Source organism: Georgenia sp. 311 (assembly GCF_006151955.1).
In the GTDB taxonomy this organism is placed as follows: domain Bacteria; phylum Actinomycetota; class Actinomycetes; order Actinomycetales; family Actinomycetaceae; genus Oceanitalea; species Oceanitalea wutianyii.
On record NZ_VDFS01000037.1, the window covers coordinates 1 to 45,230 of the forward strand.

At 74.6% G+C, this 45,230-nt stretch carries 29 protein-coding genes; 10 read left to right on the forward strand and 19 right to left on the reverse strand.

The features are described from left to right. The 3 genes from FHE66_RS06370 to FHE66_RS06380 all read right to left on the reverse strand — a co-directional run. Positions 1–4,282: family 16 glycoside hydrolase (locus FHE66_RS06370; protein WP_139072137.1), on the reverse strand; the 4,282-nt coding region annotated here is incomplete at its 3' end. 137 nt (positions 4,283–4,419) lie between these two features. After that, the gene (locus FHE66_RS06375; RefSeq protein ID WP_139072138.1) at positions 4,420–5,427 is read right to left on the reverse strand and encodes an adenylate/guanylate cyclase domain-containing protein; all 1,008 of its coding nucleotides are present in this window, start codon (positions 5,425–5,427) and stop codon (positions 4,420–4,422) included. A gap of 81 nt (positions 5,428–5,508) precedes the next feature. Continuing rightward, positions 5,509–6,333, reverse strand: a complete 825-nt coding sequence (locus FHE66_RS06380) for a biotin--[acetyl-CoA-carboxylase] ligase (protein WP_255303622.1) — start codon at positions 6,331–6,333, stop codon at positions 5,509–5,511. Positions 6,334–6,429: 96 nt separating this feature from the next. Between FHE66_RS06380 and FHE66_RS06385 the strand changes: the two genes are divergently transcribed. From FHE66_RS06385 to FHE66_RS06400, 4 genes are all read left to right on the forward strand, one after another. After that, entirely contained in the window at positions 6,430–7,131 is a 702-nt protein-coding gene (locus FHE66_RS06385) for a thioredoxin domain-containing protein (protein ID WP_139072140.1), read from the forward strand. A gap of 244 nt (positions 7,132–7,375) precedes the next feature. Beyond that, positions 7,376–8,965 carry an acyl-CoA carboxylase subunit beta gene (locus tag FHE66_RS06390; protein WP_139072141.1) on the forward strand — a complete coding sequence of 530 codons (1,590 nt, stop codon included), beginning with the start codon at positions 7,376–7,378 and terminating at the stop codon, positions 8,963–8,965. Then, the gene (locus FHE66_RS06395; RefSeq protein WP_139072142.1) at positions 8,962–9,183 is read left to right on the forward strand and encodes an acyl-CoA carboxylase subunit epsilon; all 222 of its coding nucleotides are present in this window, start codon (positions 8,962–8,964) and stop codon (positions 9,181–9,183) included. The genes FHE66_RS06390 and FHE66_RS06395 overlap by 4 nt, the downstream gene beginning before the upstream one ends. Positions 9,184–9,274: 91 nt before the next feature. Next, positions 9,275–10,783 carry a response regulator transcription factor gene (locus FHE66_RS06400; RefSeq protein WP_139072143.1) on the forward strand — a complete coding sequence of 503 codons (1,509 nt, stop codon included), beginning with the start codon at positions 9,275–9,277 and terminating at the stop codon, positions 10,781–10,783. A 156-nt stretch (positions 10,784–10,939) separates the two neighbouring features. On the opposite strand, the gene FHE66_RS15990 is transcribed toward FHE66_RS06400, so the two are convergent. Together FHE66_RS15990 and focA are read right to left on the reverse strand one after the other, a co-directional pair. After that, complete coding sequence (locus FHE66_RS15990; RefSeq protein WP_139072144.1) at positions 10,940–18,247, reverse strand: DUF5979 domain-containing protein; 7,308 nt, start codon at positions 18,245–18,247, stop codon at positions 10,940–10,942. Between the two features lie 123 nt (positions 18,248–18,370). Beyond that, on the reverse strand, positions 18,371–19,255 hold the full coding sequence (gene focA, locus FHE66_RS06410) for a formate transporter FocA (protein WP_139072145.1): 885 nt from the start codon (positions 19,253–19,255) through the stop codon (positions 18,371–18,373). A gap of 308 nt (positions 19,256–19,563) precedes the next feature. On the opposite strand from focA, the gene FHE66_RS06415 reads away from it, so the two are divergent. Next, positions 19,564–21,285: a DUF885 domain-containing protein gene (locus tag FHE66_RS06415; protein WP_139072146.1), complete on the forward strand. Its 1,722-nt coding sequence runs from the start codon at positions 19,564–19,566 to the stop codon at positions 21,283–21,285. On the opposite strand, the gene FHE66_RS06420 is transcribed toward FHE66_RS06415, so the two are convergent. Further along, the gene (locus FHE66_RS06420; protein ID WP_168202632.1) at positions 21,282–21,995 is read right to left on the reverse strand and encodes a thioredoxin domain-containing protein; all 714 of its coding nucleotides are present in this window, start codon (positions 21,993–21,995) and stop codon (positions 21,282–21,284) included. The genes FHE66_RS06415 and FHE66_RS06420 overlap by 4 nt on opposite strands. An 89-nt stretch (positions 21,996–22,084) precedes the next feature. On the opposite strand from FHE66_RS06420, the gene FHE66_RS06425 reads away from it, so the two are divergent. Both FHE66_RS06425 and FHE66_RS06430 read left to right on the forward strand, forming a co-directional pair. Continuing rightward, positions 22,085–22,699, forward strand: coding sequence for a nucleoside triphosphate pyrophosphatase (locus FHE66_RS06425; RefSeq protein WP_139072222.1), 615 nt, complete (start codon positions 22,085–22,087; stop codon positions 22,697–22,699). A gap of 253 nt (positions 22,700–22,952) precedes the next feature. After that, entirely contained in the window at positions 22,953–24,764 is a 1,812-nt protein-coding gene (locus tag FHE66_RS06430; protein WP_139072148.1) for a biotin carboxylase N-terminal domain-containing protein, read from the forward strand. Here FHE66_RS06430 and FHE66_RS06435 read toward each other — a convergent pair. Then, complete coding sequence (locus tag FHE66_RS06435; protein ID WP_255303626.1) at positions 24,761–25,681, reverse strand: NUDIX domain-containing protein; 921 nt, start codon at positions 25,679–25,681, stop codon at positions 24,761–24,763. The two genes, FHE66_RS06430 and FHE66_RS06435, sit on opposite strands and share 4 nt — an antisense overlap. A gap of 100 nt (positions 25,682–25,781) precedes the next feature. Here FHE66_RS06435 and dapD point away from each other — a divergent pair, with 100 nt between their 5' ends. Both dapD and FHE66_RS06445 read left to right on the forward strand, forming a co-directional pair. Continuing rightward, positions 25,782–26,729 (forward strand): 2,3,4,5-tetrahydropyridine-2,6-dicarboxylate N-succinyltransferase, encoded by a 948-nt coding sequence (dapD, locus tag FHE66_RS06440; RefSeq protein WP_139072150.1) that lies wholly within the window; start codon positions 25,782–25,784, stop codon positions 26,727–26,729. Next, the gene (locus tag FHE66_RS06445) at positions 26,722–27,573 is read left to right on the forward strand and encodes a hypothetical protein (protein ID WP_139072151.1); all 852 of its coding nucleotides are present in this window, start codon (positions 26,722–26,724) and stop codon (positions 27,571–27,573) included. Before dapD ends, FHE66_RS06445 begins: the two co-directional genes overlap by 8 nt. Positions 27,574–27,757: 184 nt before the next feature. Here the strand turns inward: FHE66_RS06445 and FHE66_RS06450 are convergent, their stop codons facing one another. The 3 genes from FHE66_RS06450 to fdxA all read right to left on the reverse strand — a co-directional run bounded on the left by FHE66_RS06450 (position 27,758) and on the right by fdxA (position 30,676). Beyond that, positions 27,758–29,053, reverse strand: coding sequence for a citrate synthase (locus tag FHE66_RS06450; RefSeq protein WP_139072152.1), 1,296 nt, complete (start codon positions 29,051–29,053; stop codon positions 27,758–27,760). A gap of 163 nt (positions 29,054–29,216) precedes the next feature. Then, a complete protein-coding gene (gene dapC / locus FHE66_RS06455; RefSeq protein WP_139072153.1) occupies positions 29,217–30,356 on the reverse strand; it encodes a succinyldiaminopimelate transaminase in 1,140 nt (379 codons plus the stop codon). Positions 30,357–30,358: 2 nt separating this feature from the next. Beyond that, a complete protein-coding gene (fdxA, locus tag FHE66_RS06460; protein WP_139072154.1) occupies positions 30,359–30,676 on the reverse strand; it encodes a ferredoxin in 318 nt (105 codons plus the stop codon). Between the two features lie 147 nt (positions 30,677–30,823). Here fdxA and FHE66_RS06465 point away from each other — a divergent pair, with 147 nt between their 5' ends. Beyond that, on the forward strand, positions 30,824–31,120 hold the full coding sequence (locus tag FHE66_RS06465) for an acetyltransferase (RefSeq protein WP_255303627.1): 297 nt from the start codon (positions 30,824–30,826) through the stop codon (positions 31,118–31,120). On the opposite strand, the gene FHE66_RS06470 is transcribed toward FHE66_RS06465, so the two are convergent. From FHE66_RS06470 to FHE66_RS06510, 9 genes are all read right to left on the reverse strand, one after another. Next, complete coding sequence (locus FHE66_RS06470) at positions 31,051–32,802, reverse strand: VanW family protein (protein ID WP_176554680.1); 1,752 nt, start codon at positions 32,800–32,802, stop codon at positions 31,051–31,053. The genes FHE66_RS06465 and FHE66_RS06470 overlap by 70 nt on opposite strands. Before the next feature lie 34 nt (positions 32,803–32,836). Next, positions 32,837–33,334, reverse strand: coding sequence for a flavin reductase family protein (locus FHE66_RS06475; protein ID WP_230976515.1), 498 nt, complete (start codon positions 33,332–33,334; stop codon positions 32,837–32,839). Next, the gene (locus FHE66_RS06480) at positions 33,331–34,890 is read right to left on the reverse strand and encodes a PIG-L family deacetylase (protein WP_139072156.1); all 1,560 of its coding nucleotides are present in this window, start codon (positions 34,888–34,890) and stop codon (positions 33,331–33,333) included. Before FHE66_RS06480 ends, FHE66_RS06475 begins: the two co-directional genes overlap by 4 nt. Before the next feature lie 11 nt (positions 34,891–34,901). Then, the gene (gene typA / locus FHE66_RS06485) at positions 34,902–36,809 is read right to left on the reverse strand and encodes a translational GTPase TypA (protein WP_139072157.1); all 1,908 of its coding nucleotides are present in this window, start codon (positions 36,807–36,809) and stop codon (positions 34,902–34,904) included. Between the two features lie 405 nt (positions 36,810–37,214). Further along, positions 37,215–38,276, reverse strand: coding sequence for a hypothetical protein (locus tag FHE66_RS06490; protein WP_139072158.1), 1,062 nt, complete (start codon positions 38,274–38,276; stop codon positions 37,215–37,217). Positions 38,277–38,590: 314 nt separating this feature from the next. Further along, entirely contained in the window at positions 38,591–39,277 is a 687-nt protein-coding gene (locus FHE66_RS06495; RefSeq protein ID WP_139072159.1) for an ABC transporter ATP-binding protein, read from the reverse strand. Next, on the reverse strand, positions 39,270–40,199 hold the full coding sequence (locus FHE66_RS06500) for an ABC transporter ATP-binding protein (RefSeq protein ID WP_255303634.1): 930 nt from the start codon (positions 40,197–40,199) through the stop codon (positions 39,270–39,272). The genes FHE66_RS06495 and FHE66_RS06500 overlap by 8 nt, the downstream gene beginning before the upstream one ends. Before the next feature lie 11 nt (positions 40,200–40,210). Further along, positions 40,211–42,997 carry an FtsX-like permease family protein gene (locus tag FHE66_RS06505; RefSeq protein WP_139072161.1) on the reverse strand — a complete coding sequence of 929 codons (2,787 nt, stop codon included), beginning with the start codon at positions 42,995–42,997 and terminating at the stop codon, positions 40,211–40,213. Beyond that, positions 42,994–45,230: ABC transporter permease (locus FHE66_RS06510; protein ID WP_176554681.1), on the reverse strand; the 2,237-nt coding region annotated here is incomplete at its 5' end. The genes FHE66_RS06505 and FHE66_RS06510, both read right to left, overlap by 4 nt.

Consider the following 45,230-nt stretch of genomic DNA (forward strand, 5'->3'; position numbering starts at 1 on the left):
GCGCCTGGGTGGTGCGGTCACCGTCGAGGTGACGGGCCGCCTGGTCGAGCGCGTTCGTCAGCTGCGAGGCGATCGGCCCGGCGACGGTCCCGGCCGCCACGTGACCCGCGAGGGTCGCGCGGAGCTGCGCCATCGCGGTGTGCGGGTCGGTCGGCTGGCCGTCGTCGGTCGAGAACGTGTGCGACCACTGCGCCCCCGCCCCGTCGGCCACCACGTACCCGGCCAGTGCCCGCGCCGTGACGGTCACCGTCCCGGTCCCGGCGTACGAGCCGGCCGCGACGACCTGCCCGTCGACGACGTACTCCACCCCGGGCGTGCGGGGCACGGTGTAGCCGTCGTCGGCGGTGCCGGGCTCGTCGCTGAAGGTCACCGCCGCCGGCGTCACCGTCACCGGGCGCGTGCCGGGCTCCCCGGCCTCCTGCCCCGTGAGGTACTCGAACCCGGTGGTGACGAACTCCTCGCCACGCGGCGCGAGGTCGTACTCCAGGACGTAGTACGCGATGTCCGCGTGCTCCTGGGCCGCCGCGAGGATGGCCTGGAGGTCGACGTCGCCCTCACCGAGGTTGGTGAAGGTCGGGTTGCCGGGCGCGTCGAGGTTCGTCGCGTCCTTGACGTGGAGCAGCTCGATGCGGTCACCGTGCTCCTCGAGGAGCGCCGGGACGTCGATCCCGGCGTCCGCCGCCCAGGCGACGTCGAGCTCGAACGTCACGTACTGCGGGTCGGTCTCCTCGACGAGGATCTCCCAGGCCGACATCTGCTCGCCGTCGTGGGTGTAGGTCGTGGTGAACTCCCCGGCGTGGTTGTGGCCGAAGACCTTGCCCACGCCTGCCGCCACGGACCGCTCACCGAGCCGGTCGAGCGTCTCCGCCGTGGCGAGGGTGTCCTCGTAGGACCCGATGCCGGGGGCGGCGAACCCGCCCGAGCCCACGTACTCCTGGCCCAGCGTCCGGACGTAGTCGAGCGTGCTGTCGAAGCTCCCCTCGGCGACGTCGTAGTGCGAGGACGGGACGTCCAGGCCGACGGCGTCGGTCAGCGCCCGGAACTCCGCCGCCGTGTAGCCGGCGAAGCTGCCGCCGAACGGCTCGATGTTCTGGAGGCCGATCTCGGCGAGCCGCGCGAGCACCGGCTCCAGGCCCGCCTCGCCCACCCACGGGATGAGCGAGAAGAGCTGGACGGAGACCTGCTCGGCGGGCACGTGGACCGGCTCCGCCGGCTCGTCGGTCAGCTCCTTGACCTGGATGTCGCGGTAGAAGACCGTCTCACCCCCGCCGTGGTTCTGGATGCCGACGAACCCGGAGCTGAGGTCACGTGCCGGGTCGGTGCTCGTGAAGTCGTTGACGAGGGTGCCGTTGAGGAAGATCTTGATGTTGTCCCCGTCGACGACGATCTCGTAGCTGTTCCACGAGCCCACCGGGTTGAGCGACTGCTCCACCGCCGCGGCGTCCGCCCCCTGGAAGGTGTAGACCGCACCGGTCGTACGGTCCGCAGCGTCGGTGGCGTCGATCTGGATCTCGTAGCCCTGGTTGACGGCGACCCACGGGTCGTTGCCCGGGTCCGGGAAGCCGACGAACACACCGCCGTTGTCGTCCTTGACGAGCTTCCAGTCGAGCTTGAGGCTGTAGTCCCCGAACTCCTGCTCGGCGTACCAGAGCAGCCCCATCCCGCCGGAGCCGCGCAGCGAGCAGTCCTCGTAGCGGCCGAAGGACCCGGCGCCGGCGAGGCGCCAGTCGGCGAAGCTCTCGAGGGTGCCGTCAAAGAGCGCGGTGTACCCCTCGTCCGCGGGTTCGGCCACGCACATGTCGGCGGCGCCCACGGACAGCGCGTCGAGATTGACGTTGCCGTCGTCCCCCGTGTCGTAGCGCAGCGCGATGGTGTTGGTCCCCGCGTCGAGCGGCAGCTCGCGGGTCACGGTGGCCCAGGTCTTCCAGTCACCGGTGGTGGGCAGCTCCCACGGCCCGACCTTCTCGCCGTTGAGGTAGAGCGACATGGTCTTGGTGCCCGCGAACGGGTGCGGTCCGTTGGAGTACCGCAGGTGGACCGGGTAGGTGCCGGCCTCCTCGACCGTGGCCGTGAAGCGGACCTCGGCGCCGACCTGCTGGATGCCCTGGGCGAAGCCCGTGCCGGAGTAGCCGTTGTGCTCGTCGTGGGGGTTCGCCCCGCCGAGCAGCGTGGCCTCCTCGGCCTCGTAGTAGCCGCGGTCCTCCGGGCCGACGTAGCCGGGCAGGGAGTTGAGGGTGTACCAGGCCTCGGTGCTCCACAGCTCCTGGCCCGTGGCGTCCTGGAAGGGACGCGGGGAGCGGACGTGGACGACGTGCCCCGGCTCGAGGCCGTCGATGGCCAGCGTGACGGTGGTGCCGTCCTCCGAGAGCTCCGCGCCGGTGACGGGCAGGGTCACCTCGCCCACCTTCGGGCCGCCGTAGCTGGCCGTCGGCACGTAGCGCCACTGGGTGACCTCGTAGGCCTCGGCGAGCGCCGCGGCGGTCTCCTGGGACAGCGGCTGGGTGTACTCGAGCTCGAAGCCGCCCTCGACGACGCGCATCTCGGCGATGTCGAAGTTGTCCTCGCTCACCGGCTCGAGCTTCTGCAGGCCGTAGCGCAGCTTGCCCGACTCCCCCCAGTTGCCGGCCTCGCCGATGCCGCCGACGTAGATCGCGCCGTCGGGCCCGACGATCGTGCGGTTGACGCCGGCCTCCAGGCCCGCGGTGTGGCGGAAGACGGCGCCCTGGTACTCGCCGTCCACCTCCTCGAGGAACGCGCGCTGCAGGCCGCCGTAGGTGACGTCGCCGAAGAGCATCTGCCCGGCGAACGGGCCGTCGGTGAGCTGGAAGGGCGCGCTCGGGGAGTTGCCGATCTCGTTCTGCGGCACCCACACGACCGGCTGGGTCACCGGCTGGTCGTCGAAGGGGCCGGCCGGGTTGGTGTAGTGGTTGAAGAAGCGGCCGGGCTTGATGTGGACGAGCTTGGAGCTCGGCAGCCAGTCGCCCTGGTTGTCCATGGCGAACAGGTCCTGCCCGTCGGTGCCGCCCCACCCGATGCCGTTGGGGGTGCGCAGGCCGCCGGCGACGAGCTCGACCTCACCGGTCTCCCGGTCCACCGCGATCGTCGTGCCGCGGTTGGGCGCGGGCTGCGGGTTGGTCGAGGCGCCACCGTTGTTGATGGCCACGGAGAGGTTGAGGTAGAAGTTCTCCTCGTCGTGGACCAGGCCGAAGGCGAACTCGTGGAAGTTCCCACCGTCGGGCCACGTGGCGAACTTGCCGTCCTCGTGCTCCGGGTTGCGGACGTAGGCGGCCGTCTCCGGGTCGGTGGCCTGCGGGTCCGGGACGAGCTCGGTGAGGCCGTCGCGCTCGGAGACGAAGATCGAGTCGCCGATGACGTCGACGCCCATGGGGTTGAACAGCCCGTCGTGGACGAGCCGGTAGGTGACGTCCTCCGGGCCGTCGGCCTCCTGGGCGCCCTCGAGGATGTAGACCTGCCCGGTGTACGGGTCGGGCTGCCAGCCGCCGGGGCTCACCTGGCCGGCGGTGACGACGACGAGGTCGCCGTCCTCGGTGAAGTCGAGCGCCGAGACCGCGGGCTCGAAGCCCTCGGGGCGCAGGTCCACGAGCTCGTAGTTCGGGTTGACGTCGTAGAGCCGCAGGCCGTCACCGGGGGTGTCGGTCGCGCCCTCGCAGAACTTCACGCCGGGCGCGGTCACGCGGACCACCTCGGCGTCGGTGCTCAGCGCCGTGGTCGGGACGAGCTCGAAGGAGGACGCGCCCGGCGGCTGCCAGTAGAGGCTGAGGCGCTGGTTGAAGCTGCCCTCGTAGTGCTCGACGCGCAGGTCGTGGACGCCGGCGGTGAGGCTCACGGTCGCCTCGACGGACGTCGAGTCGTTGGGGCCGTCGTTCTCCAGGACGAGCTGCCCGTCGATGTAGACGAGCGCGCCGTCGTCGTTGGTCACGCGCAGGCCGTACTCCCCGTCCGCGGGGACGTGGAGGTTGGCCAGGGCGTGGGTGATGAAGTTGTCCGAGGCCCCGAACTCCTCGTCGGTGCGCCAGTCGATCGTCGGCATGAGCTTGTCGACGTTGGGCGTCGTCGCGGACCGCAGCGTGCAGACCTCGCCCGGGTCCTGTGCGAGCTGGTAGGTCCGCAGGGTGACGCCCGGGGTCTGTGCGGGCAGGTCGTCGGCCAGGGCCGGCGCGGCCAGCCCGGCACCCAGGACGGCGCCGGCGCCGAGAACGGCGACGGTGCGGCGGAACCATGGTCGGTGCCCCCCGGTGGACACGGCGGTGCGTTCGAGCATCCTCACTCCTTTGGTCGGCCTCGATGCCGGCGGGCAGGGCGTCACTGCCCTCCCGTCCAGCAACGAAAGACGCTAGCCACCCTTGATGACGCGGTCAACCAACTTCCGGTCATCTGCCGCTAGAAGTGGACCTCGCGTCAGGAGGGTGCGGGCGCCTCGGCGGCCCGACGCAGCTCGACCGGCGTCATCTGCCCGATACCCGGCATGTCCGCCGGCCCGTGCGGCACCATGGCGAACTCGGCCGCGGACGGGGAGCTCGCCAGCCGCTCGCTCGTCGAGGGGTCCATGAGGATCGTGTCGGGCGGTGCGACGTCGACGAGCCGGGCCGCGAGGTTGACGACGGGCCCGAAGACGTCGCCGGAGCGGGAGATCACCCGGCCCCAGACCACCGACCCGCGCACGGGCAGCAGGTCGGGCCGGGCGTGGATCGCCGAGAGCAGGGCGAGGGCGACGCGCGCCGCCGTCGTGACGTCGTCGGCGGCGAACAGGACGGCGTCGCCGATGGTCTTGACGACGCGTGCGCCGTGGGAGGTGATGACGTCGCGCGCGGTGAACTCGAAGCCCTGGACGAGGGCGGCGAGCTCGTGCGGGCTCAGCCGCGCCGAGCTCGACGTGAAGGAGACCATGTCGACGAAGCCGAGCGCGCGGGGCAGCGGCAGCGTGTCGCTCGCCGACTCCTCGACCGACCGCCCGGCGACCTCGACGTGCATCCGCTCGACGAGGGCGGCGAGCTGGCGGCGCCACGCGTAGACGAGCTGCCCCTCGAGCAGGCCCGCGGCGTCGGCGATGTGGTCGAGGACGACGAGCCGGGCACCGGTGTCGTCGAGCTTGAGCCGGCGGCCGGCGTCCTCGACGAGCGCCTCCACCTGCCACAGGACGAGCCGGTCGGCCAGGTAGCTCTGGGCGCGCAGGAGGGACACCGCGGTCGCCCGGTCGGTTGCCACGCCGGCGACGAGGGAGCCCATGGCGCGCAGCGCCTCGGCGTCGCGCCCGGTGAACGTCACGGCGTCGTCGGCGACGTTCGGGAAGCCCATGGCACGCCAGAAGAGGCGCGCGGTGGCGAGGTCGACGCCCGCCCGCTCGGCGAGCTCGACCATCGTGAGACTGGGCTCGCCGCCGATGAGCTCGGCGACGCGCTCGGCCACGGTCGACCTCGGCGGCACGGTGGCGGAAGTGGGGTCGCTCGGGCGTCCCCCTGGGTCTGCGGCGCCCGTCACACCCCCAGGTTAACGTTTCGGCGGCGGCGAGTCGTCGCTGTCCATGTCCTCGCCGCGCACGTGGAGGACGTCGCCGGCGAGGACGGCGTGCTCGCGGCCCGCGGCGTCACGCACGAGGAGACGGCCGGCGTCGTCGATGGCGCGGGCGGTGCCGTGCAGCGGCGCGGCACCGGGGAGGTCGACGCGCACGGGCCGCCCGAGGGTGAGGCAGCGGTCGGCGACGTCGGCGAGCAGGCCGGCCGCCTGGGCGTCGCCGTCGTGCGCCTCCCACCGGGCCAGGAGCCCGGCGAGCTCGCGGCCGACGGCGGTGAGCAGCTCCGGCGCCGTCGGGGCGGGCAGGCCGGCGAGGGCGAGCGAGGTGGCCGAGGGGACGGGCAGGTCCTCCGGACCCTGGGTGAGGTTGACGCCGATGCCGACGACGGCGGCCGGTGGGCGCCCGGGCAGCAGCTCGGTGAGGATCCCGCCGACCTTGCGGGCGGTGCCCCACCCGGCCAGCTCCGTGCCGGCGTCCGCGACGAGGACGTCGTTGGGCCACTTGAGCCCGACGGCGCCGGGGAGGCCGCGCACGACGGCCAGCCCGGCGAGGAGCGTGAGCCACGGCAGCCGCTCGGCCGGCACCCGCGGCCGCACGAGGACGGAGGCCGTGAGGGCGGCACCCGGCGGGGTCTGCCACCGGCGCCCGGCCCGGCCGCGACCCGCGGTCTGGTGCGCGGCGAGGACGGCCGACAGGTGCGGCCACCCGGAGGGGTCGGCGGTGGCGGCCTCGCGCAGGACCGTGTTCGTCGAGGCCGCCTCGGCGAGGCGCTCGAGCCGGGCGAAAGGGGCGGCGTCCACGCCCCGAGCCAACCACACCGGGCAGGGCGGTCCGTCCCGCGAGGTGGCGCCGGGCGCGGCTTAGCATGGTTGTGCCGTCTACGTCTGGAGTCCCCCATGTCCTCCTCCCGCGCCCGGGTCGTCGTGCCCGTGCTCCTCCTGCTCGTCGTCGTGGCGGTCGTGGCCGGGCTCCTCGTTGGGCGCGGGAACGACGAGGAGCCGTCGGCGGCCCCGACCGCCACCGCGACCGCCCCTGCGACCGCCGAGCCCGAGCCCGCCACGGAGGCGACCGCCCCGGACCTCACCCGGCGCACCGAGGGCGACGCGATGGCGCTCGGCCCGGTCGACGCCCCGGTGGGCATCGTCGTGTACTCCGACTACTCCTGCACGTACTGCCAGCGGTGGGCGCAGGAGACGCTCCCGACCCTGGCCGCCTACGCCGAGGAGGGCGACGTCCGCCTCGAGTCGCGCGACGTCGCGATCCTCGGGGAGGACTCCGAGCGGGCCGCCGTCGCCGCGGCCGCCGCGGCGCGCCAGGGCGCCTACTGGGAGTACCACGACCTGCTCATGTCCGACCTCCAGGCGCGCTCCGAGGAGGACCTCGTCGCGTTCGCCGAGCAGGCAGGGCTCGACGTCGAGCAGTTCCGGGCCGACCTCACCGACCCGGAGGTCCTCGCCGTCGTCGACCAGAACATGCAGGAGGCGCAGGCGGTGGGCCTGCAGTCCACGCCGAGCTTCATCGTCGGCGGCACGCCGGTCGTGGGCGCCCAGCCCACCGACGTCTTCGTCGAGATCATCGAGGCCGAGCTCGGCTCCTGAACCGCCCGGCCCCGCAGGTGGGCCCGCGGGCCCGCAGCTCCTGCCACCAAGTCCACCGGTGACCCTCTGGGACACCCCTGCGCGCGGCGTGTCGCGCGCGTGTCGCGCAGGTGGTGGCAGGATCCGCGCGGCCGTGGGACGGCCACCGCGCGGGCCCCACTTGTAGGGCCTCCACAACGACGGCGGGGCGAAACGCACGGCACGGGCAGCGAGGAGCGCGCGGCCCCACAAGTACGCTCGCCGGGTGACCTCGCAATCGACCTCCCTCGGCACGGCCGCCAAGCTCGCCGACCTCGCCGACCGCAACGCCGAGCTCGAGCGCGCCGAGGCCGTCGCGCGCGACAAGCAGCACGCCCGGGGCAAGAAGAGCGCCCGCGAGCGCATCGAGGCGCTCCTGGACGAGGGCAGCTTCGTCGAGCTCGACGCCTTCGCCACCCACCGCTCGACCAACTTCGGCCTCGCGGACCGCAAGCCGGCCGGGGACGGCGTCGTCGTCGGGCACGGCACCGTCGACGGGCGCCAGGTGTGCATCTACTCCCAGGACTTCTCGGTCTTCGGCGGGAGCCTCGGGGAGGTGCACGGCCAGAAGATCACCAAGGTCATGGACCTCGCGCTGCGCACCGGGGTTCCCCTCGTCGGCATCTCCGACGGCGGTGGCGCGCGCATCCAGGAGGGCGTCGCCGCCCTCACCCAGTTCGCCGAGATCTTCCGCCGCAACGTCGCGGCCTCGGGGGTGATCCCGCAGATCTCCCTCATCCTCGGGCCGAGCGCGGGTGGGGCCGTCTACTCCCCCGCCCTCACCGACTTCATCATCATGGCCGACGGCACGTCGCACATGTTCATCACCGGCCCGGACGTCATCAAGGCGGTCACCGGTGAGGAGGTCGGCTTCGAGGAGCTCGGCGGGGCCGCCACCCACAACGAGCGCTCCGGCGTCGCGCACTACCTCGCCGAGGACGAGGACGACGCCATCGACTACGCGCGAGCGCTGCTCGCCTTCCTGCCCGCGAACAACCTCAGCGACCCTCCGGCGTGGCCCGCCGAGGACGAGGCGCTCGAGGTGAGCGAGGCGGACCTCGAGCTCGATGCCCTCGTCCCGGACTCCGACAACCAGCCCTACGACATGCGCACCGTCGTCGAGCACGTCCTCGACGACGGTGAGCTGCTCGAGGTCCAGGCGCTCTACGCGCCGAACGTCATCACCGCGTTCGGCCACGTCGAGGGCCGCCCGGTCGGCATCATCGCCAACCAGCCGCTGCAGATGGCCGGCACGCTCGACATCGCCGCGTCGGAGAAGGCCGCCCGCTTCGTGCGCACGTGCGACGCCTTCAACATCCCCGTCCTCACGTTCGTCGACGTGCCCGGCTTCCTCCCGGGCACCGACCAGGAGTGGAACGGGATCATCCGCCGCGGCGCCAAGCTCATCTACGCCTACGCCGAGGCGACCGTCCCGCTCGTCACGGTGATCACCCGCAAGGCGTACGGCGGGGCGTACATCGTCATGGGCTCCAAGCAGCTCGGCGCGGACGTCAACCTCGCGTGGCCGACGGCGCAGATCGCGGTCATGGGGTCCGGCGGCGCCGTCAACATCCTCCAGCGGGGGGCGCTGCGGAAGGTCGCCGACGAGGGCGGGGACGTCGAGGCCGAGCGGGCGCGGCTCGTCGCCGAGTACGAGGACGCGCTCGTCAACCCGTGGGACGCCGCCGCCCGGGGCTACGTGGACGCCGTCATCGCGCCGTCGGACACCCGTGTCCAGATCGTCCGGGCACTGCGGGCGCTGCGCACCAAGCGCGCCTCGCGGCCCGCCCGCAAGCACGGGAACATCCCGCTGTGAGCGGGGACCTCAGCGCCGCAGGGCTCCGGGTCGTGCGGGGCACGCCCGACGACGTCGAGCTCGCCGCCCTCGTCGCCGGGATCGTCGCCGCGCGCGCCACCCGTGACGACGACGCGCCGGCGACCGGGCCCGTCTCCCCATGGGCCGACCACGCGCGCCGGCTGCAGCGCGGCCCGCTGCCCGGCCCGGGCTCCTGGCGCTGGTCGCTGCACCCGTAGCACTGTCCGACTTTGGCGCGGGCGCCCCGATGTGGTGATATCAGCGCACACGGCGCGCCGCAGCCGGGCTGCTCGCGCAGAAGGAGAGACGGTGGACCGAGGGTCGATCAGGGCGGTGCGCACACCCGCGACGGCGCGATTCCTACCGGCGGTCGAGCGGGCCGACTGGGAACGGGCACTGAAGATCCTCGACGAGAACTGGGTGGAGATCTGGTTCGCGATCGACCCGACTGACCTGCGCAGCCTGGTGGGTGCGGCGCCGCCGGACCTCCTGTGCTCCCTCGACGGGGCCAGCTACGTCGCGCGCGCCACGGGCCACGGTGCCGTGGACGACCTGCTCGAGCCGCACGCCGTCCCGGGCCGCGACGCCACACCCGGCGAGCTCATCCGCTACATCGCCGACCTGCGCCTCCGGGGACGTCCCGTCGAGGCGCTGGCCCAGGTGCGCAGGAGCCAGGAGCTCGTCCGCGCGCAGCGGGGCGGTCTCCTCGACGGTTCCGGCGGGACGGTGGCGATGTGGCTCGTCCAGGCGGCCATCACGGCCCTGCTGGCCGGGGACGCGTCGACCGCCCGAGGCTTCTTCCTCACGGCGTGCGACGCCCACCGCCCGGACCGCTTCCCGTTCGTCGTGCGGGAGGCGACCGCCAAGCTCGCCCTGACCCACGCCCTCAGCGGGGACGTCAGGGAGGCTGCCCACCTCAACGACCGGGCGCGCAGCCTGCCCAGGACCGAGAGCTGGGTGGAGGCGATGGTGGACGACACGATCTGGCTGACCGACTACATCTGCGCCGTCGACACCCTCGACCCGAGCGCCGAGGAGCTGCGGCAGGCCCGGCCCTCCCCGCTGGCGCACCGCGAGCTGTGGCCGATCGCGCTCCAGGCGCACGTGCGGCACCTCGTGCTCACGGGTCGTCGGCGCCGGGCGGAGGAGCTGTGCGACACCGTCGCCGCGGCGGTCCCGCCGTCGGCCGGCAGCGAGGGGCTCCTGGCCACGGCGCTGCCTGATGCGCGGACCCTCATCAAGCTGCACGGTGTCCACCCGTCCGACCTGGACGGGAACGCCGCGCACACCGACGTGTCCGTGCTCGCCCACGCCGTCCACCTCTTCGCCTCCGGGCAGTACCGGGCCGTCATGCAGGTCGAGCTGCGGGCACGGCGCGACGAGCGCTGCCGCCGGGCGCTCGCCCTCCTCCGGGCACAGGCCACCATCGCCGACGGCCGGCCCGCCGAGGGCCGCCACCTGCTCCTGCAGACGGTGCACGAGGTGCTGGAGCGCCGCACCTACGGCACGCTGCGGTACCTGACGCGCGAGACTCTCGAGTCGATCGCCGACACCGACGACGGTGCCCGCGCGATCGCGCTCGTCGAGAGCGCGGCGCTGCCGTCCGTCGAGGTCCGGGCTGTCCTCGCGGCGCCGCTGTCGGAGGCGGAGATCGACGTGCTCCGCCTCCTGCGGGACGGTCTGACGAGGGAGGAGATGGCCACGCGCCTGTTCCTGTCCGTCAACACGGTCAAGACGCAGCTGCGATCGGCCTATCGCAAGCTCGGCGTCAACCGGCGCCCGGAGGCGCTGGAGAAGCTCGCCCTCCTGGAGCTGTGACGGACGACCGTCTCGTATGACGCGGTCGTGCCGGACCTGGGGCGAAGGCCCGGCACGACCGCAGTCTCCGCGACCTCACGACGACGTGGGCCGCGGGTGTGCGGCCGTGCCGGACCTTGGGGGGAGGCCCGGCACGACCGCGGTTCAGGGGCCGCGCTACGGGGTGGAGCCGCGGCGCCTCAGCACCACCGCGCCCAGGGCCACGAGCAGCGCGGCGATGCCCACCAGGGCGCCCACCTGGGCACCGGTCCGGACGAGGCCGGAGACCGCGTCGGCCGGCGGTGACGGCTCGACCGGGACGGCGTCGAAGGCGTTGACGACGACGGCGCGCGCCTGGCCGGGGCCGGCCGGGAGCTGGACCGCGGCGCTCGGGCCCTCGGTGGTGACCGGCTCCTGTCCCTCGACCGTCACGGTGATGGTCGTGCCGTCGGCTCCGCCGGTCAGCGTCTCGGTGAGGTGGCAGTCCGCGCCCACCGGCAGCCGGTCGTACACGGTCCGCAGCCCGTCCGCCGGGCTCAGCTCGCGCACCGCCCCGCCCGGGATCCCGACCGGCGCGGTGCGCCCGTCGACCTCCCGGGTGCAGACGAGCTCGATCTCGAACGGACCCTGCGCCCCGGCGAGGTCGCCCTGGACCTCCTTGACGACCTCGAGCGAGGTGACGTCGAAGGTGTTGGTGAGGGTGACCGCCGCTGCCTGTGGCTCGCCGTCCTCGACGGGCGGGACCGTGACCGTGCCGTCGAGGGGCGCGATCGTGGAGGAGGTCGCCCCACCGGTCCCGGTCTCGTGCACGGTGCAGTGGGCACCGACGACGAGGTCGTCGATCCGCGCGGTGTAGCCGTTCTCCCGCGTCAGCGTGACCACGCCGTCGTTCGGCAGCGCGACGGGCTGCGTCCGGCCGTCCCAGCTGCACGCGACCTCGGCCACGAAGGGCCCCTCGCCCCACAGCTCGGCCCCGTCGCCGTCGACCACCTTGGTGATCTCCAGGGCGCCGACGTCGAAGGTGTTCGTGGCCACGACGCGCGCCTCGCTCACGGTGTCCGCCTCGGCAGGCTGCGTGATCTCGACGATGCCGTCAGCCGGCTCGAGCGTCGTCGTCGTCGCGCCGCCGGTGACCGTCTCGGCGACACCGCAGTGCGTGCCGGCCGGGAAGACTCCGAAGGAGCGGGTCTCCCCGCCGCGCAGCTCGAAGGTCTCCTCGAGCAGCACCTGGCCCTCGTAGGTGCACTCGGCGGTGAAGCCGAACGGTCCGTCCCCGTAGGTCCCGGCTCCCGCGCCGTCGACGTCCTTGGCCACCGTGAGCGTGCCCGCTCCGTAGCCGTTCACCACCGTGACCTCCGCGGGGTCGACGCCGGGGACGACGGTCGCCGAGCCGTCACCGTGGTCGGTGACGTTGTCCCCGACGACGGTGACGGTGTCGGCGTGCGAGCCGTCGGTCTCGGTGAGCAGGCACTCGGTGCCCACGGGGAGGAGGTCGTCCGGGAGGGTGAACGTCTCGCCGTCGGCGAGCGTGAACGCGAGCGTCGTCGCGCCGTCGGCCCCCAGCGGGACGGGCACCCCGGTGAGCGAGGTGCACCGGAGGGTGAAGTCGAACGGACCGAGCTTCCCAGTGGTGGCGTGCGTGTCGACGGCCTTGGTCACCGACAGGCCGGTGAACCGGTAGTCGTTGGTCACCGTGGCGACCTGGGCGGCGGGGACGTCCTGCTCGGCTCGTGTCGGGTCGGTGGGCTCGGTGAGGGTGAGCACGCCGTCCACCGGGTCGGTGGTGCGAGTGGTCTCGCCGAACTCACCGGTCTGCGCCGTCTCGGTGACCGTGCACTCGGTCTGCGGGCCGGCCCCGTAGGGGATGCCGTCGAGGCGGACCTGCTCACCGGCGGTGAGGGTCACGGTCGCGCCGGCGCCGAGGTCGAGCGGGGTGTCCCCGTTCCGGCAGCTGAGCGCGAGGGTGAAGTCCTCCGCGGCGTACGCCGCGGCGGGCCCGGTGACCTCCTTGGCGACGGCGATCGACCCGGTGCGCAGGTGGACGCCGACGGCGTTGGGCGCGAGGCGCTTGACCGCGTGGCGCCCCTGCGGGTCGACGTCGCGGTACTGGACGCCGAACTGGTTCCAGGCGAAGGACTCGTCGGCCGGGACGACGGCGGGCGCCCCGCTCGGGTCCTGCGCCGTCGCGACCACGTTGCGGGTGCGGAAGGTGACGTCGACGAGCTCCCTCGTCGTCAGCGCCCCGGAGGCCGTGGCGGTGAAGTCGAGGGAGACGCGCAGCCCGGTGACCGCGTCCCAGTCCGTCGTAGCGCCGACCGGGGTCCACGTCTCACCCGCCTGCGCGCACGGCGTGTGTGCGGAGCCTCCGGAGAGACCGGCCCAGGTGCCCCGGCAGACGTCCGGGCTCGTGGTCGTCTCGACGACGACGGCGGTGCCGTCCGGCGCGTGGACGTCGAGGGAGTCGGCGACGAGCCGGGGGCGGTAGGTGGAGCCGCGCGAGGCGCCCGAGACGAGGAACCCGTCCCCTGCCACGGGCAGCTGGTCGAAGACCGTCATCGAGGTCACCGGGAAGGTGCCGGCGTTCTGGACGCGCAGCACCCAGTGGTCCTCACCGCCGAGCTCGCTGTGCGCCACGCAGGGCGCCCGGTAGTAGGAGCCACCGGTGGCCGTGAGTGTGGGGCTGCAGGTGGCGCCGGTCCCGGGGTGGTAGGCGCCGCCCGCGCTCGTGCCGTCGAGGGAGCCACGCACGCCCTTGACCGCGAAGAGGTTGGGGCCGGCGACGGCGTCGACGTAGTCGCGGGTCGCGCAGGAGGTGTCCCCGCCCGGCTGGTGCCAGTTGCCGCTGCCGTCGGTGTTGCCGCAGCGGTCGAGGACCTCCGCGGTGGTGACGGCGACGTCGTTGAAGACCCGCCCGGCCGCAGGCTGCAGCTCGAGGGGGAGGTCGATGGTGAACGTCTCCCCCGGGGCCATCCGGTTGCCGCCCTCGGGCCAGGTGAGGACGAGGTCGGGGCCGGAGACGGCCAGGGTGACGTCCTCGGAGAGGAGGCCGCCCTCCTGGGCCGTGTAGGTCGGGGCGTCCCCGAGGTGGACGAGCTCGGCGGGCAGGGTGTCGCGCAGCTCGGTGAGGGTGAGGAACCCGGTGCCGGCGTTGGTGACGGTGATCCGGAACGGGACGCTCTCGCCGGGGTTGGCGCGCCGGTTGCCGGCGTTGGTCAGCTTGTTGACCTCGAGCTCGCGGGTGCCCTCGCTCAGGGTGAGGCGGGCGGTGGCCGGGGCCGGGGCGGAGTCCTTCCCGTCGGTCCGCAGGCTCTGCGCGGTCACCGTGTTGGCGACCGACCCGGTGAAGACGACATCCTCGCCGGAGGCGCGGTAGGTGTCGCGCACCGCGACGGTGAACGCGGCCCGCGCCGACCAGTTCGCGGCCGGCGGCGGTGCCTGGTCGAAGTAGCCGCCGTCGGCGCGGGTGAACGCGAAGCGGATGCCCTGGACGTCGCCGTAGGCCTCGGCCGGGACGGGCAGCTCGGCGGTGGCCGCCGGGGCGCCGTCCACCCAGGCCGGGGCGCCCTGCGGGCCGAAGGGACCGTAGACGCCGACGGCGACGCGGTCCGCACCGGCGGGCAGCGACACGGCACCGAGGCCGGTGAGGTCGACGGTGTCCCAGAAGTCCGCGGAGGCGGCATGGTCCTCGAGCACGACGCGGCTGGGCGACAGCGTGCTGCGCGGGCTGGTGCCCTGGTCCGCGGCGAGCGTGACGGTCACCGGGACGTCGGGGTCGGCGAGGAGCACCTGGGCAGGGCTCACCGTCTTCGAGGGCCGGATGTTGACGTCACCGCCGGTGAGCACGACCCGGGCGGAGGCGAGGTCGCCGGTGGTGTCGCCTGGGCTGAGCACGTCGTCGTAGGACTGGGCGAAGACCCGGTTGTCGAGGTCGAGGGTCCGGGTGACGCCGAGCACGAGCGGCTCGTCGGTGCGGCGCGGGGTCGGGCGCAGCCGGGTCTCGAGGGTGAGGCCGAGCCGGTTGGCCTGGGTGATGGTCGTGCCGACGCCGGCGGCGCCGGCGTCGTGGGCCTGGAAGGTCACCGAGACGCCGACGACGTCGGCGAGCGCGGCGGCGTCGAGGGCGGCCGCGGCGGTGCCGGTGTGCCGGCTCGTCGTGTAGGCCTGCCCGTCGTGGTGGAGGAGCCACACGACGGTGGCGTCGAGGTCGACCTCGTCGGCACGGCTCGCCGAGAGCGCGACCCGGGTGAGGTCGACGTACCGGAACGGGCTGTGCTCCAGCCAGTCGACGTCCGCCCCGAACGGGTCGGCGTCGGGGTCGGAGGTCTGGCAGGCGGAGACCGGCGCCGGGGCGGCGCACGGGGTGGCGGGGTCGGTGACCCGGACGTGCCCGGCGGCGGCCACGGAGGCGTTGTGGGCGGTGATCGTCCACGTCGCGGTGGGCCAGCGGTCCACCGGGGTGCCCTGCTCGGGGACGAACACCGGGGTGGCGGCGGCCACGGTCTTGCTCACGGCGACGGCCGGGCCGGGGTCGAGGACCTGGATGGTGTCGGCGTCGACGTCCCGGGCGGTGCTGCCGTCGGCGCGGGTGCCGTCGAGGGCGACGGTGTTCTCCACGGTGCCGGGGCCGGCGGTGACGTTGTAGCCGAGCTGCCCGGTGACCCAGGCGCCGGGGGCGCCGTCGTCGGTGCGGGTCCGCTCACGCAGCTGCCAGTCGAGGTCGAACCGGCGGATGGTGCTGCCGGCTCCCACCCCGCTGCCCGGCTCGGGGGCGTAGGGGTCGAAGGCCGCGCCGACCTGCTGGGCGGCCTGCCGGGCCGCGGTGTTCTCGGCCAGGGTGAGCCGGACGCCGGTCGTGGCGGCGGACTGCTCTGCCGTGAGCTGGTGGCCGACGAACCGGCCCTGCTGGACCCAGCCGCCGGCGGGGACCGGGAGGGCGCTCCAGGCGCCGCCGGTGTACAGCTCGACGGCGGTGACGTCGTCGTAGCGCAGGTACCAGCCGGTGCTGAAGGGCACGCTGCTCGCGGCGACGGGACGGACCGCGCGCAGGTCGAAGGCCTCGTAGACCGTGCCCGTGGGGGCCTGTGTGGCCGCGTCGGTGAGGGTCACGGCGGCGAAGCCCGGGGAGACGTGCCAGTGCAGGGCGGTGCCCGCGGTGTCCGCGGCCTGCGCGTGCACGGCGTCGGTGTCCCACGCCTTCTCGACGTCGAGCGCGCCGGGCCCGCCCGGGAGGGCGACGACCTCGCCCGCGGCGGCGTCGCCGTCCTCGTCGGTGAGCGGGGTGCCGCCCTCGGAGGAGCCGGCCGCGCGGACCGTCGCGGTGTTGACGTAGTCGGTGGGCCGCTGCGTCGTGCCCTCGGCCTCGAGCGCGTCGACCGGGCCGCCGCTGCGCAGCTCGCTGCGGGCGTCCAGGACGAGCACGGGCTCGACGGTGAGGTCGTTGGCGAAGCCCGCGTCGCTGTGGAAGGTCAGCCGCACACCGGTGACGTCGCCCGCACCGGCGTCCGCGAGCGCCGCCGCGAGGTCGGGCCGGTCGAGCCGGAAGACCGTGGCGGTCTCCTGCGGGCCGTGGCCGGCGACCCGGGTCCAGGCCTCGCCGTCGCGCACCTCGAGGGTGAGCACGGCCCCGGCGGGCACCTGGGTGGGGGCGACGGCGACGAGGTCGAAGGCGTCCCAGAACTCGGCGTCGCCCGTGCCCAGGACGTCCTCGAGGACGATGTCGTGGAGGACGGCGCGGTCGGTGGCGGTCCCGGTGGCGCGCAGGGTGACGAAGGCCGTCCCGCCGGGCTCGACGGGCGAGGCCGGTCGGACCTGCTTGTCGAGCGTGACGCCGACGGCGGGGGTGATGACGGTGAGCCGGTCGAGGTCCGAGGCCGTGGCGCTCGTCCCGTTGGCGGCCGTCGCGGTGGTCGTGACGGTGTTGGTGAGGGTCGCGCGCGCCGCCTCACCGGCGGCGGCCTCGGTGGTGCCGATGACGAAGCTCGCGGTCGCGGTCGCGGCCTCCTCGATGGCGTTGCCGGGGGCCGTGTAGACGAGCTCGAAGCCGGAGACGGGCGTCGCCGGCGCCGCCGGCGTCTCCCCGCGGGCGAACGGCTGCTCGACCGGGCCGCCGCCGGCGAGCGGGTGGTAGACCACGACCGCGTCGGTCGCGCCGGCGGGCCAGGTCGGCGCCTGCGTGAAGCCACCGAAGGTGACGTCCGCGGTGAAGAAGCCGGTGTCGGCGAGGCGCAGCTCGGCCACCGGGGAGGCGGTGTTGGTCGCGCTCAGCGTCCCGGTCGCGCTCTCCCCGCCGGTCACCGTCCGCGGCTCGATGTTCTTCTCGGTCGTGACCGCGAGCGCCGCGGGCACGACGTCGTAGCGGGCGCCTGCCTCCTTCGTCACGGTCCGGTCGTGCTCGAGGGACGTCGCGGTGGCGGTGACGACGTTGGCCACGCCGGAGGGCGCCGTCGACAGGTCGGCGCCGCCGTCGCGGTGGGTGGCGCGCTGCGCGAGCGTGAGGTCGACGGCGGCGAGGTCGCGGGGGGCGACGGCGCCGGCGTAGGAGAACCGCAGGCCCGCGACGTCGGCGGCGTCCACACCGGTGGGCAGGGCGGGAGCGGGGAGCGGGGCCCCGGTGACCCACCGCCAGGCGCCGGCCTCGTCCTGGACGTACGCGTCGACCTGGACCTGCGTGCCGGCGGGCACCGTCGCGGCTCCGAACCCGGTGAAGTCGGTGATGGTGAAGGGGTTGGAGGCGGCGAGCGCGGTGGCGCCCTCGGGGGCGTCCGCGGGCTCCTGCAGGGTGAGGGCGTCCAGGGGCACGTTGGAGAGGCTGGTGACGGCCAGGGAGACCGTCGAGGTGCTGCCGGGCGCGAAGTCCTGCGGGCTGGGGCCCCACGTCTTCGTCGGGGCGAGGTCGACGACGGCCGGCACGGACAGCCGCACGGGGGCGGACGCCTCGCCGGACAGCGAGTTGCTCGCCGTCGTGCGGGCGGTGTTGACGATCTCGAGCTCGCGCGGGGTGAGGTCGTCCGGCACGCGGAGCGCGAGCTGGACGGTGAACGTCCGGCCGTTCTGCAGGCCGACGCCGTCCGGGGTGGTGACGTCGCCGGTGAAGTCGACGACGAGCCGGGTGTCGGGGCCGACGACGTCGGGCTGCGCGACCGGACGCCCGCCCTCGGTCCATTCGACGGTGCGCGGGACGGTGCTCTCACCGGGGGTGGTGGTGACGCCCTGGAGCCGGAAGCCGGCGAGCTCGGCGGGCAGCGTGTCGGTGAGCTGCGCGTCGAGGCAGGACTGCTCGGAGCACTGGACCTGGACGCTGTAGGTGAAGGTCTGCCCGGGGGCGAGCTGGTAGGGCTCGGCCGCCTTGGTCACCTCGAGGTACTGGGCCTGCGCGGCGACCGGCGTCGCCAGCGCCCCCACGGCGGGCAGCGCCACGGCGAACGCGGCGAGGACCGCCCAGACCTTCCGACGACCCTGACGCCTCCGCCGACGACGCTCGTCCACTGCTACCCGCTTCCGCCCGGTTCCCGGGCGCGCAAACACACGCCCACTGCGACTTTCGCAGGAGCGGGGCGTACTAAAGGACGAGAGGCCGGGTTTTCACCCCGCCGTTCACCCTCGGCGGCGTCAGCAGCCGGTGGTGAGGGCCTCCGGCCGGGGACGCTCGAGGTAGCGGAAGATCGTCCAGTACATGATCCCGACCATGACGCCGCCGCCGACGATGTTGCCGAGCGTGACGGGCAGCAGGTTGTCCACGAGGAACGAGCCCCACGTGAGGTCGGCGAAGTCGGCCGGGGCCAGGCCGGTGCTGCTCCAGAACTCCGGGCCCGCCTGACCCTTGATGAGGATGCCGAGCGGGATCATGAACATGTTGGCGACCGAGTGCTCGAAGCCCGCGGAGACGAACAGTGCGATGGGCAGGGTGAGGGCGAGGATCTTGTCCGTCGTCGTCCGCCCGGAGTAGGCCGCCCACACCGCCAGGCACACCATGAGGTTGCACAGGATGCCGAGCACCAGGGCCTCGAGGAACGGGTGGCTCACCTTGGCCTGCGCCGTGTCCAGGACGACGGCGCCCCACCCGCCGTCGGCGGACTGCCACGTCCCGGCGAGGTAGACGAGGGCGGCGATCACCAGCGCGCCGATGAAGTTCGCGACGTAGACCACGCCCCAGTTGCGCAGCAGCTGGGTCCATGTGATCCGACCGCTCGCGCGGGCGGTGAGCGTGAGGGTCGAGCTGGTGAAGAGCTCGGCCCCGGTGAGCACGACGAGGACGATGCCGGTGGAGAAGACGAGCCCGCCCAGGAGCCTGGCCACACCCCACGGCATGTCCTGCGCGCCGACCTGCGTCGTGGTGAAGAAGACGAACCCGAGAGCGATGTAGCCCCCGGCGGTCAGCCCGAGGAGGAAGGACTTCAGCGGCCGGTTCGTCGCCTTGGCGACGGAGGAGTCCTCCGCCACCCTCGCCATCTGCGCCGGGCTGAGGAGGACGTGGCTGTCGGGGGTGACGGTCATGAGCGCCTTCCGGGTGGTGGGGTGGTGGGGTGGTCTGCGGCCAGACCCGGCGGCGTCGGTCTGTGGGGCACCGACCGCCGCCCTGGCGTGGCCCTCGAGGCACCGCACTCTCCCATGCTCCCCGCACCGCCCTCCCCCGTGCTGGGACCATGTTCCCCGGCGCCGCGGGACGAGCGCCACGCACGCCCGCAGGCACGCGGGTTCACCCCGCCTCACCCCGCCCCCCGCAGAATGTGACCTGGCCCTCAGTCCCAGCGCCGTGAGCCGCGGACTCACGCACGGTCCGCGCTCCGATACGCTCCGAAATCGTGATCGACAATCCGCGGGAAGCCACCAGGATCGACGCGACGGCCGAGGACTACGTCCAGCGGCTGGCTGCCCTCGACCCGTTGGCGGCGACCTCCCTCGGACTACCCGGGCACGAGGACGAGCTGCCCGACCTCTCGCCCCGCGGCCACCTCGCCCGCGCGGAGGCAGCCATGGAGGCCGTCGCCCACCTCACCGAGCTCGAGGCCGCCGACGAGGTCGACGTCGTGACGATGGCGGCGATGAGCGAGCGGCTCGGGCTGGACGCCGAGCTCTACATGTCCGGCGAGGTGGGTCGCCAGCTCAACGTCATCCACTCCCCCGTGCAGAACCTGCGCGACGTCTTCGACCTCATGCCGACGGACACGACCGAGCACTGGGAGTCCATCGGCCGCCGGATGACGGCCCTGCCCGACGCCCTCGCCGGCTACCAGGAGTCCCTGCGCGCGGCGGCCGTGGACGGCAAGGTCGCGGCGCGGCGGCAGATCGAGGCGTGCATCGCGCAGGCGGAGGAGCTCGCGGACGAGAGCACCTCGTTCTTCACGACGTTCGTCGCCGGGGCCCGCCCCGACGGCTCCGAGCCGTCCGGCGCGCTCGCCGACCTCCTCACCACCGGGGCCGCCGAGGCACGCCGCGCCTACGGGGAGCTGTCCCAGATGCTGCGCCGCGAGCTCGCCCCCAAGGCGGGCACCCGCGACGGCGTGGGCCGCGAACGCTACGAGCTGTGGTCGCGCTACTTCCTCGGCGCCACCGTCGACCTCGACGAGACGTACGAGTGGGGGTGTGAGGAGCTCGCCCGCGTGACCGCCGAGCAGAACGCGGTGGCGGCGCGGCTGTACGGACCGGGCACGACCCCCGCCGAGGCGATGGCCCGGCTCGACGCCGACCCCGCACGCCGGCTGCGCGGCACCGACGCGCTCCAGGCGTGGATGCAGGAGACCTCCGACCGCGCCGTCGCCGAGCTGGCCGACACCCACTTCGACATCCCCGAGCCGGTCCGCCGCCTCGAGTGCCGCATCGCCCCCACCCAGACGGGCGGGATCTACTACACCGGCCCGAGCGCGGACTTCTCCCGCCCCGGCCGGATGTGGTGGTCGGTGCCGCCGGGCGTCACCGAGTTCGCCACGTGGCGTGAGCTCACCACCGTCTACCACGAGGGCGTTCCGGGCCACCACCTCCAGATCGCGCAGACCGCCTACCGCTCGGACCTGCTCAACACGTGGCGGCGCCTGGCCTGCTGGGTGAGCGGGCACGGCGAGGGCTGGGCGCTGTACGCCGAGCGGCTCATGGCCGACCTCGGCTACCTCGACGACCCCGCCGACCACCTCGGCATGCTCGACGGGCAGCGGCTGCGGGCCGCGCGTGTCGTCCTCGACATCGGCGTCCACCTCGGCAAGCGGGCACCGGAGGACCTCGGCGGCGGCACGTGGGACGCGCTCAAGGCGTGGGAGTTCCTCAAGGCCAACGCGAACATGGCCGAGGGGTTCCTCGCCTTCGAGCTCGACCGGTACCTCGGGTGGCCCGCGCAGGCGCCGTCCTACAAGGTCGGCCAGCGGCTGTGGGAGCAGATCCGCGACACTTCCGCGCAGGAGGCGCGCGCCCGGGGCGAGGAGCTCGACCTCAAGGCCTTCCACCGGCGCGCGCTCGACGTCGGGTCGGTCGGGCTGGACGTCCTGCGCTCGACGCTCGTCCGCCGCCCGGACGCCCCCGCCTCCCGGCGCTAGTCGGTCACGGCCTCCCGCACGAGCTCGAGGGTCTGCTCGTGGGTCTCCCCGCCGACGAGCTCGCCGTCGACCCACACCTGCGGGATGTAGTTGACCCCGGCGGCCGCGGCCTGCGCCGTCGCCGCGTCCACCCAGTCGCTGTAGGCAAGGGACTCCAGCGCCGCGACGTCGGCCTCGTCGAGGTCCGCGCCGGCCTCGCGCGCGGCCGCGACCAGCTGCTCGTCGGTGATCTCCTCGGTCGTCGTCGACGGCTGCATGTCCAGGAGCGCGTCCTGGACGGCCGGCCACGCCTCGGGGTCGACGTCGGCGACGAGAGCGAGGAGGTTCGCCCCCCGCGTGGAGAAGGCGTGCGTCGTGCGCGGGCCGAGGTAGTCGACGACGGTGACCTCGACGGCGACGTCCGAGCCCTGCGCCCACTCCTCGACGTCCCCGGCCATGAGGTCGTGGAGCTGCTGGCAGTGGGGGCAGTTGAGGTCCTGGTAGACGTGGACCCGCTCGGGCGCGTCGGGGTCACCGAGGATGACGGAGGAGTCGGTGACGGTGACGTCCCCGGTGGTGCCGGTGGCCGGGGTGCGCTGCTCGGTGGCGACCGTCGTCGTACTGTCGGAGGCCGGCTCCTCCGCGTCGCCGCACCCCGCGAGGAGCAGGGCCGCGGCGGCGGCGACGACGAGCCCCGTGCGGGGGCGGCGCGAGATCGCTGAACGCTTCATGCTCTCCATGGTCGCACCTGGCACCGAGGTGCGGCGGGGACGTTCTACCTTCCGCGCGGGTGGGGCCGGCCCGATCTCCCGTACGCTCACTGCCCGTGAGACTCCTCCTGGCCTCGGCCTCCCCCGCCCGCCTCGCGACCCTCCGGGCCGCCGGCCTCGACCCCGACGTCCAGGTCTCGGAGGTCGACGAGCCCGCGGTGCTGCGCGACGCCGAGCCGGGCACGAGCCCGGCGGACCAGGTGCTCCTGCTCGCCCGGGCCAAGGCCCGCGACGTCGCGGGCGACGTGAGCGACGCCGTCGTCGTCGGCTGCGACTCCATGCTCGAGCTCGACGGCGAGGTCCACGGCAAGCCCGCCGACGCGCAGGAGGCGGTGGCCCGCTGGCGGCGGATGCGTGGGCGCTCCGGCGTCCTGCACACCGGCCACTGGCTCGTCGACCGGCGCTCCGGTGCCGGCGCCGAGACCGGCGGCGTCTCCTCCACCACCGTCCACTTCGCCGACCTCGACGACGCCGAGATCGAGGCCTACGTCGCGACCGGGGAGCCGCTCGCGGTCGCCGGGGCGTTCACCGTCGACGGCCTGGGAGGGCCCTTCGTCAGCCGGATCGAGGGCGACCACCACGGCGTCGTCGGGCTGAGCCTGCCGCTCCTGCGCACCCTGCTCGCCGAGCTCGGCGTCCGGCTCACCGACCTCTGGCGGCGCTGACCTTCCCGAAGACCTGCCGGGGCCGGGGCGCAGTTGTCGGCCCGGCACAGACCGGGCCGGGCGACCGGCCCCCTCCGGCACCGCGGACGTGCCCGTTTTGTAGGGTCGGCACAAGCCGCTCCTGGGCTGGTTGCTCCTGCCGACAGACTTCGCCGGCAGGGCGGGTGGCGAATAGGACCGCACGCGCCGGGCGGATACCGTGAGGCGGTCCGGGCAGCGCGCGCCCGGGTACCGGCGAGCAGATCGGAGCATCATGACGAGCACCTCTGGAGGGTCGCCGACCCGGCGCCCGTTGACGAAGGTGCTCATCGCCAACAGGGGCGAGATCGCGGTGCGGATCGCCCGTGCGTGCACGGACGCGGGCCTGGCCAGCGTCGCCGTCTACGCCGAGCCGGACCGCGACGCCCTCCACGTGCGGCTGAGCGACGAGGCCTTCGGTCTCGGCGGCTCGCGCGCGGCAGAGACCTACCTCGACGCGGCCAAGCTGCTCGACGTCGCCCGCCGCAGCGGCGCCGACGCCGTCCACCCCGGCTACGGCTTCCTCTCCGAGAACGCCGAGTTCGCCCAGCAGGTCATCGACGCCGGACTCACCTGGATCGGCCCGCCGCCCGCCGCGATCCGCGCGCTCGGTGACAAGGTGAGCGCCCGGCACATCGCCCACGCCGCCGGTGCCCCGCTCGTCGCCGGCACCCCGGACCCGGTCGAGTGCGCCGAGGAGGTCCTCGCTTTCGCCGACGAGCACGGCCTGCCGGTGGCGATCAAGGCCGCCCACGGCGGTGGCGGACGCGGCCTCAAGGTCGCCCGCACCCGCGAGGAGGTCCCCGAGCTCTTCGACTCCGCCGTCCGCGAGGCCAAGGCGGCCTTCGGTCGCGGCGAGTGCTTCGTCGAGCGCTTCCTCGACCGCCCCCGCCACGTCGAGACCCAGTGCCTCGCCGACGAGCACGGCACCGTGGTCGTCGTCTCCACCCGCGACTGCTCCCTCCAGCGGCGCCACCAGAAGCTCGTCGAGGAGGCCCCCGCGCCGTTCCTCACCGCCGAGCAGGACGACCTGCTGCGCACGGCGTCCGTCGCGATCATGAGCGAGGCGGGCTACGTGGGCGCCGGGACGTGCGAGTTCCTCATCGGGGCCGACGGCACGATCTCCTTCCTCGAGGTCAACACCCGCCTGCAGGTGGAGCACCCGGTGACCGAGGAGGTCACCGGCATCGACCTCGTGCGCGAGCAGCTGCGCATCGCCGCCGGGGAGCCGCTCGGCTACACCGAGGTGTCCACCCGCGGCCACAGCATCGAGTTCCGGCTCAACGGGGAGAACCCGGGCGCCGGCTTCCTGCCCTCCCCCGGCACGATCTCCGCGCTCACCTGGCCCGGCGGCCCGGGCGTCCGGGTGGACACCGGTGTGTGCGCCGGCGACACGGTCTCCGGGGCGTTCGACTCCATGCTCGCCAAGCTCGTCGTCACCGGCGCCGACCGCCGCCAGGCGCTCCAGCGCGCCCGGCGCGCACTGCGCGAGCTGGAGATCACCGGCATCCCCACGGTGCTGCCCTTCGCCCGCGCCGTGCTCGACGCACCGGAGTTCGCCGCCGAGGACGCCCCCTCCTTCGCCGTCCACACGACGTGGATCGAGAGCGACTTCGCCGAGCGCCTCACCGCGCTCACCACCCCCCACCACCCGAGCGCGACGAGCCCGGACAGCGCCGAGGACGCCACCGAGCGCGTCGTCGTCGAGGTCGGCGGCAAGCGGCTGGAGGTCGTCCTGCCCGCCGGGCTGGGCATCGGGGCCGGACGCGGTGGCCGCGGCGCCGTGCGCCGACCCGCACGGCGCAGCGCGCCGCGCCCCACGAGCAACGGGGCGCTCACCTCCCCGATGCAGGGCACGATCGTCAAGGTCGCCATCGAGGACGGCGCGACCGTCGACCCCGGCGACCTCGTCGTCGTGCTCGAGGCGATGAAGATGGAGCAGCCGCTCGTCGCCCACCGGGCCGGGCGGGTGCGCGGCCTGGCCGCCGCCGTCGGCCAGACGGTCTCCGCGGGCAGCGTCATCTGCGAGATCGACGAGCCCGTCTAGCGCAGCACGAGCCGCGGGCCCACCGTCCGCGCGCCGGCGACCTCGACGCGTCGCCGCAGCTCGCGGTCCGACGTCACGACGACGACGTCCGCGCCCTGCCGCACGTGCCGCTGCGCCTCGGCGAGGATCGTCTCGTCGCCCTCACCGGGTGCGTCGACCACGGTGAGCGCGCCGAGGGCGCTACCGCCCGGCAGCCCGGGCACACCGCGGGCGCGCCCCTCGGCGACGAGGACGACGTCGGGGTACCACGCGTGCCCGGGCAGCCCGAGACCGTCGGCCGGCAGCCCGTCGCGCGCGAGGGCGGCCAGCCCGTCGCGCAGGCGCACGGTGGCCGCGGCCCGGTCGCGCCACCAGCCGTCGGGGCGGGCGCCCATGGTGTTCGCGCCGTCGACGACGAGGACGAGCCGCCGCCCGAGGAGCCCGGAGAGCGCGGGCAGCGCGTCGGCGAAGGCGGGCAGGAGCGGGCGCTCGCGCACCGCCTCCTCCTCGACCCAGGCGACCGCGAGGCTCTCCGGGTCGCTCACGCGCGGGGTGAGGTCCGCGGCCGCCTCGGCGACGACGGTCGTGTACGTCCAGTCACCGTGGTCCAGCCGGTGGCTCGCCCGCACCCGGACGTCCGCCGGGAGGATCCCGGCCTCCTCGCACGCCTCACGCAGCGCCGCCGCCACGTCCGTCTCCCCCGGGTCGATCGCCCCGCCGGGCACGCCCCACGTGCCACCGTGGTGGCTCCACGTCGCCCGGTGCTGCAGGACGACCTCGTGGCTCCCGGCCCGCTCACCGCCGTCCTGCGCGGGCAGCCGGCGCCACAGCAGCAGGCCGGCCGCCCCGTACCGGCCCCAGTGCCGGGCCCCGCAGCGGCACTCGACCCAGCCGTCGCCGGTGTGCCCCGAGGGGCGGGCGGGGGTGGGCTCGGGCACCGGCCCAGCCTCGCACACCGTCGCCCGGTGGCCGGTGAGGCGGCGCACACCAGGTGGGCAGGGTTCACGGCCCCGGCGCGCGCGCTCGTAGGCTGGTCCCATGACTCTCGCGTACGGCACCGGCCTTGCCACCGTGACCGATGACGGCACCGTCCTGGACGTCTGGTACCCCCGTCCCGCTCTCCGGGGGGAGGAGGGCACGGCCACCCCGGCCGAGACCGCCCTGCCCGTGGCCGAGCGGCGCGACGAGGCGCGCGGGGTCACGACCAAGGTCATCACCGCGGAGATCGACCTCGCCGAGCCGCCGCGCAGCACGGTCGACGCCTACCTGCGCCTCCACCTGCTCTCCCACCGCGTCGTGCGGCCCAACACGCTCAACCTCGACGGGATCTTCGGCGTCCTGCCCAACGTCGTGTGGACCTCGGCCGGCCCGTGCGCCGTCGAGGGCTTCGACGCCACCCGGGTGCGGCTGCGCGCCCGTGACGGCCACCTCACCGTGCACGGCGTCGACAAGTTCCCGCGGATGACCGACTACGTCCTCCCCGAGGGCGTGCGGATCGCCGACGCCTCCCGGGTGCGCCTGGGCGCCTACCTCGCCCCCGGCACCACCGTCATGCACGAGGGCTTCGTCAACTTCAACGCCGGCACCCTCGGCCGGTCGATGGTCGAGGGCCGCATCTCCCAGGGCGTCGTCGTCGGTGACGGCACCGACGTCGGCGGCGGTGCCTCGATCATGGGCACCCTGTCCGGCGGCGGGCAGGAGCGCATCACGATCGGCGAGCGCTGCCTGCTCGGCGCGAACAGCGGCCTGGGGATCTCCCTGGGCGACGACTGCGTGGTCGAGGCGGGCCTGTACGTCACCGCGGGCACGAAGGTCACCGTCCTGCCCGCGCCCGGCTCGGGGGCGTCCTCGCCGACGATCGTCGCCGCGCGTGAGCTCTCCGGCCGCGACCAGCTGCTGCTGCGCCGCCACTCGGTCACCGGCGCCGTCGAGGCGGTCGCTCGCACGGGCACGGGGGTCACGCTCAACGACGCGCTCCATGCGTAGGAGGCTCGTCCGGGGGACCCTCACCGTCGTCACCCTCGTCGTCGTCGCCGTCGCCGCGGTCGCGGCACTGCTCACCTGGGCCGTGCCGGACCGGGTGAGCGAGACGTGCGTCGTCGCGCTCGAGGACGGCACGCGCCACGCGCTGGACGCCGACCAGGCGGACAACGCCGCCCTGATCACCGCCGTCACGGTCCGCCGCGGGCTGCCCGCCCGGGCTGCCACCATCGCGCTCGCGACGGCGGTCCAGGAGTCCAAGCTGCGCAACATCGACTACGGGGACCGCGACTCCCTGGGCCTGTTCCAGCAGCGCCCCTCCCAGGGCTGGGGCACGCCCGAGCAGGTCATGGACCCCCTGTACTCGACGAACGCGTTCCTCGACGGCCTCGTCACCGTGCCCGGGTACACCGAGCTGCCGGTCACCGAGGCCGCCCAGGAGGTCCAGCGCTCCGCGTTCCCCGACGCCTACGCCGACCACGAGCCGGAGGGCCGCGCCTTCGCCTCCGCGCTCACCGGGAACTCGACCGCCGCCCTCACCTGCCGGCTGCCGATGCCCGAGGAGCCGGGCGACGTCGCGGCCGCCGTCACCGAGCGGCTCGCCCGGGACTTCGGGATCGAGGCGCAGACGGACGGTACGGGCGTCGTCGTGGATCCCACGCACCTCGGGGAGGACGGCGAGCGGCTCGCCTGGGCCCTGGCCCACTGGGCCGTCGCCACGGCCACGAGCACCGGTGCGACGACCGTCGAGGTCGCCGGGCACGTCTGGGACCGCGCCGCAGGCAACGACGCGGCGTGGGAGCGGACCGGGACGCCCGCCACCACCCCCGCCGTCGTCCGCATCTCCTGACCAGCCTGCCGGCGCCCACTGGGCGCACCGCCCGCCCCCGGCCCGCACTCCCCTCCACGCCCAGGTCGCCGGGCGGCGCGGCGGGGCGGCCCCGCCCCGCACCCCCGGCGCAACATGCGGGACGCCCCGGCGTCCGGGTCTCGGGAGAGAGCCGGACGCCGGGGCGTCGCCGTGCGGGAGCGGGTCAGCGCTCGGAGATGTCCGTGTACTGACGCTCGGTCTCGCCGATGTACACCTGGCGGGGACGGCCGATCTTCGTCGCCGGGTCGGTGATCATCTCGCGGTACTGGGCGATCCACCCGGGCAGGCGGCCCAGGGCGAACAGCGGGGTGAACATCTGGGTGGGGAAGCCCATGGCCTTGTAGATGAGGCCGGTGTAGAAGTCGACGTTCGGGTAGAGCTTGCGCTCGACGAAGTAGTCGTCGTTGAGCGCGATCTCCTCCAGGCCCATCGCGATCTCGAGCAGCTCGTCGGACTTGCCGAGCTTGCCGAGCACCTCGTGCGCCGCCTCCTTGACGATGGCCGCACGCGGGTCGTAGTGCTTGTAGACCCGGTGGCCGAAGCCCATGAGGCGGACGCCGTCCTCCTTGTCCTTCACCCTGCGCATGAAGTCGTCGACGCCGCCACCCTCGGCCTGGATCTTGCCGAGCATGTCGAGCACGGCCTCGTTGGCGCCGCCGTGCAGCGGGCCGGACAGCGCGCCGACCCCGGCGGCGATCGAGGCGTAGATGTTCGCGTGCGAGGAGCCGACCATGCGCACCGTGGAGGTGGAGCAGTTCTGCTCGTGGTCGGCGTGGAGGATGAGGAGCATGTCCAGCGCCTTGACCAGCGCGGGGTCGACGTCCTCCTGGTAGGGCAGCGCGAACGTCATGCGCAGGAAGTCCTCGACGTAGCTCTTCGAGGCGTCCGGGTAGAGCAGCGGCAGGCCGGTGGCGCGCTTGGCGATGTAGGCGATCATCGTCGGCACCTTGGCCATGAGGAGCACCGTGGCGGTCTCCAGCTGGTGCGGGTCCTTCGGGTCCAGCGTGTGCTGGTAGTACGTCGCGAGCGCGGAGATCCCGGCCTGGAGGACGGCCATCGGGTGACCGTTGCGCGGGAAGGCGGTGAAGAACTCCTTGAAGTCCTCGTGGAGGATCGTGTGCCGCTTGATCCGGCGGGTGACGGCGTCGAGCGTCTCCTCGTCGGGGAGCTCGCCGTAGATGAGCAGGTAGGCGGTCTCGAGGAAGGAGGAGTTCTTCGCGAGCTGGTCGATCGGGTAGCCGCGGTAGCGCAGGATCCCCTCGTCGCCGTCGATGTAGGTGATCGCCGACTCCGTCGACGCGGTGTTCATGAAGCCCGGGTCGAGCGTGACGAGCCCGGTCTCCTTGAGCAGCGAGGCGATCTTCACCCCGTCGTTGCCCTCTCGCGCCGGGACGCGTTCGAACTCGACCCGCTTGCCATCGACGTCGAACTGCGCCGGGGTGAGAGTGGCCTCGGACATAGGGGGTGCCTCCTCAGGCGTCGGACTCCGGGCGCTCGTGGCGCCCGTGACCGCCGCACCGTCGAGGCGGAGGCCCCATCGGTCCGCACGGTCTGGTCAATTTGTTCCATATGAAGGGTAAACCATGACGCGCAGTGGTCCTGCCGGGCGTCACCCGGGTGCCTCAGACGGTGAGCGGCGCGGCCGCGAGCCGTTCCGCGGCCGCTGCGATGCGCTCGTCGCTCGCCGTGAGCGCGATGCGAACGTGGCGCGCGCCAGCCGGCCCGTAGAACTCACCGGGTGCGACGAGGATGCCCCGCTCGGCGAGCGCGGCGACGACGGCGCGGCAGTCGGCGTCCTGCCCGGGGAGCGTGGCCCACAGGTAGAGCCCCGCCTCGCTCTCCGGTGCGACCGCCAGCCCGGCGGCCGTGCAGGCGGCGAGGAGCGTCTCGCGCCGGGCGCGGTACCGCTCGCGCTGGACGGCGACGTGCTCGTCGTCGTCGAGCGCCGCGGCGAGCGCGGCCTGGACCGGCGCGGGCATCATCATCCCGACGTGCTTGCGCACCTCGAGCAGCCTGCGGACGATCGCGGGGTCCCCGGCGGCGAACGCGGCCCGGTAGCCGGCGAGGTTGGACTGCTTGCTCGCCGAGTACAGGACGAGCAGGCCCTCGTGGCTGTCGCCGCACACCCGCGGGTCGAGCAGGCTCGGCACGCCCTCGCTCGCCCACGGCTCGGCCCACCCGAGCTCGGCGTAGCACTCGTCGCTCGCGACGACGACGCCCCGCGCCCGCGCCCACTCCACAACCTTGCGCAGGTGCTCGACGCCGAGCACCTTGCCCGTCGGGTTGGACGGGGAGTTGAGCCACAGCAGCCGCACCCGGCCGGGCCCGACGGCGGTGGTCGCGTCGGCCGGGAACGGCTCGGCGCCTGCGAGGCGCGCGCCGACGTCGTAGGTCGGGTAGGCGATCTCGGGGTGGACGACGACGTCGCCCTCACCCAGCCCGAGCAGCGCGGGCAGCAGCGCGACGAGCTCCTTGGAGCCGATCGTCGGCAGCACCTGCTCGGGGGTCAGCCCGGGGACGCCGCGACGGCGGGCGAACCAGTCGACCACCGCCTGCCGCAGCCGGTCGGTGCCCTGCGTCGTCGGGTACCCCGGGGAGTCCGCCGCCGCGACGAGCGCGTCCTGGACCACGCGCGGCGTGGGGTCCACCGGCGTCCCGACCGACAGGTCGACGATCCCGCCGGGGTGCGCCTCGGCACGGCGACGCGCGCCGGCCAGGCTGTCCCACGGGAAGCTCGGCAGCGCGTCGCCGAACAGCCCCACCCTCAGGCCTGCGGGGGGAGGGCGGCGACCAGCGGGTGGTCCTTGTCGATCTGGCCCATCTTGGCCGCGCCGCCGGGCGAGCCGATGCCGTCGAAGAAGTTGACGTTGGCGTCGTAGTACCCCGACCACTGCTCGGGGACGTCGTCCTCGTAGTAGATCGCCTCGACGGGGCAGACCGGTTCACAGGCACCGCAGTCCACGCACTCGTCCGGGTGGATGTAGAGCATCCGCTTGCCCTCGTAGATGCAGTCCACGGGGCACTCGTCGACGCAAGCCAGGTCCTTGACGTCCACGCAGGGCTGCGCGATGACGTAGGTCACGGGTTCCCTCCCTCTGCACGGCCTCCGCCGCGCCTGTCGGTCCGCTGCCTAGTATCCCCTACTCGGGTCGGCCGTCCCATCGTGCGGCACCCGGCAGCGGTCGGCCACCGCCGGGCCCCGGCCGGCGGCGCGCGGCACAATGGCCGGGTGAGACCTCTGTGGGCGGACTGGCCGCCGGGCACCCGCGTGGTGATCCGCTACCGCAGGCCCGAGGGCGGGTTCGCGGACGCGCTCGGTGACCTCGTGCGGGCGGACGACGAGCGCGCCGTCGTGGCGACCCGGCGCGGGGAGGTCGAGGTCCCGGCCGCCGCCGTCGTCGTCGGCAAGCCGGTGCCACCGCCCCCGCCGCGCCGGGCCCCGAAGGGCGCGGAGGGTCAGCCGTCGCTCGGCGGGGAGTCGGCGCTGGGCGGGGAGCCGCACACGACGCGGTCCCACGGGATGTAGCGCGTCGTCCACGACTCGCGGTCGACCTCGGTGCCGTCGTGGGAGACGACGCGGGTGACCGTGACCGTGAAGCCCGGCTCGGGCGAGCTGTTGGCCACGCACGACGGCGAGGAGTTGTAGACCGTCGAGGGCTGGGTGAAGTTGAACCGCTCGCTCGTGCTCGTCGTCACGTCGAAGTACTTCGTGCCCCACAGCCGCACGTGGAACTCCCCGCCGGCGACCCACGCCTGGACGAGCGCGCCGTAGGGGGTGGTGTTGGTCCACTTGAGGTCGACGCTCGGGGTGTAGACCGTCGCCTCGCGGCCCTCGGGGTAGCGGGCGTAGTGGTGGGAGTGGGTCTGCCACTCGTCGAGCTCCATGCCGGCGAAGAACGCGGCGTTGAAGACGGTGGTGGAGACCTGGGAGAGCCCGCCGCCCATGCCGCTGGTCTCCAGGCCGTCCACGACGACGCCGGAGGAGACGAACCCGGCCTCGCTCGTGATCGGGCCGAGCGCCTCGATGAGGCTGAACGTCTCGCCGGGCTTGATGAGCGTGTTGCTGATCTTCTCCGCGCCGACGACGAGGTTGCGGGTGCGCTGGGCGTCGTTGTGGAACGGGGTGGCGAACTCCGAGACGACCTCGGTGACGCCCAGCGCCTCGGCGTCGGCGACGGTGAACTCCGGCTCGACCTCACGCAGGACGGCGACGGCGGTGCGGTCGGTGCTGGAGACGGCCGCCGCGGCGACGCTCTCGGCGAGCACCTCCTCGTCGACGTCCATGCCGGTGGCGCCGGGGACGATGGTCGGCGCGCCGTCGCGGATGACGATCTGGGCGTCGCGGGCGGCGGTGCGGACCTCGGGGTCGCGCTCGAGGACGAGGTCCGCCAGCGCGCGCGAGTCGATGACGAGCTCGAGCTGCCCGTCGCTGGGCTCGAGGCTGGCGACGGAGGTGAGGTCGGCGGGGGTGAGCTCGAGGAGCCGTCCCTCGATGTCGACGGCGACGGGCGCACGGGTGAGCGGGCGGGCGATGTCGGCCATCGCCGTCTCCACGGCCTCGGCCCCGACGGCGGGCGGCACCTCGGTGCCGGGCAGCTCGAGCGGCCGCTCACCGGTGAGCCACTCGTCGCGGACGAGCTCGACGGCGGCGGGGACGTCGACCGACAGCCCGGCCTCCGGCTCGGTGACCTGGGCCTCGCCGTCACTCAGCGCGATCGCGCCGTCGACCGGGGCGCGGTCGAGCGTCTCGGCGACCCGCTCGACCTCGGCGCGCAGCGCGTCCTCGTCGACGTCGACGACGGGCCGCACCTCGGACATCCCGAGGAGGTGCGCGACGACGACGCGCGGGTCGAAGGTGAGTCCGGTGACCTGGCCGACGGTCGCCTCGCCGTCGAGCTCGAGCCCGGTGGGCTCCAGGGTGGTCTCCGCCTCGCCGAGCGCGACGGGGACCGGCTCGGTGGTGGCGGTGGCGAGCGTCTCGGTGAGCCGGGCGGTGGCCTCCTCGGCGGTGAGCCCGCCGATGTCGACGCCGGCGACGGTGGCCCCGCGGGGCACGCGGTCCCCGAGGTACCACGAGGCCGCGACGTAGCCGCCCACGAGGACGAGCAGGGCGACGAGGGCGATGATCCAGCCGCGGCGACGACGGCGCGGCTCCTCGTCGGCGAAGTCGACGAGGAGCGACTGGTCGGTCGACGTGTCCGATCGCATCTTCTTACCTCCGGGCTCGCAGGACATCTGCGCGTCAGTGGCGGCCGAGCGGCCGCAGCCGCCCCAGGTGGTGGACGAGCGCACCGGTGGCGGTGCGCCCGAGGGTGGCGTCGAGGACCTGCCCGACGACGACGTCGTGGTCCCCGGCGTTGCGCACCCACTGGGTGCGGCACTCGAGCCAGCCCTGCGCGTCCTCGAGGAGCGCGGCGCCGGTGAGGGGACCGCGGTGGTGGTCGATGCCGACGAGCTGCCCCAGGGCCGGACGGCCGGGGCTGGCCAGACGCTCGGCGGCGACGCCGGCCTCGCCGTCGAGGATGCTCACGCCCCAGGTGTCGACGGCGTCGAGCGCCTCACGGATGCGGGCGTCGGTGTGGACGCAGAAGAGCACCATCGGCGGGTGCAGGGACACCGAGGTGAGGGCCGTCGCGGTCATCGCGAGGTCGGTAGCGCCCTGACGCAGGGTGACGACGGTGACGCCGGCGGCCAGGCGCTGCATGGTCGCGCGGTAACGCTCCACCAGCTCCTCGCTCACCGCAGCCGCCCGTCCGAGAACCACCGTCGGGGCAGGAAGGCGGCCGCGAGGGACACGAGGGGTGCCCCGAAGAGCCACACGTAGCTCACGGTCTCGTTGGTGACGAGCACGTCCCCGCCGGGGCGCAGGAACGCCATCGCCTGGGTCATGAGGACGACGGCGAGCACGGTGAGGAGCAGGCCGCCGCTGCCCGCGATGGCGCGCGCGGCGATCGCGGCGGACAGCACCCCGGCCAGCCCGAGGACGACGCCGACCGGCCAGCCCTCGACGGCGTAGCGGTGGACGACCGTGCCGAGCGTCGCCATGACGATCCCCGCGAGCACGGCGACGACGGCGCCGGTGGCGCCACCGCTCGGGGCGAGCCGGGAGGCGCGCGGACGCTCGGGCCGCTCGTCGTCGCCGCGGTCGACGCCGGGGCGCCCGACGTGCGCGGTGCTCGAGGAGCCGGTCGAACGGACGAGGGTGGCCGCCTGCTCGGGGGTGAACCCGGCGGTCGGGGGCGGCAGCCGGTGCACGGTGGCGCCCGGGGCGTCGTCCGCTGCCGCGCCGGTGGCGCCGCCGGGCACCGCGGGAGTGACGGCGGAGAGCGCCGCGAGGAGGTCGGTGGCGTCGTCCCCGGGGGCGGTGCGCACGTAGACGCGGTCGAGCAGCGGGGCGAGGACGTCGTTGCTCAGCGCGAAGTAGCCGACGAGCCGCTGCCCGTCGACGGGAGCGACGGCCTGGGCCTGGGTGCGGTGGCGGCGCAGTGCCGCGACGAGCCGCTCGGCGACCGGCCGCACGTCGAAGGAGGCGGTGACCTGCGTGGCGGGCACGGCGATGGACGGCAGCTCCTCGACGGCGTCGGGCACGGTGAGGACCGCGCCCTCCGGGGAGTGGAGCGGCGCGTGGCCGGCGAGGGTGTCGCGCAGCTCGGCCGTCGCGGCCCGTACGTGGTCCTGCTCCTGCGCCACCCACAGCACCGTCGGCACCCGCCAGGGCGCGAGCCCGGGCAGGACCTCGGGGTCCTCGAGCCCCGCGAGCTCGACGGCGCGGGTCGTCACCTCGTGGGCGCGGACGTGGTCCGGGTGCCCGTACCCGCCGCCCGGCTCCTCGGTGAGCACCACCGTCGGTCGTACGTGGCGGATCACGACGGCGAGCAGGAGCGCCGCGACGTCGAGGTCGACGGCGGTGAACGCCTCGGACCCGGTGTCCTCCGCGGGACCGGCGAGGCCGGGCCGCAGCCAGCGCATGCCGGAGTCGCGGAAGCGCGCCGGCCGCCGGCCCTCGAGGGCCGGGACCTGGTCGAGATAGAGGTGACGGTGGACGCCCAGCTCGGCGAGCGCCGAGGACAGCTCGCCCTCCCGCTCACGGGCGAGCCCGTCACGGTCGGTGCGCAGGTGCGCGAGGTCCGGTGGGACGACGTCGCCGCGCTCGCCGCGCGTGCAGGTGACGACGGAGACGTCGACACCGGCCGCGACGGCGAGCGCGAGCAGCCCGCCCGCCCCGATCGTCTCGTCGTCGGGGTGGGCGAAGACGCCGAGGAGGCGCTGCTGCTCAGGCTGCTGCTGCGACGTCATCACCTCATCGGTCAGGCGCGGCGGAGGCGGGCCGCCGCCTTCGCCCGCTCCGTCTGGTCGAGGATCACCTTACGGATGCGCACCGCGTCCGGGGTGACCTCGACGCACTCGTCGTTGTTCGCGAACTCGAGGGACTCCTCGAGCGTGAGGCGACGCGGCGGCACGAGGTTCTCGAAGGAGTCCGAGGCCGCCGCGCGCATGTTCGTCAGCTTCTTCTCCTTGGTGATGTTGACGTCCATGTCGTCACCGCGGGCGCTCTCCCCGACGATCTGGCCCTCGTAGACGAGCGAGGTGGGCTCGACGATGAAGGAGCCGCGCTCCTGGAGGTTGATCATCGCGTACGGGGTCACCACGCCGGCGCGGTCGGCGACCATCGAGCCGTTGGTGCGCAGCTCGATCGGGCCGTGCCACGGCTCGTAGCCCTCGGCGATGGAGGAGGCGATGCCGGTGCCGCGGGTCTCGGTGAGGAACTTGGTGCGGAAGCCGATGAGGCCACGGGCGGGGACGACGAACTCCATGCGCACCCAGCCGGTGCCGTGGTTCGACATCGTCTCCATGCGGCCCTTGCGCTGGGCGAGGAGCTGGGTGACGGCGCCGAGGAACTCCTCGGGGACGTCGATGGTCATGCGCTCCATCGGCTCGTGGGTGCGGCCGTCGATGGTCTTGGTGACCACCTGCGGCTTGCCGACGGTGAGCTCGAAGCCCTCGCGGCGCATCTGCTCGACGAGGATCGCCAGCGCGAGCTCGCCACGGCCCTGGACCTCCCACGCGTCGGGACGCTCGGTGGGGAGGATCTTGAGGGAGACGTTGCCGATGAGCTCGCGGTCGAGACGGTCCTTGACCTGACGCGCGGTGACCTTGGCGCCCTTGACCTTGCCGGCGAGCGGGGAGGTGTTGATGCCGATGGTCATCGAGATCGCGGGGTCGTCGACCGTGATGAGCGGCAGCGGGCGCGGGTCCTCGAGGTCGACGAGCGACTCACCGATGGTGATCTCCTCGATGCCGGCGACGGCGACGATGTCACCGGCGTGGGCGACCTCGGTCGGGACGCGATCGAGGGCGACGGTACGCAGGAGCTCGGAGATGCGGACAGGCTTGAGGGTGCCGTCGCGGCGGGCCCAGCCCACGCTCTGGCCCTTGCGCAGCTCGCCGTTGTGGATGCGCAGGAGCGCGAGGCGGCCGAGGAACGGGGAGGCGTCGAGGTTGGTCACGTGCGCCTGCAGCGGCGCGTCCGCCTCGTACGTGGGGGCGGGGATCGTCGCGAGGATCGTCTCGAAGAGCGGCTCGAGGTCGCGGTTGTCCGGCAGCGCGCCGTCGGCGGGCTGCTCGAGGGAGGCGCGGCGCGCCTTGGCGGAGGCGTAGACGACGGGCACGTCGAGGACGGCGTCGAGGTCGAGGTCCGGGACCTCGTCGGCGAGGTCGCCCGCGAGGCCGAGGAGGAGGTCGGTCGTCTCGGCGACGACGGCGGCGATCCGCGCGTCGGGCCGGTCGACCTTGTTGACGACGACGATGACCGGCAGCTTGGCCGCGAGCGCCTTGCGCAGGACGAAGCGGGTCTGGGGCAGCGGGCCCTCGCTCGCGTCGACGAGGAGGACGACGCCGTCGACCATGGACAGGCCGCGCTCGACCTCACCACCGAAGTCGGCGTGGCCGGGGGTGTCGATGACGTTGATCGTCACGCCGTCGGGGGCGCCCTGTGCGGCGGCGGCGGGCCCGGTGTAGTGCACCGTGGTGTTCTTCGCGAGAATGGTGATGCCCTTCTCGCGCTCGAGGTCACCGGAGTCCATCGCCCGCTCGTCGACGTGCTGGTGGTCACCGAAAGCGCCCGACATCCAGAGCATGGCGTCGACCATGGTGGTCTTACCGTGGTCGACGTGGGCGACGATCGCGACATTACGCAGGTCAGTGCGGACGGGCATACGCGGAGCTCCTCGAGGCTGGGGCGCCCGCGCGTTGGTCACGCTGAGCCAGAAGGCTGTCGGGCGAAGAGAGGGCACCCGATGATCGAGTGCCGCCGATAAATTCTACTCCCCGCAAGCCGCCGCGCCCAGGGCGCCGAGATGTGTCCCACAGCACGCCCCCTCCTCTGGGACGCCCCCTGGCGCCCGGGGACACCCCCTGCCCAGGGCCGTGAGCCCGCAAACGTGCGTCCCAGAGGGGGCCGCGCCGGCCCCCGCCGCCCGGCGACCACCCCGCCCCCCTCCCCCTCTGGGACACCCCTTGGCGCCCGGGGACGCCCCCTGCACGGGGCTCGACGCCTGCAGAAGGGTGTCCCAGACGGCAGGAGGAGGACGACGACGGCGCGGGCGAGCTGGCCGGACGTCTCAGATGAGGCGGGTGTGGGGCGGGACGACGAGCTCGGGTACCGGGTCCAGCGTCCGGCGGACGGAGGCCGGGAGCGCAGCGACGAGGCGGGCCGCCAGCGCGTCGGGGTCGCGCAGGTCCGTGCGGGTGACGCGCAGGACCCGCGTCACGCCGTCCTCCCGGACGAGGTCCTCGCGCCGCTTCTCGGCGACGAGCGCGGCGGAGGCCTCGGCGTGGCTGCGGACCAGGCCGAGCTCCGGCAGGTACTTGAGCTCGCCGTCGTACTCCACGAGCACCCGGAGGACGACCACCCGCGACCCGTCCGGCCGCTGCTCGGTCCACTCCCAGCCGAGGTCCGCGTAGAACGTCCCGCCGCGGGTGCGGACCTCCAGCTGCACGGTCGGCGTCGGCAGGCCGCGCGAGACGGCCACCCACCGCACGACGCTCTCCATCGGGGACTCCGCGAACGGGTCGGCCGCGGCGATGACGGCCCGCGCCCGCCGTCGTCCATGGCCTCGCCCGTGCCCCACCATCTCGGTGAGGCGCCTTTTCAGCTCGGCCACGTGATCCGCGACGGGCTCCCGGTCGAACCGGTCGGGGCGGACGAGCGCGCGCAGGGCGGAGTCGGCGACGACGAGCGCGTCGCGCGGGTGCATCGTGCGCGCGCACTCGACGACGGTGCGCTCGATCGTCGAGACGCGGATGCCGTGGACCACGGTGACCGAGGAGTCGCCGAAGGGCCCGCGGTGACGGCGGAGGTCCGGTGCGCCGTGCCCGTTCGCCCGTGCGCGCTGCGTGACGTGGACGACGGTGGGCACCCGGTAGAGCCACAGCCCGTGGAGCAGCGCCGCGGACGAGTGGCTGACGACAGCGCCGTTCGTCAGCTTGCGGCTCACCGCCGCGATCCGGGCGAGCGCCTCACGCTCCTGCGCCTGCCACCCACCGTCGGCGCGCGGGGTGAGCGCGCCACGACGCACCCGGTCGAAGCCGCCCGCGCGCACCATCGCGCGCACGGCCTTGGCGTCGAGACCGGAGGTCACGACGATCGGCGGCAGCTCCGGCGGGTCCAGCACGAGTCCCATCGGGGCACGATGCCCGACGCGTGGCTCGGCCCGTCCGCGAGCGCCGCCCGTCCGTGGATCCCAGCAGCGCGGGCCAGCCCCGGGGAGCACCGTCAGTCGGCGCGCGAACGCACCCCCCCTCGCCTGGGACACCCCTTTGCGGATCCAGGGGCACGCGCACGGGGCGTCCCCGGGCGCCAGGGGGCGTCCCAGAGGGAGTTGGGGGTCGGCGCGCCGCCTCCGGACCCCTCGCCTGGGACACCCCTTTGCGGAGCCACGGCCCCGCGCACGGGGCGTCCCCGGGCGCCAGGGGGCGTCCCAGAGGGAGTTGGGGGTCAGGCGGGGGTGAGGAGGGCGCCGTCGTGGAGCTCGACGACGCGGTCGGCGCGGGCCATGAGCACCGGGTCGTGGGTGGAGACGACGGCGGCGAGGCCGCGGGCGTGGGTGAGCTCGGAGATGAGGTCCATGATCGTCGCGGCGGTCGCGGAGTCGAGCTGGCCGGTCGGCTCGTCGGCGATGAGGATGTCCGGCTCGGCCACGAGCGCCCGGGCGATGCCGACCCGCTGCTGCTGCCCGCCGGACAGCTCGTAGGGCCGCTGCCGGGCGTGCCCCGCCAGGCCGACGAGGTCGAGCGCCGCGGCCACCCGCGTCTCCCGTTCCGCCGGCTCCGCCTCGAGCAGCCGCAGCGGGATCTCGACGTTCTCCGCGGCGGACAGGACCGGGATGAGACCGAAGGACTGGAAGACGTACCCCATCCGGGAGCGCCGCACGGCGAGCACCTCCTTCTCCGGCAGCGCGGACAGCTCCCGGCCGTCACCGAGGAGCACCCGTCCGCTCGTCGGCCGGTCGAGCCCGCCGAGCAGGTTGAGCAGCGTCGTCTTGCCGGAGCCGGAGGGCCCGCGCACGACGACGAGCTCCCCCTTCGTCACCGCCATGCTCACGTCGGTGAGGGCGTGGACGTCCCCGGCGCCGGTGGTGAACACCCGGCTCACCCGGTCGGCGGTCAGCAGCGTCTCAGGCATCGGTGCGCTCCTCCTCGTGGCCGGCCCGGCCACAGGCAGTCGGCGGACTCGTCCGCGACGACCCGTCGGGCCAGACGCCGACGTGGTCGGGCTCCAGCGCCAGGCGCACCCGCTCGCGAAGGTCGAGTGCGCTGACGAACTCCTCGGGGAGCTGGAGGCGCCCTGCCCGGTCGAGCACCGCGAACTCCTCCGCGACGTGGACCTCCGCGCCGGAGTCGTCGCGCTCGGTGCGCCGCAGCACCTCGGTGGCGGTGCGGCCGTCGCGGATCTGCACCGTGCGGCGCACGTGCTCGGAGACGGTGGGGTCGTGGGTGACGATGAGGACGGTGACACCGAGCCGCTCGGACGCGCCGCGCAGCGCCTCGAGGACCTCGGCGCTCGTCGCGTCGTCGAGCTCGCCGGTGGGCTCGTCGGCGAGCAGCACGCGCGGTGAGTTGGCCAGGGCGACGGCGATCGCGGTGCGCTGCTGCTCACCGCCGCTCAGCTGCTCGGGCCGGCGGTCGCGGCAGTGCTCGATGCCGAGCAGCTCGAGCAGCTCCTCCACGCGCTCCGCGCGGGCCTTGGCGCCGGACAGGACGAGCGGGACGGCGATGTTCTCGGCGGCGGTGAGGTAGGGCAGGAGGTTGCGCGAGGTCTGCTGCCACACGAAGCCGACGGTGTGGCGCTGGTAGTGCACGCGGTCGGCCCGGCTCATCGTCGCGAGGTCCGTCCCGGCGACGACGGCGGTGCCGCCCGTCGGCCGGTCCAGCCCGGACAGGATGGTGAGCAGCGTCGACTTCCCCGAGCCGGAGGCCCCGACGATGGCGACGACGTCGCCCCGGTCGACGCGCAGGTCGAGCCCCTGGAGGGCCTGCACCTCGACGCCCTCGGTGGAGAAGATGCGTACCAGCCCCTGGCAGAGGATGTCCGGCTCGCCGGTCAGGTCCCTCACGCTCATGTCTCCTCACCCATCCGCAGCTCGGTGGCCACGTCGGCCCGGCTGCTCATCATCGTCGAGACGAGGACGGCCGCGGCCGTCACGACAAGGACCCCGCCGAGCACCGCGCCGGCGGACACGTGGTCGACGACCAGCGCCGGCTGCTCCGCGCCGCCGGTGAGCGCGGTGAGGTCCATCGCCCCGAGGACCACCCAGGGCACGAGGACGCCGAGCACACCGCCGGCCACGACCGACACGACGGCGAGCGGCGCCAGCTCCCACGCGACGATGCCGCGCGCCTGGCGCCGGTCCAGCCCGAGCGTGCGCAGCACCGCGAGCAGCCGCCCACGGGCCGGCGCCCCCATGAGCTGGGTCATGACGACGGCGACCAGGACGAGCACGAGGCTGAGCACGACGGCGACGGCGAGCGCCGCGTTCATCCCCCCGGCCATCGGCGAGGCGAGGAAGTTCCCGGCGTCGCCCGCCGGGTTCTGCGCCCGGGCGACCGGCTCGACCTCCCGGACGCGGTCGAGGACGGTCGTCGGGTCCTGGCCGTCGGCGACGTCGAGCAGGAGGGTGCGGGGCAGCACGCTGCGGCCGGTCGCCTCGGTGAACGCGGCGGCGTCGAGGAGGACGTCGCCCGTGGTTCCGGCCCCGGCGAGGGCGTCCATGACGCCGACGACGTCGAGCGCGAGCCCGTCACCGACCGCCACCTCCAGGCGGTCGCCGACCCCCGCGCCGAGGGTGTCGGCCGCCCCGGCGGACAGCACGGCGGGCACGGCGTCACCGCTGCCCGGCCCCGCGGTGAGGGCGGTGGGGAGAGTGGCGATGCCGACGCCGTCGGCCTGGACGGCGCGGACGTCGTCCGGGTCGAGGACGGCGAGGTCGAGGCGCTCCCCCGACACGCTCACCGTGCCGGCGTCCCCGATCGAGGCGACGGCCGCCACCCCCGGGACGGCCGCGATCTCGGCGACGTGCTCCTCGTCGAAGATCGGGCCGGTGAGGCGGAGGTCGGCGCCGACGGCGCGCCACGCGGTGGTCTGCACGCCCGCCTCGATGGTCGAGCTGAGGACGACGGAGAACATCGCGACCGAGACCCCGATGACGAGCGCGACGGCGGGGACGAGGCCGCCGGCGGGGTCGCGGACGGCGCGGGCCGAGCCGAGGAAGGCAGTGACGCCGCGGCGCCGGCGCAGCACCCCGGCCAGCGCCCGCACCGGCAGCGGGTAGGCGCGCAGGACGAGGACGCAGGTCGCGACGGCGAGCAGCAGCGGCACGGTGGTGAGGAGGAGGTCGGTCTCCCCGGCTCCGGGCTCCACGCCGCGCTGGAGGAGCAGGACGAGCGCCGCGAGGGTGACTCCGAGGACGAGGGCCTCGACGACCCACCGGCGTCGCCCGGGCCGCCGGCCGAGGTCGGCGCGGCTCTCGCGCAGCCCGCGCGGGGAGGTGGTGGCCGCGAGCATGACAGCGGGCACGAGCGCGACGAGCCCGGTGAGGAGGAGGTCGGCGGGCCGGGTGCGCCCCGGGAGCAGGAGGACCGCGAGCACCGCCCCGGCCGCGGCGGCGGGCAGTGAGAGGACGAGCCCCTCGAGCGCGAGCATCGAGCGCAGCTGCCGGCCGGAGCCGCCGCGGGCGGCCATGAGGGCCAGGCCCGGCCGGCGGCGTGCGACGAGCAGCCGCGCGGCGAGGAGGAAGACGGCGAGGGTGACCCCGAGCGGTCCGGCGGCGATGATCGCGAGCACGGTCGACGTCACGGCCTGCTGCTGGGCGACCCGGTCGAGCACGCCGCCGAGGTCGCTGGCGAAGCGGACGGGCAGCGGGCCGGTCTCGCCCGTGCCGAGCGTCTGGGGCGCGGTGAATCGCGTGAGCTGGGCGGCGGCGTCGTCGACGTCCTGCGCGGCGAGCGCCCCGACCTCCACCGGGTACCAGAGCTGGGTGCGCACGGAGGAGACGGGGAACTGCGTGGGCAGCCGGCCGTCCCACGCCGGGCTGACGTAGGCGGCGGCGAGCGCCGAGGTGCCGAGGTTGAGGTCGTCGACGAGGTACGGCTCGGCCGACTGCGGGTTGTGCACCCAGAAGCCGTCGTCGGCGTCCAGGGCGGTGAACGTCCCGGTGAGGAGCACGGGCACGGTGTTGCCCACGACCCGCCGCTCGGTGCCCACCTCCCACTCCAGCGCCTCGGCAGCGGGCGCGGCGAGGACGACCTCGAGCGGGCCGCCCGCGGCGATGGCCTGCCGGACGAGGGCGGTCTCCTCGTCGAGCGTGAGGGAGATGCGCTCGGCGTCGCTGAGCCCCGCGTACGGGTCGACGTGCGTCGGTGGCTCGGGCCAGCGGCCGGCGGTGAGCTCGACGTGCTCGCCGAGCTGCGGGTCGACCTTGAGGCTGAGCCGCTGGGTGCCGATGACGGGGTCGGGCGGGGCCTGGACGTCGAAGGGGGGCGTCGCGACCCAGAAGAGCGGGTCGCCGAGCATGCTGCGCAGCGGCTCGGGCTGCGCCGCGCGCAGCTCCTCGAGGGCGACGAGCGTCCCGCCGAGGCTCTCCTCGACCTCGGGCGCGAAGGGCGTCGTGCCGGGCGCGGGCGCCGGGAGGTCGGGCCACGTGTCCGGCAGGACGGCGACGACGTCGCGCGCGAGCGGGCTGGCCCCGGCGATCTCGTGGGTGGTCTGCCGGTCGTCGACGCCGGCGAGGAGCCGGGGCCAGGCGGTGACGACACCGGAGACGAGCAGGACGAGGAGCACGAGGGCGACGGGGACCGCCTTGTGGGCGGTGGCCTGCCGGGCGGTGAGGCGCAGGAGGCCGGTCATCGCACCTCCTCCCGGTACTCGGCGTCCAGCGCCTGGGCCCGGACGCGGGCGGCGAGCGTGGCGCCGACGACGAGGAGCCCGCCCGCGAGGACGGCGAGGACGCCGAGCGCCGGCAGCACGTCGAGGCGGCCGCCGAGCGGCAGCGGGGAGACGTCGGTGGCGGAGGCGCGGGCGAGGGTGGGGACGAGCACCGCGGAGGCGAGCCACCCGGCGACGACGCCGAGCACGGCGCCGAGCGCGCCGACCCCGAGGAGCTCGGCGGCCCTGCTGCGCGCCTGCGCGGCCGGCGGCAGTCCCAGCGCGCGCAGCACCATGACCTCGCTGCGCCGCTCCCGGGCGAGGGCGAGGACGACGGCGGCGACGCCGGTGAGGGCGAGGAGCGCGGACCCGCCCGCCGCGATCCAGAACGCCTGGCGGACCGAGGCCGCGGAGTCCGTCCGGCCCGTCCCCGCGACCTCGACCTGCGCCTCACGGCCGGCGAGCTCACGGGCGGCCGACGCGACGTCCGCGGCGTCGGTGTCCGCGGCGACGGCGAGCCACACCTGCCGGGGCAGCACGGGGCCGGGCTGCCGGGCCAGGACGTGCTGCCCGAGGGTCGCGAGGTCGACGAGGACGGCGTCCTCCTCCAGACCGCCGGGCAGGGCGTCCGCGACGGCGGTGACGGTGAGGTCGGCGGAGGTACCGGCGAGCGCGAGGGGCAGGGCATCCCCGACGGCGAGGTCGGCCGTGGCGGCGAGGTGGGCGGTGACGACGGCGGGCACGGCGGCGGGGACGTCGGCGGGCACGAGCCGTGCCTCGGCCGTGTCCGTCCCGGCCGGCAGCGCCCCCCGCAGCCCGAGCGGCGGCTCGACGTCGACTGCGGGCCCGAGCGCGTCGCTCGGCGCCCACGTGCCCAGGGGCAGGTCCGCGCCGTCGGCGGCGAGGGAGGCCACGTCGTAGGTGAAGACCGACCCGTAGCGCGGCCCGCTGACCGCGAGGTCGAGGGCGACCACCCGGTAGGGCCCGCCGGGCGGCAGGGCCACCCGGAGCCGGTGCTCCGCGGGCTCGGGCCCGACGAGCGCGTCCTGCCCGTCGGGGTCGGCCGGGAGCTCCCCGACGTCGATCATGCTCAGCGCGCCGTCGGCGTCCGCCAGCCAGAGGGCGGCGGCGAGGGAGAAGTCCCCCTCGCGCAGCCGGGCGAGCTCGTCGGCGACGACCGCCGCGGCCTCCTCCGGGGACAGGCCGTCAAGGGTGACGAGACGGTCGAGGAGCGAGGCGGCCTCGGCCTCGAGGACGTCCTCCGCCCCCTCGGCCGCGGCGAGGGAGGCCCGGACGGTGACGTCGAGCGCGCGGGCGCCGTCGGGCAGGGCGACGCCGGGCGCGGCGGTGGCGAGCCCGGCGGTGGCGCCGGTGAGGCCGAGTCCGTCGGGCAGGCGGGTGAGGTCGTCGAGCCGGCCGGCGGGCAGGGCGGTGAGCGCGACCGGCACCTCACCGAAGCGTCCGGCCTCACGCAGCACGACGCCGGCGGCGGAGACGCCGGGCAGCTCGCGGTAGGGCACCGCCGAGACCGACTGCGGCCGGGCGAGGCGCGAGGTGGTCCCGGCCGGCAGCTCGACGCGCACGTCGGCACCCGTGGCGAGCGCGGCGACGTGCTCGCGCTGGACGGCGGTGGCACCGGCGAAGGACGCGGAGACCGTCGTCGCGCCGACGGCGAGCACGACGAGGACGAGGGGGACGGCGTAGGCGCGCACTCGCCGGGAGACCTGACGCGCGGCGAGCACGCCGACGAGCCCACGGCGGCGGGCGAGGAGCCCGGCGACCACCCGGGCGAGCGGGCCGAGGAGGGCGAGCGCGCTGACGGCGAGGGCGGCGAGGAGGGCGCCGAGGGAAAGGACGGCGAGCACGTCGGCGCCGCCGTCGTCGAGGAGGGGGGTGCCGTGCCGCAGCAGCTGCCAGGTGGACAGGGCGGCGCCCGCCCCGGTGAGCACGAGGGTCCCGGCTGCGGCGGCGCCCCGGAGCCGGCCGGAGCGGTCGGTGGCCGTCCGCCGAGCCGCGGCGCGCGCCTGGAGCCCGGCGACCACCGTCCCGGCGAGGAGCGCGACGACGGCCACGGCGGCACCGACGGTGAGGATCACCGCCCGCTGGGCCTCCCCGCCGTCGAGCCGGCCGACGACGAGCGCCGCGAGGGCCGTCCCGGCGCCGGCGCCGAGGACGCACACGACGCCGAGCTCGGCGGCCGACCACGCCGTGATCT

What these genes read in the sequence shown, in the direction of transcription:
- FHE66_RS06385 (WP_139072140.1), top strand. Translation starts at nt 6,430, where the DNA reads ATGTCCTCCTCCCGCGCCCGGGTCGTCGTGCCCGTGCTCCTCCTGCTC.
- focA (WP_139072145.1), bottom strand. Translation starts at nt 19,255, where the DNA reads ATGACCGTCACCCCCGACAGCCACGTCCTCCTCAGCCCGGCGCAGATG.
- FHE66_RS06420 (WP_168202632.1), bottom strand. Translation starts at nt 21,995, where the DNA reads ATGAAGCGTTCAGCGATCTCGCGCCGCCCCCGCACGGGGCTCGTCGTC.
- FHE66_RS06430 (WP_139072148.1), top strand. Translation starts at nt 22,953, where the DNA reads ATGACGAGCACCTCTGGAGGGTCGCCGACCCGGCGCCCGTTGACGAAG.
- dapD (WP_139072150.1), top strand. Translation starts at nt 25,782, where the DNA reads ATGACTCTCGCGTACGGCACCGGCCTTGCCACCGTGACCGATGACGGC.
- FHE66_RS06445 (WP_139072151.1), top strand. Translation starts at nt 26,722, where the DNA reads ATGCGTAGGAGGCTCGTCCGGGGGACCCTCACCGTCGTCACCCTCGTC.
- FHE66_RS06450 (WP_139072152.1), bottom strand. Translation starts at nt 29,053, where the DNA reads ATGTCCGAGGCCACTCTCACCCCGGCGCAGTTCGACGTCGATGGCAAG.
- FHE66_RS06470 (WP_176554680.1), bottom strand. Translation starts at nt 32,802, where the DNA reads ATGCGATCGGACACGTCGACCGACCAGTCGCTCCTCGTCGACTTCGCC.
- FHE66_RS06480 (WP_139072156.1), bottom strand. Translation starts at nt 34,890, where the DNA reads ATGACGTCGCAGCAGCAGCCTGAGCAGCAGCGCCTCCTCGGCGTCTTC.
- typA (WP_139072157.1), bottom strand. Translation starts at nt 36,809, where the DNA reads ATGCCCGTCCGCACTGACCTGCGTAATGTCGCGATCGTCGCCCACGTC.
- FHE66_RS06490 (WP_139072158.1), bottom strand. Translation starts at nt 38,276, where the DNA reads ATGGGACTCGTGCTGGACCCGCCGGAGCTGCCGCCGATCGTCGTGACC.
- FHE66_RS06495 (WP_139072159.1), bottom strand. Translation starts at nt 39,277, where the DNA reads ATGCCTGAGACGCTGCTGACCGCCGACCGGGTGAGCCGGGTGTTCACC.
- FHE66_RS06505 (WP_139072161.1), bottom strand. Translation starts at nt 42,997, where the DNA reads ATGACCGGCCTCCTGCGCCTCACCGCCCGGCAGGCCACCGCCCACAAG.